This window comes from Actinomadura sp. CNU-125 (genome assembly GCF_001942465.1).
Taxonomy (GTDB): Bacteria; Actinomycetota; Actinomycetes; order Streptosporangiales; family Streptosporangiaceae; genus Spirillospora.
The window spans coordinates 1-56,747 of record NZ_MKJY01000210.1; the positions used below are offsets into that span (position 1 = coordinate 1).

Here is a 56,747-nt window from a genome sequence, read left to right on the forward strand (position 1 = left end):
TCGCGCGCGGCCCGCCGCCGGTCCTGCGCCGCGGTGAGACGGGCGCGCGCGTCCGCCAGCCGCCGCTCCGCGTCCGCCAGCCGTTCCGCCAGCTCGGCGAGCTTCCGGCGGCGCGTCTCCGCGCGGACGGCGGCGCCCACGTACTCGGCGTCGTCCTTGCGGTGCCGCCCCCGGACGGCCCCGAGGCGCCAGCTGCCGTCGTGGTGCAGGGCGTTCACCGCGGTGGTGTCCGCCGCGGGCGCGAACGCGAACGACGCGAGCAGCCGCCCGACCCGTCCGATGGTGACGCCGGTGTCCGGTTCGGGGACGGGACGCAGCGCGTCCGCGAGCGTCGGCCCGTCCGGCGGGGCGGCCGCGTCCGGCCGCAGGACGGTGTCGAGGGTCAGCGGGTCGAGGAGCGCGCCGTCCGCGGCGACCCACGCGTCCAGGACGCCGCTCGCCTCCAGCGCCGCCTCCAGCCCGGCCCGTTCGTCCGGGGACAGCCCGTCCGCGAAGTCGACCAGCCGGTAGAACGGCGCGCCGGTGCGCGGCGCGCGCGCGGCGAAGCGGTGCGGCGGGACGGGCGGTTCCGGATCGCGCGCCCCTCCCACTCGTCCCGCTCCCGGGCGAGCCCGTCGCGCTCCCCGGTGAGCCGGCCGACCTCGCCGCGCGGCCTCGTCCCCGCCGCCGCGTCCAGCGTCTCCCGGAACGGCACGAGCGCGGCGAACGCGACCCGCTCGGCCCGCCGCTCGACGTCCGGCGGCAGCGTCCGCTCGTCGAAGGGCGCGTCCGGCGACGGCTCGCAGGCCACCGCGTTCCGGACGTCGTCCAGCGGCGGGCACTCCGGGCCCGCGGTCGCGATCGTCCCGTCTACCCAGTCGTTCACTTTCGTGGCGTATCCGAGGCTTTCCTCCGCGACCTCGTCGCGCGCGCGCTCGAACACGACCGCTGCGTCCTCGGTCTCCCCCTCCAGCCGCTCGCGTTCGCCGTCGGCGCGTCCGCCGCCGCCCGCGCCTCCTCGGCGACGTCGAACAGCCGGATCACCTCGGCGACCATCCGGTTCCGCTGCCGCGCCACCGGGACCGCGCCGTCCAGCCGATCGGCCCATCCCGCGAGGCCCGACTCGGCGCCCGGCACGTCCACGGCGGAGACTGGACGGTGCCGCACCGTCCGCACCTCGCCGCCGGGGCCGGTCAGCTCCGCGTCCGCCGGTTCGCCCAGCGTCACCCGCGGCAACCCCACGGCCTCCCCGAGATGGCCCGCCGGAAAGCCCGCCCGCTCCGCCCGCGACAGCAGCCCGCGATGCTCGGCGGCCAGCTCCCCGAACCGTCCGCCCAGTTGGTCCGCGCCCTCGCCCAGCCGGACGGCCGCGTCCTCCTCCGCGTCGTGCGCCGTCCCGAGCGCGGCGAACGCCGTCGCCGCCGCGTCCCGTCGCGCGTCGACCGTCTCGCGGAGTTCCCGCAGGTCCTTCAATCCCAGGTACGCCGGGCTCGTCTGCAGCGTGTGCAGCACCTCGCGGGCGTCCCGCTCCCGCCGGACCAGCTCCTCGAACCGCTCCCGCGCCGCCTTCTCACGGCCGCGCAGGTCGGCCGTCCGCTTCGCCGCGTCCCCCGCCTCCCGGCGCCGCGCCGCGAGCGACTCCAGCTCCCCGGTCACGTCGTCCGCCGCCCGGTGCAGCACCCCCGCCAGGTAGCGGCCGTACCCCCGCAGGAAGGTGCGCAGCGCCTGATCGGTCCGCTCCAGACGGCCCAGTTCCTCCCGGACGGTGTCGAGATCGTGCAGATTGCGCGCGACCTTCTCCACCACGTCGTCGTCCAGCCCCGGCAGCGTCTCGCTCAGCAGCGACGCCAGCCCGCCCGACTCGATCCGGTCCCCGACGGTCGGGCGCCGCAGCCGGTGCAGCAACTGCGTCAGGTTCCGGTACCGCGTCACATCGGTGATCCCGAACAGCTCGCGGGCCACCCGCGCCCGGTGCTCGACCGCCCGATCCGTGACGTTCTCGGCCCCGACGACCTCCTTCAGCCGCTCGACCGGCAGCGGGCCGCCGCCCGCGTCGACCAGCCGCAGCTCCGACCCCACCCGCAGCGGCGTCGTGAAGAAGAACGGGACGGCCCGCTTCGTCGACTTCGACGCCCGCACCGCCGCACCGAACGTCAGATACCGGTCGTCGCCCCCGGACATGCGGAACTCCACCCACAGGTACCCGAGACGGTTCGTGGACTCGAAACCGTCCAGCATGAGCCACGCGAGGGTCGTCCGGCCGGTGCCCGTCGCGTCCAGCGCCCGCGAGTCGCCGTCCAGCAGGTACGGCAGCAGCATCTCCAGCGCCTTCGACTTGCCCGCGCCGTTCTTGCCGCGCAGCAGCAGCCGCCCGTCGCCGAACTCGAACTCCTGCTCGTCGTACTGCCAGACGTTGCGGATGCCCGCACGATGCAGCCGGAACCGCGGCCCCCGGCGCGGCCGGACGCAGCGGAGTGGGGACGGTCACAGCGGAAGCTCCTCCTGCACATCGCCGTCCGCCCGCCCGGCCCGGCGAACGGTTACATCCGGGGCATATCGTGCGGACGCGGCGAGAAGCACCAGCCCCATCCCGACGGGCCGCGCCCCGCGCACGTCCGTCACCGACCGATCGTCCGGCACCTCGCCCGCGTACCCCTCGGGCAGCCCGGCGCCCTCCGCGCGCACCGGACCGGCATACGCGACCAGCCGCATCCGCACCAGCAGGTCCAGCACCGCCTCCCGCAACGCGCGGGGATCCGCCACGAGATCGCGCTGCCACCCGCCCCGGCGCCCGTACTCGGCGACCAGCCCGGCCAGCAGCTCGTCCACGAGCCCGTCCGGCACGGCCGTCCCGATAACGAGCCGGTCGCCCGTCGCCGGATCGTCCGGGCACACCCGCTCGACCAGCCGCTCCAGCAGCAGCAACGCCGCCTGCGCGACCGTGCCCGTCCCCGGCAGATGCAGATCCGTCAGCTCGTCCTCCGGATCCACCAGCGCGACGCCCTCCGCGCGGATCTCCGCCTCCAGCCCGAGCAGCTCCGCGAACGCCTGCGCCTCCCGCCGCTGCCGCGTCCGCAGCCAGTCCCGCTCCGCGTCGGTCAACCCGTCGAGATACACCACCGGCGTCTCCACGAGCATCCGCCGCACGTACGTCCGCGGCCCGCCGAACCCCGGATCCGCCGCCCGCGCCACCAGATCCGCGCCGTCCCGGCTCTGCGCCAGCGGACCCGCCACCACCGCCCGCGCGACCTCCCGGTCCACGGTGATCAGCGCCTCGCCGCCGTCCTCCCGGGCCAGCGACCCCACGGTGCCCTCCGTCTCCGCGAGCACCCCCCACTCCACGAGCTGCCGCAACGCCGCCACGAGCGTCCGCCGCTCCACCGCCCGTCCGGCGCCCTCCAGCGCCACGTCCGCATCGGCCGCCGCCGCCCGGATATCGGCCACCAGCTGCGACAACAGCATCTGCTCCGGCGCCGTCACCAGCACCGACAGCGTCAACGCCAAACAGGCGTACGTGCGCGGATCGAACGGCGTGCCCGTGGACCGCCGCAGCCGATGCCCCGAACCCGGCCCCAGCCCGGCCTTGAACAACCGCGCGTACGACGTATCGACCAGCAGCCGGTAGCCCAGCACCTGCTGGAACCGCTTGCCGAGCCAGTCCGCGTGCCTGCGGACGAGCGGGAACAGCTCCGCGTCCGCCGTCACCAGCGGACGGGCCAGCAGCAACCGCGCCGCCGCCCGCCGCTCCGCGGCCAGATCCGCGTCCCGCGCCGAGGGAAGCGTCACGCACCGACCTCCACCGGAGCCGACGCCCCGGCGACGTCCAGCTCCAGATCGTCCAGCAGCAGATCGCCGTCCGCCGAACGCAGCGTCGTCCGCGCGCCCGCCCGGTACCGCACGGTGAGCCGGACGCCGAGCTCGGCGTCCTCGCTCCGCGCCCCCTCGAGATCGAACCCGCCGCCGTCCCGCCGCGGCCGGGCATTGCCCATCGCGGTCGCGAGCAGCTCCAGCAGCAACCCCAGACCCGCGGACGTGAGCGGCACATCGGCGAACCGGCCCGAGACGCTCCGCAGCTCGTCCGCCGCCGCCGCGCGCCGCGCCGCCGCCCGCTCCCGGGCGGCCTCCCGCAACCGCCGCTTCTGCGCCGAATGGTCCTCCACCGCCGCCGCCCGCCCCCGCTGCGCCCGGCTGCCCCGCTCCCGCAACGACACCGGCACCTCGACGACCGGACCCGTCCACCAGCTCGTGGACGCCGGCACCACGTCCTCACCGGGCGCGACGCCCAGATGCCGGGCCCCGTACAACCCGAACGCCGCGACGGCGATGTCGTGCGCGTCCTCCGGCGCCGCCTCCTCGAACCACTTCGCCAGCCGCAGCAGATCCTTGCGCCGCGACATCTCGCCCGACGCCGACCGCAGCATCCGCTTCGCGTTCGCCAGCAGCGACCGCATCGCCCGCAGCGCCGCGTCCCGCAGCTGGTCGACCTGGCTGCCCTGCCCGTCCACGTCGGCGAACCAGCCGCGCAGCCCCTCCCAGTCGGCGAGCTCGCGCCCCCGGCTGCGCTGCACCCGCGCGTCCAGCGCCGAAAGCCCCCGCGCGTGCGCGTCCAGCCGCTCCAGCATCCCCGGGAGCCGCGGCCACAACCCGTCCAGCAGCGCCGCGATCCGCGGCGCCCGGAACGTCACCTCGTCCGTGATCGCCTCGACGTAGTCGAGCAGCAGCTCCTTGAACCCCTGATACTCGGCGCCGTCCAGGTCGTACCGGGCCAGCACCTGCCCGAGATACGCGTAGAAGTCCCGCACCGAATCCGCGAACTCGGTGAACTGCACGAACAGCGTGCTGACCCGTTCGAGCAGCTCCCGCGGCTCCACGTCGGGGCGCCCCACCCGCTCGTCCAGGTCCCGGAGCCCCCGCTCGACCAGCGCGAGCAGCTCGCTGCTCACCTCCCGCGCCGCGTCCGCGCTCGCCAGCACCCCGTCGACGTCCCGCTGGATCCGCTCGCCCGGCTTCGACAGCTGGTACCGGGACCGCGACCGCTGGTACTCGGTGATGCTCGACGCCTTCACCGTGTGGCTGCTGCGCAGCAGATTGCCCCACTTGACGAGCTGTTCGAGCCGTCCGGTCAGCGTGTCGGCGTCGACCCCGTCGAGCTTCGCCAGGACGTCCGGCACCGCGAGATCGGCCAGCAGCGTCCCGCAGAACACCCGCATGATCGCGACGTACTCCAGGCGCTCCGGAACGCTGAGGTACGAGTACGCCCCCAGCCGCCGCCACGTCTCGTCGCCGTCCATGACCAAGACATTACGTACTCCCGTCGTCCCCAGCACGCATTCGGCGGCCATAGCCACAAACGGCCTATCCGCCTTCCGGCCTGACGTGCAGGACCTCCCGCGCCTGCTCGGCGGCGCGCGCGGTGTTCTCGCTGACGAAGTCGAGGTAGCGGGCGGCGCCCTCCAGCCTGGCGCCCGCCGGGGTCGAGGCCCCGAGCACGGCGACGCCCTGCTGCGCGGTCGCGGAGACCTGCGCGAGGGCCCGGGCGCTCGCGACCATCGACTGGTACCAGATGTCCTCGTCGACGACGTACCGCTCGCGCCGCCGCTCGTCGCGTTCCCGCCGGATGAAGCCCTGCTCCTCCAGGTACGCGATCGCCTTGGAGACGGACGCCGGGCTGACCTGCAGACTCCGCACGAGTTCGGACGCGCTGAGGCTGCGGAGTCGGTGGTGTAGAGGCAGACCAGCACGCGGGACATCATCTTCGGCATCCCCGAGGCCATGAAGACGGTGGTCAGCGTCTCCGCGAACTCGTGCACCGCCTCCGCGTCCCGTCCGTACGGCTGGGCGACCGCTTCCGGCCCCCGGGACGAGGCGGGCCTGCGCCGGTGCGCGCGGCGTTCGGTGGCCCGGTGCGCCAGGTCGGCGCGGTAACCGGCCGGCCCGCCGTTGCGCATCACCTCGCGCGTGACCGTCGACGTCGGACGATCGATGCGCCTGGCGATCTCCGCGTAGGCGAGGCCGTCGGCCACCCCCTGCGCGATCTGCTGGCGTTCCTGCTGCGTGAGCCGGCCTCCCGGCATCGCGACCTCCCGATGCTCCTCGACCCGTCCACCATAGCGTTCACCTTCACCACGTTGCAACGGACGATCTCGCGATCGTTGCGTTAATTCAACACTTGTTGCAACGATTTAAGCAAGTTGACCTGCAAAGTAAATCTCAGAACGCAACGACTGCATTGCTAAATCTTGAAATGCAACGTAGCGTTTCCAGTGTTCGAAACAACCAGCCGCAAGGAGAAGCACGATGCAGACCTTCGCCACCCCCGCCCCGATCGCCGCCGTCCTGAACGTCCCCGCCGGGCGCATCCGGTTCATCGCCGCCGACCGTGCCGACACCGCGGTCGAGGTCCGGCCCGCGGACGCGGCCAAGGGCCGCGACGTGAAGGTCGCGGAGCAGACCACGGTCGAGTACGCCGACGGCGTCCTGCGGATCGAGGCCACCGCGCGCAACCAGTACTTCGGCCCGTCCGGGTCCATCGAGGTGACGGTCCAACTGCCCGCCGGTTCCCGGGTCGAGGCGAAGGCGGCCAGCGCCGAGTTCCGGGCCGTCGGACGCCTCGGCGACGTCGACTTCGAAGGGCAGCACGGCCAGGTCAAGATCGACGAGGCCACCGGCGCCCGCCTCACCACCGCGGCCGGTGACGTCTCGGTCGGCCGCCTCAACGGTGCCGCGGAGATCCGCACCAGCAAGGGCGACATCCGCATCACCGAGGCCGTGCGCGGCAACGTCGTGCTGCGCACCGATTCCGGCGACATCACGGTCGGCGCCGCCACCGGCGTCTCCGCCTCCCTGGACGCGGGCACCGGCCACGGCCGCGTCCACAACGCCCTCGCCAACAACGGCACGACCGACCTCGACATCCACGCCACCACCGCCCACGGCGACATCACCGCCCGCAGCCTCTAAGGACAAGTGAACTTTCCACGCCCGACCCGTCAGAGCCCGCTCGCCTGGACGCTCCAGCGGACGTCGCCGGGCAGCAGGGAGTCGAGGAAGTCGGCCGGCGGGTAAGCCTGGGCGGGAGCGAGCACGCCGGGCTCGGCCGGGTCGGTGATCAGACGGCGGGCGCCCTCGACGGCGATCACCGCGGTGGTGCCGTAGGTGTCGGGACCTTCGACGATGCCGCGGGCGCGGCGTCCGTCCGGCGCCACGGCGTCGATGAGATAGGTGAAACGCTGCGTGGCGCGGGCCCGCTCGGTGGGCCCTTCGGGCAGTCCCTCGATGACCGCGGGATCGAGGGGCGCGCTCAGACGGGCGGTCAGTTCGGCCTCGGCCAGCCCCCGGACGCGCCCGACCCGGACGTGGCGGGGAATGGTCACGACCTCGGACAGGGGAAACGGCGCCATCGGGACCGCCTCCCCGCCCCCGGGCAGAACGATCGAACTCTGCCGCGTGGACGGTGCGGGCCGCCAATCGCCCCCGTCGTAAACCAGACCACCGGCCTTGATGATGTCGATGCTCTCGATCACCGAACGCAACGACCCGCGCGAAGGTCCGCCGCCTCCGGAGATGAGGTGGACGCTGGTGATCTCCTCCAGCGGCCCCAGCCGCTCGGCCAGCAGAGCGGCGACCATGTCTCCCGGAACGCAGGCGTCGTTGGCGGCGGGGACGACGCAGACCCCGGCCGCCGCCGCCCGTGCACCGAAGCCGTCGAAGACGCTCTTGATGTAGAGCTGCTCCCCGGCGGTGTCCAGATAGTGGCGGCCCGCGGCGATCGCGGCCTCTACCACCGCGGCGCCGGTGCGGGTGAAAGGCCCCGCGCAGTTGACGACCGCGTCGGCCGTCCGGAAGGCGGCGACCAAAGCGTCGCGGTCGTCCACCGCGGCCACCCGGACGTCCGGACCGGACAGGCCGACCGCGTCGGCGGCCCGCCGCAGGCGCGCGGCGTCGCGTCCGACGAGCACAACACCGAGGCCGCGCCGGTTCGCCTCGGCGAGGACGAGCTTGCCCTGGTAACCGTTCGCGCCGTAGACGGCGATCTTCATCTGAACCCCTGTCGAAAGATCGTTGACAACACCCCCACCGTAAGGAAACCGAAAGAGACTCCCAATGCTCCAAACGCTCGAAAACTTGCGTTACCGTCTCACCTCATGGATGTCCTATCCGACGTGATCACCGCGATGCGCACCGGCCTGCCGCACTCGGCGCGGATCGATCACAACGGCCCGTTCGGTCGCAGATTCCCCGCCGACGACGCGGCGGGATTCCACGTGGTCCTCCAGGGCGCCGCCTGGCTGCTTCCGGACGGCGGTGATCCCATCCCCCTCGGACCGGGCGACGTGGCCTTCTTGCCTCACGGTCACGCGCACGGCCTGGCCGACAGCCCGTCCACCCCGCTCACCCACGCGCCCCCATCGCCCACCGAGCCGTCCACCGCGACCCCAACGGCACTGCTCTGCGGCGCCTACCGCCTGGACCGCTCCTGCACGCACCCGCTCATGCGAGAACTGCCCGAGGTAGTCCATCTCCCGACCCGTCTGGGCCACCGCTCACAACTACACACCGCACTCGACCTGCTAGCCACCGAGCTGGAGAAACCGGCCCCGGGCCGCGACGCCATGGTGTCGGCATTGCTGGACGTACTCCTGCTGCACATCCTTCGAGCCTGGTTCGAGCAACAAGAAGACGCCACCGGCTGGACCGCCGCCCTGAACGATCCACCCGTCGCGGCCGCCCTGCACGCCATGCACGATCGGCCGCAGCACCCATGGACCGTCCAGGAACTGGCCGACCACGCGGGCCTGTCCAGGGCGGCCTTCGCCCGCCGGTTCACCGCACTGGTCGACCGGCCACCGCTGACCTACCTCACGTGGTGGCGCATGACCCTGGCCGCCAGGATGCTGCGCACAACCGACACCCCCGCCAACGTAGTGGCGGGCCAAGTCGGATACACCTCCGAGTACGCCTTCGCCCACGCCTTCAAACGCGCCTACGGACGACCACCCGGCACATACCGACGACAAGAACTCCACACCCCACCATCCGCCGCGTCGATGTAGGCACGTCCTGCCGGTCCGTCGTCGGCGGGGACGTGGACCCGTAGCGAGATGGCGGCCAAGCGTTCAGCGACGTGTGCCTCACTCCGTCGAGGACGCCTTCATGGCCGGCATCGAGGAACTCCCCTCCGGCGGCGTCGAGCCAGGCGAGAATCTACTCACCGCACTGGAACGCGAACTCGCCGAAGAGATCGGCCGCACCGGACCACTAACCCTCGATCCCGGCTTCGTAGCCCACTTCGACTGCATCTCCGGATCCGGCCGCAAAGCCCGCCAATACACCTTCGCCCTGACCCACCAAGAACAGTCCATCACCCTGAGCACCGAACACACCGCCCACCGATGGCTCCACCCCGCCGACCTGAGCGATTCCGACGTCACCGACGAGACCGCTAAAACAATCCGGTACTGGGCAACCTCATGATCCGGGCACCACGAATGACGGCCCGCTCAGGGAAGGAAAGCGTCCGGAAAAAGGCCGCACACGAATGGCGGGTGAAAGACCTTGAGGCCGGTCTCCTGGGTGGAGATCCGGCCTCTGATCTGGCGTTATCTGTCGGGGTGGCGGGATTTGAACCCACGACCTCTTCGTCCCGAACGAAGCGCGCTGCCAAGCTGCGCTACACCCCGGTTGGTGGCTGCCCGGGAGTCGTACGTTCTCCCGGCGCCTTGTCCACTGTAGCGGATGGAGAGGAGTGGTGCGTCCGGATTTAGCGGGGGACGAGGGTGAGGAGGGAGGCTTCGGGCGGGCAGCAGAAGCGCATGGGGGCCTTCGGGGAGGTGCCGAGGCCGGCGGAGACGTGGAGCCAGGAGCCGCGGTGGCGGTGGAGGCCCTTGACTCGGGGGCGGTCGATGCCGCAGTTGGTGGCGAGGGCGCCGTAGAAGGGGACGCAGACCTGGCCGCCGTGGGTGTGGCCGGCGAGGAGGAGGTCGTAGCCGTCGGCGGTGAAGCGGTCGAGGTTGCGGGGCTCGGGGGAATGCATGACGCCGAGGTGGACGTCGGCCTGGGGGTCGACGGGGCCGGCGATCTTGTCGTAACGGTCGAGGTTGATGTGGGAGTCGTTGATGCCGCCGAACTCGATGTCGAGCTCGCCCACCTTGAGGCGGCCGATGCGGTTGTTGAGGTCGAGCCAGCCGGCGGACTGGAGGGACGAGCCCAGTTCGCGGTAGGGGAGGTCGGGCTCGCGCTTCTTCTTGGCGTAGTCGGACTTGCTCGTGCGCCAGATGTAGCGGAGGGGGTTCTTGAGGACGGGGCTGTAGAGGTCGTTCGAGCCGTAGACGAAGACGCCGGGGCGTTCGAGGAGGGGGCCCAGGGCGTCCAGGAAGGACGGGATCGCGTCGCGGTGGGAGAGGGTGTCGCCGGTGTTGACGACGAGGTCCGGTTCGAGGGCTTCGAGGGAGCGGACCCAGCGGATGAGACGGGAGCGGCCCGGGGTGAGGTGCGCGTCGGAGATGTGCAGGATCTTCACCGGGGGGCGGCCGGGCGCGAGGACGGGCACGTCGAAGCGGCGCAGGCGGAACCAGTTCCGCTCGATCACCGAGGCGTACCCGAAGGTCGCGGCGCCCGCACCCACGAGGGTGAGGGGCACGGAGTACTTCTTTTGCACGGCTCTCCCTTCTCTGGTTTCCATGCTTCCAGACATGGGCACCGCGTGGTAATCCCGATGAGGATGTCGGTGTTGTGCGGGCAGAATGTGACCATGACCCTGAAGGAGAAGCTGGAGACCGACCTGTCCGCCGCGATCAAGGGACGGGACGAGGTGCGCACGCGCACCCTGCGGATGGTCCTCACGGCGGTGAAGAACGAGGAGGTCGCCGGCAAGCAGGTGCGGGTGCTGTCGGACGACGACGTCGTCAAGGTGCTCACCCGGGAGGCGAAGAAGCGCCGGGAGGCGGCGACCGCGTTCGACGACGCGGGACGCACGGAGTCCGCGCAGGCGGAGCGCGACGAGGGCGTGGTCCTCGAGGAGTACCTGCCCGCTCAGCTGGGAGAGGCGGAGCTCACGGCGCTGGTGGCGGACGCGATCGCGGAGTCGGGCGCCGCGGGGCCGCGGGCGAATGGGGCAGGTCGATGAAGATCGTGAACCCGAAGGTCGCGGGACGGGCCGAAGGGGGGCGGATCGCCGCCGAGGTGAAGCGGCAGCTCGCCGAGTGAAAAGGGCCCGGCCGGATGGCCGGGCCCTCTTCGTTAGTCTCGCCTGCCGTTGCTGACGTAGAGGATGACCGTGCTGCCCGGGGCCGTCTCGGTACCCGCTGCGGGCGAGGACGAGACGACCGTGTTGCGGGGCTTGTCCGAGTTCGCGGGTGAGATCTGGACCTTCAAGCCCACGCCTTCGAGCGCCTTCTTGGCGGTGTCGAGGGGCTGGTTCGCGACGTTTGGGACCTTGGTGGTGTCGCCGAAGTTGTTGGCCGGGGCGTTGAAGCCGGGGGCGGGCTCGCCCTCCAGGGCCTCGCTCATGCTGCGCTGCCAGATGGCGCCGGGGGTGCCGGCGCCGAAGACGCCGTAGACCTTGTACTGCCAGGGTCCGCGGAAGTCCCAGTAGGCGACGGTGGCGGCGAGGTTGGGGGTGAACCCGGCGAAGTCGGCGCACGTGTGGGCTTCACAGGTGCCGGTCTTCGCGGCGGACGGACGTCCGATGTTGCGGCCCTTCGGGGTGCCCTTGCTCATGTTCGCGTGCAGGATCGAGGCGACCTTGTCGGCGACGTCCTTGTCGACGACCTGCTCGCACTTGTGCTCGGGCAGCTTGACGGCCTTGCCGGTGCGGTCGACGACCTCGGTGACCGCGAGCGGTTCGCAGTACTTGCCGCGGGCGGCGAACCCGGCGTAGGCGGCGGACAGGTGCACCATGTCGATGTCGTTGACGCCGAGGACCTGGGCGGGGACGGGGAGGAGCGGCTGGCCGTTGCCGCGCTTCATGCCGAACCGCTCGGCCATCTTGACGGCGTTGCAGACGCCGACGCGCTTTTCGAGCTGGGCGTAGAACGTGTTGACCGAGCCCCACGTGCCGGTCTTGAGGTTGAACGTGCCGGACTGGCTGTCGCCGGCGTTGGAGACCGTCCAGGGCGGGCCGCCGCCCAGGAGTTCGCCGTTGTACTTCTTGCCCTGGTACGTCCCGTAGTAGGGGCACGCCTTGAAGCCGCTGACCGACATCGTCTCGGGCGACTTGATGCTCGTGTTGACCGGGATGCCCTGTTCGAGCGCGGCGGCGAGGGTGAAGACCTTGAACGTCGAACCGGCGGAGACGCCGGTGCCGCCGCCGTGCGCGGTGTCGGCGGGGAGGTTGATGGTGGTCTTGCCGTCGCCGGGGCCGAAGTGCTTGCTCAGGCCGATGGCGCGGATCTTGCCGGTGCCGGGCTCGACCATGGCCTCGGCGCCGACGCGATTGCCCTCGGGCGGGACGATGCTGCGCAGGGCCTTGTCGACGGCCTGCTGCTTGTCCATGTCGAGGGTGGTGCGGACCGTGTAGCCGCCGCGGTTCAGCTTGTTGACGATCTGCTGCTGTTCCTTCGGCTCCATCTGCCAGTACTTGCCGCCCGCGAGGGCGTTGAGGACGTCGTACTTCACGTACTCGCAGAAGTACGGGGCCTTGCTCGTCTGGCAGCCGCCGACCGGTTCGGTGGGGTTCAGTTCGACCGGCTTGGCGGCGGCCTCGTCGGCCTGCGCCTTGGTGATGTGCTTGAGCTCCGCCATCCGGTAGAGGACGATGTCACGCCGCGCGCGCGCGTCCTTCGGGTTCTGGATGGGGTCGAACGCGGTGGGGTTCTGGGTGATGCCGGCGAGGAGGGCGGACTCGCCGAGGGAGAGCTTGGCGGCGGGCTTGCTGAAGTAGCGCTTGGACGCGGCCTGGACGCCGTACGCGCCGCCGCCGAAGTACGCGATGTTCAGGTACCCCTCGAGGATCTGGTCCTTCGACATCGTCCGCTCGACCTCGAGGGCGTAGCGCAGCTCGCGGATCTTGCGGCCGACGGTCGGGGCGGTGACCTCGTCGTACTCCTCCTTCGTCTGCGCGCTGTCGACCAGCAGGTTCTTGACGTACTGCTGGGTGAGGGTGGAGCCGCCCTGCGTCTGGGTGGACTGGACGTTCGAGGCCAGTGCGCGCAGCGTGCCTTCGAGGTCCATGGCGCCGTGCTCGTAGAACCGGGAGTCCTCGATGTCGATCATCGCCTGCCGCATGACGGGGTCGATCTGGTCGAGCCGGACGGACTCGCGGTACTTGTCGAAGAACGTGGCGAACGGCTTGCCGTCCGCGTCGTAGAGCACCGTCTTCTCCGACGGCGGCGACGTGTTGAGCTCGCTGTCCATCCCCTGGAAGTTGTTCGCGGCGTCGCGCGCGGTGATCCCCGTGCTCCCGACGCCCGGCAAGGCGATCAAGGCGACCAGTACGCCAGCGACGATGCCCGTACCCAACAGCTTGATCAGCGTGGTGAGGGCCTTACCCCGATCCGAATTCGCAACGCGCACGCGCTCTAGAGTACGCGGGACGACAGGTGCATACGGGACACGTCCCATGGTGGGGCCGACGTCCGGCACGTGAAGTTCCGCCCGATCTGCCGTCATCGTGACAACCGGTGCGGTGTCTCGTGCGTCAACTAGAGGTAACTAGTCCGTTCCGGCGGTATGGCCCTGGAGGGCTATATCGAGAATGGGCCCATCGGGGACTGTTGAAACGTCCCTCGCTTCCGTAAGTTCTTCCCCACGGCTTTCGTTTGGCGGCCTGACGTCCGCGCCCGTCCGGCCAAGGAGCGCAAATCGACACAGACCCTAGGGGAGTGGGGCCAAGATGTGGATCACGGATTGGACCGCCCGCGCCGCCTGCCGTAACGCGGACCCGGACGCTCTGTTCGTGCAGGGTGCGGCGCAGAACCGGGCCAAGCTCATCTGTCGCGGTTGCCCGGTGCGGACGGAGTGTCTCGCGGATGCGCTGGACAACCGGATCGAGTTCGGTGTCTGGGGTGGGATGACCGAGCGTGAGCGCCGGGCGCTGCTGCGGCGGCGGCCGGACGTGCGTTCGTGGCGCGATCTGCTGGAGACCGCCAAGGACGAGTACGAGCGTCGGCGGACGCCGACGAGGAAGAGCTCGTCGCGAGCTGACGGTTCGCCGGGCGACCCCGAATCCGGCGTTGGGCTCGGGGATGCGGCATTGAAACTGACACGACGGTGGGTCCGTACCGGTTGGTAGGTACGGACCCACCGTCGTGTGCTGCGTGTACGCCGATCCCGACGGATCCTGTCCGACCTCGTCCGATCGATTTCGGACGACCGAAAAGCGCCTCTTGTTCGTCCGGAAACTGCTTTTCCGGTCGCCGGGGCGCGTATTACGGACGAACTTTGCGTTCGTCAGTGCGGGTACTGGCGCGGCGGACGACTACGCGGCAACTCGTCGCGGAACGCCCCGACGATCGAGTGGATCTGCCGCATGAGCCGGGTCTCTTCGAGCCGGTCGAGGTACAGGGAGCGGCGGGCGAGACCGTCCAGGTCGACGGTGAAATACGTCGCCATCAGCGGGTTGATGAAGAGTTCGCCGCCGCGCGTCCGGTCGGTGAAGTGGACGTCGCCGAACAGTCCGCGGACGGCCGCGGCGATCGATCCGTTCACGATGCTGGGACGCATCGGCGTCGATGCCTGCGCGTACTCGACGGCGTCCAGGTAGAGGGCCGCCTCGCGGCTGTCGAACGGGATGGACACCGCACCCAGGTACGCGTCGTCGCGGGAGAGCGCCGCGAAATTCTCCAGTACCTGCACGTGGTTCACGCCGTGGTAGGCGTCCACACCGAACCCTAGGCAGACGACGAGTTTCTCTGCGACGTCCAAGCCGTGCACGGCTGCGAGGCTCGCCATGTCCTCTTCGGGTGTGCCGAGCCCTGCCTCGTCGCCCCGCATCAGGATGTCGGTACCGCCGTCTACCAGGACGACGGCGTCCAGGTTCAGCTTCTCCACCAGGTGTTTGTAGGCGGCGCGTAGCGGCTGGACACCGACCTTGGGGAACGCGTACACGGTCGAGGGGAGGCCGTGGAGGTCCAGCCAGCGTGCGAGGGTCCGTTCGGGGAAGTACGCGTCGTTGGCGAACGTGTCCGGGGTGATGGCGGCGACGTCGACGTCCGCCCAAGCGTCGAGCGGCAGGCCGCCCAGCGAACTGAACGAGAGGTTCGCCAGATGCACTTCTTTGCCGTCGTCCAGGAGGGCGATGGCCAGGGGCAAACCGGCGAAGATGTCGAAGCCGCCGCCCGCGCCGGCCACCAGGATGCGGTCCGCGTCGCGGAGGCGCGTGAACAGCGGAGGTTCCTTGAGGGAGAACACCCCGCGAACCTAGACGAACGGGACGGCGGACCGGTTCGATTTTCGGGTCGAGCAGACCGACCGGACCGACCGGACCGACCGGACCGACCGGACCGACCGGGTCAGGCGGCGGCCGTGTGGTCGGGGGCCGCCAGGTCCGCGCCGACGCGGCGCAGGCCGTCCAGGTCGTGGACGTCCTCGGCCTGTGCGGGTACCGCCGTGACCGGAACGGTCCGGTGCGTGGACGCGAAGTTGTCGCGGAGGCGCTCCTCGCGTGCCGCCAGTTGCATGCGGTCGGAGTGCAGCCGCAGCAGCGCGGCCGTCAGCGCGTGGTCGCCGCGCTCCTCCAGCGTCTCGGCGGCGGCCAGGCTGCGCGCCGCCGACAGCCCGTCGGCGGCGGACTCGTGCACCCGGTTGACGACCAGGCCCGCGAGCGGCATCCGCTCCTCGGCGAGCCGCTCGATGAAGTAGGACGCCTCGCGCAGCGCGTCCGGCTCCGGTGCGGCCACGACGAGGAACGCGGTGCCGGGGGTCTGCAGCAGCTGGAACGTCTTCTCGGCACGCTCCTGGAACCCGCCGAACACCGTGTCGAACGCGGCGACGAACGTCTGGACGTCCCGCAGCAGCTGGACGCCGATGACCTTGTTGATCACTCCGGTGAACATGCCGAACCCCGCGCTGATCACCTTGACGCCGAAGCGTCCGCCGGTCTTGGCGGGCGCCGCGAGCATCTTCATGAACCGGCCGTCGAGGAAGCGGCCCATCCGTTCGGGCGCGTCGAGGAAGTCGAGGGCGTTCCGCGAGGGCGGGGTGTCGACGATGATCAGGTCCCAGGCGCCGGACCGGTGCAGCTGGCCGAGCTTCTCCATCGCCATGTACTCCTGCGTGCCCGACAGGCTCGACGACAGCGACTGGTAGAAGGGGTTCGCGAGGATCTGCTTCGCGCGGTCCGGGTCGGCGTGCGCCTCGACGATCTCGTCGAACGTCCGCTTCATGTCGAGCATCATGGCGTGCAGCTCGCCGTCGCCGTCGATCTCGATCTTGCGCGGGTTGTTGTCGAGCTCGCTGAGGCCCATCGACTGCGCGAGCCGCCGCGCCGGGTCGACGGTGAGGACGACGACATCGCGTCCCCTTTCGGCGGCGCGGACGCCGAGGGCCGCGGCCGTCGTGGTCTTGCCGACCCCGCCGGAACCGCAGCACACGATGATCTTCGTGCGGGGGTCGTCCAGCAGCGCGTCGACGTCCAGCGCGGGCGGGGTCTTGGCGGTCGGGCTCATCGTCTGGTCGTCTCCCTCGTGCCGCGCAGGCCTCTCACGCCGCGCCCTGCTCGCGCAGCGCCGCCGCCAGGTCGTACAGCCCGGCCAGGTCCATGCCGTCCGAAAGCAGCGGGAGCGTGTAGCGGGGCCGGTCGATGGACTCCAGGCGCTCCTTCTCGCGGCGCTGCAGGGCGGTGCGGCGGGCGTGGTCGCCGGCCTCGGCGGCCAGCACCTCGGCGATCGGCTCGGCGTCGCGTTCCAGCCCGGCGGCCTTCACGCCCCGGACGATCTCGTCGGTGTCGAGTTCGCCGGACGCGGCGCGGGCGCGGTCGTCCTCGGACAGGACGGGCGCGTGCTCCATGTTCACGATCACCGCGCCGACCGAGAGGCCGACCTCGGCGAGGTCGTTCATGCCGTCCATCGTCTCCTGGACGGGCATTTCCTCCAGGAGCGTGACGAAGTGGACGGCCGTTTCGGGGCTGCGCACGACCTTCATGACGGTGTCGGCGTGGTTGCGGACGGGCCCGACCTTCGCGAGCCCGGACACCTCGTCGTTGACGTTGAGGAACTTGGTGATGCGGCCGGTGGGCGGGGCGTCCATGACGACGGCGTCGTAGATGAACGATCCGTCCTTGTTGCGGCGCCGCACCGACTCGCTCGTCTTGCCGGTGAGGATGACGTCGCGCAGGCCGGGGGCGATGGTGGTGACGAAGTCGACGATGCCGAGCCGCGTCATCGCCTTCCCGGCGCGTTTGAGGTTGTAGAACATCTCGAGGTACTCGATGAGCGCCTCTTCGGTGTCGACGGCGAGCGCGTAGACGTCCCCGCCGCCGGGGGCGACGGCGACCCGGCGCTCCTCGTAGGGCAGCGGCGGGCAGTCGAAGAGCTGGGCGATGCCCTGGCGGCCCTCCACCTCGACGAGGAGGACCCGGCGGCCCTCGGCGGCCAGCGCCAGGGCGAGTGCGGCGGCGACGGTGGTCTTGCCGGTGCCGCCCTTCCCGGTGACCACATGGAGGCGCACGCCGTCCCAGTCGGTGTCTCTCGCGCTCACCCGATCGACCATATCGTTCACCCGGCGAGGACTTTAGAGGCCGTCGGGTCTCATGCAAGTGATCCCTGACACGATGTGCCCCCTGCCCAGGTTTCGCGCGTGGACCGTTGTGTTCCGGCCTGCCCGCGGGGTTAGCTGGGAAACGTGATAGCGGCTCCTGGGCCGGCCTATCCGAACCGGTTCGTTCGCGGCCGGTGGGTTCGGACGACGTCGCCGGGCACCCGGGGGACGGCCCCGCGTGAGAAAGGTGCCCGAGATGGAAGCACTCATCCTCATCATCCTGTTGGGCATCGTCGTGGTCGGCTTCATGGTCGCGGGCTCGGCGGTCCGGGTGGTGCAGCAGTACGAACACGGCATCGTGTTCCGGTTCGGGCAGGTGCAACGCGGCGGGCAGTTGCGGCCGGGCGCGGTGCGCGAGCCGGGTCTGACCGCGATCGTCCCGGTGGTCGAGCGGATGCAGAAGGTCAGCCGGCAGACGATCACGATGGACGTGCCCGCGCAGGAAGGCATCACCGAGGACAACGTGAGCGTCCGCGTGGACGCCGTCGTCTACTTCCGGGTGATCGACCCGGTGAAGGCGATCGTGAACGTCCAGAACTACGGCTACGCGGTGTCGCAGGTCGCGCAGACGTCCCTGCGGTCGGTCATCGGCCAGGCGGACATGCAGGAGCTGCTGGGCGAACGGCAAAAGATCAACACCCGGCTGCGGGGGATCATCGACGAGATCACCCAGGACCCGTGGGGCATCCTCATCGAGCGGGTCGAGATCAAGGACGTGTCGCTGCCCGAGGGCATGAAGCGGTCGATGGCGCGGCAGGCGGAGGCGGAGCGGGAGCGGCGTGCGCGGATCATCGCCGCGGACGGCGAGTTCCAGGCGTCCAAGCGCCTCGCCGCCGCCGCGGAGATCATGTCGCAGGACCCGGCGGCCCTCCAGCTGCGGCTGCTGCAGACGGTGGTGGACGTGTCGGCCGAGAAGAACAGCACGCTGATCATGCCGCTGCCGGTGGAGGTCCTGCGGTTCTTCGACAAGATGACCGGCGACACGAAGAAGGCCCCCACCGAGACCGCCGAGGACAAGCCGGCGCTCGGCGAGCGGCTCGCGAAGGCGGAGGAGGAACTGGCCAAGGCGGCCGACACGTCCCCGGCGCTGGAGTCGCCCGAGGACGTCCCGCCGGTGATCGGCCTGGACCGGCCGGGACGGTCGCAGGCCGCGGCGCCCGCCCAGCGGCCGGACGAGCGGCCGGAGGAGCCGCCGCGCGACTGAGCCACCGGTGAGGGCCGCACGTACGGGCCGCACGTACGGGCCGTCAATGGTCCATGTCGCGGTGGGTTCGGACGGCCGGTGGCCGGGCCGATCGCTAGGGTGAATCCCATGAAGAAGTGGGAGTACGCGACCGTTCCGCTGCTGGTGCACGCGACCAAGCAGATTCTCGATAACTGGGGCCAGGACGGGTGGGAGCTCGTCACCGTGCTGCCGGGCCCGAACCCGGAGAACCTGGTGGCCTACTTCAAGCGGGAAGTGCAGTCCTAGGCCCGTTCGCGGGCGAGTCGAGGAGGGAGTGGCGATGAGCACACCCGAGGAGCGGATCGTCGAACTCGGGCTGGAGCTGCCGGACGTCGTGCCGCCGGTCGCGTCGTACGTGCCGACGGCGCGGACGGGCGCGCTCGTCTACACGGCCGGGCAGATCCCGCTGGTCAAGGGCGAACTGGGCGTCACCGGGAAGGTCGGCGCGGAGGTGAGCGCGCAGGAGGCGAAGGCGCAGGCGCGGATCTGCGCGCTGAACGCGATCGCGGCGCTCAAGGCCGAGGTGGGCGAACTGTCGCGCGTCGCACGGATCGTGAAGGTCGTCGGGTTCGTCGCGTCCGCTCCGGACTTCTACGGCCAGCCGGACGTGGTCAACGGTGCGAGCGACCTGCTCGCCGAGGTGTTCGGCGAGGCCGGACGGCACGCGCGCAGCGCCGTCGGCGTCGCGGCCCTGCCCCGGAACGTTCCCGTCGAGGTCGAGCTGATCGCCGAAGTCGCCTGACCGGCGCCCGTGCCGGGGCGGCGGCGGAGAATGTCGCTCTCCTCACCCGGACGCTGACCCGGGGTTGACGGAACGGCATTCGGTATGTCCGAATTGGCCGCCATGAGGACCACACGGCCGGCGAGGCGATGGTGAACGGGCTGAAGCTGCCCGCGGAGTTCGTGGGACGCATCGAGGACATGGGCGCCGGACGGGCGGAGCCGCCGCCCGCGCGGGACGCGGCGACGGTCGTCGTGCTGCGCGACCACGACCGGCACGGGCTGCAGGCGTTCATGCTGCGGCGTGTGCGGTCGATGGCGTTCGCCCCCGGCGCGTACGTGTTCCCGGGCGGGTCGGTCGATCCGCGCGACGGTGAGGCGACGCTCGCGTGGTCGGGGCCGTCGCCGGCCGAGTGGGGGGCGGCGTTCGGCGCGGGCGAGACGGTCGCGCGGGAGCTGGTGTGCGCCGCGGTCCGCGAGACGTTCGAGGAGACGCTCGTGCTGCTCGCGGGCCCGACGGCGGAGACGGTCGTCGACGACACGCGCGGGGACGCGTGGGAGAAGGACCGGCAGGCGCTGCTGGATCGTTCCCAGTCGTTCGGCGGGTTCCTCGACCGGCGCGGGCTGGTGCTCCGCTCCGACCTGCTGCGCCCGTGGGCGCACTGGATCACCCCGAAGGTCGAGCCGAAACGCTACGACACCCGGTTTTTCGTGGCCGCGATCCCGGAGGGGCAGCGCGCGCGCGACGTCAGTACTGAGGCGGACCAGGTGACGTGGGTGCGTCCGGCTGAGGCGGCGGAGCGCGCGTGGGCCGGTGAGCTGGCGATGCTGCCGCCGACGCTGGCGACGCTGACCGAACTGGCCGAGTACGAGACGGTCGCGGACGTCCTGGCCGCGCGCCGCGAGGTCGTCGCGTACGAGCCGACCGCGGAGATCGTGGACGGGGAGGCGTGGCTGGTGCTGCCCGAGGACGTCGCGCACTTCTACCCGACCGGGTGACGGCCGCGGTGGCGGGGTCGATGGTTTCCGGGGTGTCGGCGGCGCGGCGGAGCCCGGCCGGTCGTCCGGAATCGGCCTCGGGCAGGATGGCCCCATGACCGAGATCGACGGGATGGGCACCGATCGGGCGTTCTGCGTGCTGGCGCCGAATCCGTCCGCGATGACCCTGGACGGCACGAATACGTGGATCATCGCGGAACCGGACGCCGATGAGGTCGTCGTGATCGACCCGGGCCCGGAGGACGATCGGCATCTGCGGCGCGTCGCGGACACGATCGCGTCCCGCGGGCAGCGGGCCGGGCTCGTCCTGCTCACGCACGGCCATCCGGACCACTCCGCCGGGGCGGAGCGGTTCGTGGAGCTGGCGGGCGGCGGGGCGAAGGTGCGGGCGCTGGACCCGCGGTACCGGCTCGGTGACGAGGGGATCGTCGACGGCGACGTCGTCACGACCGGCGGGGTCGAGCTGCGGGTGCTGGAGACGCCCGGGCACAGCGACGACTCGCTGACGTTCTGGCTGCCCGCGGACCGGGCCGTCCTGACCGGCGACACGGTCCTCGGCTACGGGACGACGGTCCTGGAGGGCAGACTCGGGGACTACCTGAGCTCGCTCGACCGGCTGCGGAAGTTCTCCGCGGAACAGGACGCGGCGACGATCCTGCCCGGGCACGGCCCGAAGCTGGACGATCCGCTGGCGGCGCTCGACCACTACATCGACCATCGCCGGGAGCGGCTCGCGCAGGTCGAGGCGGCCGTGGCGGGGGGCGCCGGGACGGCGCGCGAGGTCGTGGAGATCGTGTACGCCGACGTCGACGAGGCGCTGTGGCCGGCGGCGGAATGGTCCGTCCAGTCGCAGCTCGACTACCTGAACGAGCGGCGGCCCTGACACGACCGGCCGGTCGCCTCGGACCGGCGGCCGGGTCACTTGGAGCGCTTGCGCAGCCGCTCGATGTCGAGGATGACCACGGCACGGGCCTCGATCCGCAGCCAGTTGCGCTGCGCGAAGTCGGCCAGGGCCTTGTTGACGGTCTCCCGGGAGGCGCCGACGAGCTGCGCCAGCTCCTCCTGCGTGAGGTCGTGGTGCACGTGCAGGCCGGACTCCGACGGCTGCCCGAAGCGCTCGGCGAGGTCCAGCAGGGCCTTGGCGACACGGCCGGGGACGTCGGTGAACACCAGGTCGGCCATGACGTCGTTGGTCTTGCGGAGCCGCTGGGCCAGCGCGCGCAGCAGCTGCACGGCGACCTCGGCGTGCCCGGTCAGCCAGGGCCGCAGCTGGTCGTGGCCGAGCCCGGCCAGCCGGCACTCGGTCACCGCGATGGCGCTGGCGGTGCGCGGGCGGGGGTCGAACAGCGAGAGCTCGCCGAACATCTCGCTCGGGCCGAGGACGCTCAGGAGGTTCTCCCGGCCGTCCGGCGCCGTGCGGGTCAGCTTGATCTTCCCCTCCACGACGACGTACAGGCGGTCGCCCGTCTCGCCCTCGTTGAACAGCGTCTGGCCGCGGGCCAGCCGCACTTCGGTCACATTGGCGCGCAGCGCCTTGGCCCCCTGCTCATCGAGTGCCTCGAAGAGCGGGGCTCTGCTCAGAACGTCCACGTCGCGGTCGGTCACGCTTCTCCTCCTCGAAACACCAACATGCATAGTGTGACGTACGTCCCACCGCGTACGTGAAGGCAGGGCCGCGGCGCGCCGTAACGCGGGGTCGTCACTTCGCGGATCGTCGGCACGACCCTGTCGGTCCACGCACGTCCCGAGGGCCGGCCGTCGTGCGTCGAGACCGAGAGCCCGCAGGTCGCAGTGGACCCTGCCCAGTGTACGGACACCCGGGTGAATGCCATCACACCGGTCTCATCGCCCATAAACGGGCGCGCGGGTGGCGCCCGTCCTGCCGCTCTTCCCACCGTCCGGGGCCTACCCTGGCGGCATGGCGACGAAAGCGGCCCGGCCCTCGGACGGACGGTCCTCCGGCGGCCCCGCCGCCCGGCCCCGGCGCGCCGGGCGCAGACCGGAGACGCGCCTCGGGCTGGTGCGCCGGGCGCGGCGGATGAACAGGATCCTCACGGAAACCTACCCGGACGCGCACTGTGAGCTGAACTTCGGGACACCCTTTCAGCTCCTGGTCGCCACGGTCCTGTCCGCCCAGACCACCGACAAGCGGGTGAATCTGACCACTCCTGAGCTCTTCGCCAAATATCCGACGCCCGAGGATCTCGCCGCGGCCGATCCCGAGGACGTCGAGGCGGTGCTGAAGCCCACGGGGTTCTTCCGCGCCAAGACCAAGTCGGTGATGGGCCTGTCCGCCGCCCTGGTCGAGCGTTTCGGCGGCGAGGTGCCCGGACGCCTGAACGACCTGGTCACGCTCCCCGGAGTCGGCCGCAAGACCGCGAACGTCGTGCTCGGCAACGCCTTCGACGTCCCCGGCATCACCGTCGACACGCACTTCGGGCGGCTCGTCCGCCGGTTCGCCTGGACGGACGAGACCGACCCCGACAAGGTCGAGCGGGCGATCGGGGAGCTGTTCCCCCGCAAGGACTGGACGATGCTGTCGCACCGGCTGATCTGGCACGGCCGCCGCATCTGCCACGCGCGCCGCCCCGCCTGCGGCGCCTGCCCCCTCGCGAGCCTGTGCCCGGCGTTCGGCGAGGGCCCGACGGACGTGGAGACGGCCGAGGCGCTCGTCAAGCCGGGCCCGTTCTCGTGAACCTTCCCCTTCACACAGGTGAGAGGGGGCCGGGAAGCAAACCGGCCGTCATGGAGTTGAGATCAACGTGACCGAGACCGCCTCCGGCCCCGCGTGCCCCGCGTGGCTCGACCGTTTCCGTGCGCAGGTGCCGCGGATGCCGGTGCCGCCGTCGTTCCGTCCGGCCCCGGACGCCCGCGCCGCCGCCGTGCTGATCCTGTTCGGCGAGGGCCCGGACGGTCCGGACGTCCTGCTCACCGAGCGGGCCGCGACACTCAACAAGCACGCCGGGCAGCCCGCGTTCCCCGGCGGCCGCATCGACCCCGAGGACGACGGCCCGGTCGCGGCGGCGCTGCGCGAGGCGTGGGAGGAGGCGGGCGTCGAACCGTCCGGTGTGGACGTGCTGTGCACGCTGCCGGAGCTGTACCTGTCGCGCAGCCTGCACCGCGTCACGCCGGTCGCCGGCTGGTGGCGCGAACCGTCCCAGATCGCCCCCGGCCACCCCGGCGAGGTCGCGACCGTCGCCCGCGTGCCGATCGACGAGCTCGTCGACCCGGCGAACCGGCTGACCGTCCGGCACCCGTCCGGGATGAAGCTCGGCCCCGCGTTCCGCGTCGGCGGGATGCTCGTGTGGGGGTTCACGGCGGGGCTGCTCGGCGAGGTGCTCGCGGCCGGCGGCTGGGAGCGTCCGTGGGACGCCGATCACGTCGAGGATCTGCCGCAGGAGGTCCTCGACCTGGCCTCGCGCGGCTGACCGGTCCGCGCGCGGAGCCGCCGCACGGCGCGTCCGCCGGTCTAACCGCAGGTCAGCGCGCCGGAGCCGGAACGGGCACGATCCGTGATCGTTCCGCATCGCCCCAGGCGGTCACCGGGGGCAGGGGAAACTGGTCCGGCGAGGGGACGTGAGAAGGTGACCTCGCGCTATACGGTGAAGCGGTGCTGGACGACCATATGCTCGATCTGATCCTCCTAGGGCTCGTCGTGCTGTTCGGCGTCTCGGGCTACCGGCAGGGTTTCATCGTGAGCCTGCTGAGCTTCGCGGGGTTCATCGGCGGCGGCATCGCCGGGGTGCTGATCGCGCCGCCGATCGCCGACTCGACCGTGGACGGCGCCGCGCAGCAGGTGCTGCTGGCCATCGTCATCGCGTTCCTGGCCGCGACGTTCGGGCAACTGATCGCGTCCTCGGCGGGGGCGCTGCTGCGCAACCGGGTCACCGGGTTGAACGCCCGGACGGCGGACGCGGTCGGCGGCACGTTCGTCAGCGCGCTGTCGCTGCTGATCGTCGCGTGGTTCTTCGGCAGCATGTTCGCGAACTCGCACTTCCAGTGGCTGCGCACCCAGGTCAAGGGCTCGACGATCATCAACGGGGTCGACGAGGTGATGCCCACCAAGGCGCACACCTGGTTCACCTCGTTCCAGGGATTCGTGAAGGACAGCGAGTTCCCGCAGGTGTTCAACGGGCTCGCCGGCGAGTCGGTGGTCGAGGTGCCGCCGCCGGACGACTCGGTCCTGGCGACCGGCGGGCTGCGGGACGCGCGCAACAGCATCGTCAAGATCGTCAGCACGGCGCCGCAGTGCCAGCGCCGCATCGAGGGCACCGGGTTCGTGTTCGCGCCCGACCACATCATGACGAACGCGCATGTCGTCGCGGGCGCGCGCGGGCAGTCGACCGTGGCGAACCGCTCGGGCGACACCGCGAAGGGCCGGGTCGTCCTGTACAACCCCAGCCGCGACATCGCCGTCCTGTACGTGCCGGGGCTGAACGCGCGTCCGCTGAAGTTCGAGCCGGAGGCCGAGGTGCGCGACAGCGCGATCATCGCGGGCTTCCCGAAGAACGAGCCGTTCAGCGCCAGCGCCGCCCGGATCCGGGCCCGGCAGACGGCCAGGGGGCCCGACATCTACCACTCCGGCCAGGTCAGCCGGGAGATCTACGCGATCCGCGGCAAGGTCGAGCCGGGCAATTCGGGCGGACCGCTGCTGTCGCCGGACGGGAGCGTCTACGGCGTCATCTTCGCGGCGGCGCTGGACACCCCCTCAACGGGCTACGCGCTCACCGCCGAGGAAGTCGCCGAGGACGCCCGCATGGGCGCGCGCGCCACCGAGCCTGTCTCGACCCAGAATTGCTCTGACTGACCCCACACCCCACTGAAACGGTGAGCCTCAAGGCCTCAAAGGGTGAGCTTGAGGTCGACCGGGCCTTCCTCAGGCGTGTCCACGAGCGTACGGACGCGCTGCACGACGCCTGGGACGTCGATCGCGTGCGGGGGGTCGGCGACGTACGGCTCCAGCCGGTCGGCGGCGCGGCTCAGCAGCGCCCGCGCGCCCCGCGCGTTGCCGCGCCGCATGTGCGTGACGCCCACGGCGACCTGGGCCAACCCCCGCCACAACTCCCGCTCCGGTTCGGGTGCGGCCTTCCAGGCGGCCTCCAGCACCTCGTGCGCGTGGAACGGACGGTCGGCGTCCAGGAGCCGCTGCGCCTCCCGCAGGGCCTCGGACGGCCGCATGGTGAGGTCGTCCGGCATCGTGGGGATGCCGGTGGCCCCGTGAGGCAGCGGACGCCCGTACGCGTCGCGGGGACGCGCGTTGCGCGGTCGTCCCGATTCGTCCCGATCCCGCATGTCTCTACCGTACGTTCAGCGGTCGGGTTCCGGGTCGGCGAGCCAGCCGAGCAGGTGCTTGTCGAACTCCTCGGGCCGCTCCTGGTGCGGGAAGTGCCCCGCCCCCTCGATGAGGCGCCACCTGTACGGGGCGGCCACATACTGCCCGGACCCCTGGGCGCTCTCCGGGAGCGTGCACTTGTCCAAAGCGCCGTGTAGCTGAAGCGTCGGCGCCTGTACTGGGGCGCGCATACGGTGCGCGTAGCGGATCCCGTCCGGACGGGCCTGTGACCGGATAAACCACCGGTGGTACTCAAGCGCGCTGTGCGCGACCCCCGGAATCTGCACTGCTCGCCGTACGAGCCGCTCTGTCTCCTCGTCCGGCCAGCCCGGCCCCGACCACTCGTGCAGCAGCCGACCGACGAGCGCGGCGTCGTCCCGTACCAGGCGGCGTTCGGGCAGGACCGGGACCTGGAAGCCGAACGTGTGCCGCGCCGCCCACCCCTGCTCGCGCGGGCTCTCCCGCACCGACCGCCGCAGCCGCAGCGGATGCGGGGCGCCGACGACCGCGAGCCGCTGCACGATCTTCGGGTGGTAGACCGCCATCGTCCAGGCCAGCAGCCCGCCCCAGTCGTGCCCGACCACGATCGCGCCCGCCTCGCCGAGGCGGCCGGACCAGCCCGGCGGCGTCCCCGGCCAGCGTCACCAGGTCGTACCCGCGCGGCGGCTTGTCGCTGCCGCCGTAGCCGCGCAGGTCGATCGCGGCCGCCCGGTAGCCCGCCGCGGGCAGCGATTCGAGCTGGTTGCGCCACGACCACCAGAACTCCGGGAAGCCGTGCAGCAGCAGGACGAGCGGCCCCTCCCCGGCCTCGGCGACATGGAACCGCGTTCCGCCCGCGCTGATCGCGCGGTGCGTCCACGGGCCGTCGACCTCGATCAGCGACCCTTCGTGCCCGGACATGGCCTGCCCCCTGCCTGCCTGCCCCGCTCAGTCCTTCAGTGCGGGGGTGTCGGAGTCGCCGCGATGCCGCAGCGCGCCGGGAGTGTCCTTGAGCGTGCGGCGTGTCCGCTTCGCGCCCTCGATCTTGCCGATGAGGCGCTTGGCGACCAGTCCCAGCACGAGGGCGAGCAGCAGGTACAGGCCGGCGACCACCAGGAACGCCGCCCAGGCCCAGCCGTTCCACCACTCGGCGAGGCCGAGCGCCAGGGCGATCGACAGCAGGATCACGATGATCCCACCGATCAGCGCGGCGATGACGAGCATCACACCACTGATCGCGCCCTTCTTCGCGTCCGACTTGAGCTCCATCTTGGCCAGCTCCATCTCCGCCCTGACCAGGTCGGATACGTTGCTGGACGCCAGCGCGACGAGCTCGCCGAGGGACTTGTCCCCGACCTGCTCGTCCGGCGTTGCCTCGGACATATCGCTGTTCTCCTTCCAGAGCCCCCGGCCGCCACCGCGTCCAGCCTGACAGCCGGACGGCACGTCCGGCCACCCGGTGTCACCGCGTCACCCCGGTCAGTCGGAGAGCTGCGCGCGGGCGCGCGTCCTCCTCCGGAAGACGACGGTGGCGGCCGCCGAGGCGAGCACGCTCGCGATCAGGACCGCAGTCGTCACTCTCTCCAATTGTGACGGGTCGGTATAGGCCAAACCGCCGATCAGCAGTGAAACGGTGAAACCCACCCCGGCGAGCATCGCGACCCCCGCGATCTCACGCCAGTGCAGATCCGCTCCGAGCGTGGCCAGACCGAACCGGACCGCCAGCCAGGCCCCGCCGAAGACCCCCACGAACTTACCGATCACCAAACCGGCGATCACGCCCAGGGCGATCCGATCGGTGAACACATCGCCCAGCGCGGACGCGCTCAGCGTCACGCCCGCCGACAGGAACGCGAACACCGGCACGGCGAACCCCGCCGAGAACGGGCGCAGGGCGTGGTCGGCCCGCTCGGCGTTCGTGGGCCGCCCGTCCGGCGACTCCTTCGGGCTGGTGAGCATCCCGAGCGCCACTCCGGCGACCGTCGCGTGCACACCGCTCTTGAACACGAAGTACCAGGCGAGGACGGCCAGCGGCACGTACACCCACGGGGACCGGACGCCGCGGAACTGCAGGAACCCGTACACCGCGATCAGTGCGACGCCGAGGCCGAGCCAGCCCCAATTCATCGTGTTCGTGTAGAACAGCGCGATGATCGTGATGGCGATCAGGTCGTCGACGACGGCGAGGGTCAGCAGGAACGCGCGCAGCGGCGCCGGGCACGCCGAGAACGTCACCGCGAGCACGGCGAGCGCGAACGCGATATCGGTCGCCGTCGGGATCGCCCAGCCCCGCGAGGCCCCGGATTCGCCCGCGCTGACCAGCAGGAAGATGAGCGCGGGGAGCACGACGCCCGCCGTGGCGGCGAGCACCGGCAGCGCGGCGTCGCGCGCTTTGCGCAACTCGCCGTGGGTGAGCTCTTCGCGGAGTTCCAGGCCGGCGAGGAAGAAGAAGACCGCCAGCAGCCCGCCGGACGCCCAGTGCGCCAGATCCATGTGCCCGATGTTCAGCCACGACGGGCTGAACTCGAAGTGCTGCAGGTCGTAGTACGCGTCCGACCAGGGGGTGTTGGCCCAGATGAGCGCGGCGGCCAGCAGCATGATGATGCCGCCGACCGTTTCCAGGCGCAGCGCGTGGGCGACCTGCCGGCCGTAGCGGACGGTCGGACGGAACGGCCAGACGGCGGCGACGGGACGGCGCGTGCGGCTGCGGGTGGCGGACGGGCGCGGCAAAAGGTACCCCCGGGGCGGTGGACGGCATGACGAAGAGCCGTCCCGCGGAATGTCACGGGTCGGACCCTGCCGACCAGACTTCCCGGCGCACCTGTCCTCCACCCTACCCGCAAGATCTCGCACCACCCGCGAACAAATCGTGCGAAATCGCCCACAATCGAGCATCGGTGGCTTCCGCCGCCGAACCCGTGGCCGCCGTGCCGAGGACTGGACGACCCGGACATGCAGGCCCCGCACAGGACGAGTCAGACGAACGGGACGCCCGGGACGCCCGGGACGGGCCTGTTCGCGAGCCTCGTCGAACGGGCGGCGCCGCAGAACCGGACGCGGCCGCCCGCCACAAGCAACCGCACACTGCGGAGCGGAGGCGCGGGGCCCCGCCGGGTGGGGCGTGCGTGCGCCGATCGATGTCGATCGGCGCACCGCTCGTCCGTCCGGTACGGGCCCCTCGGTCGTGCGGGGAGAGGCGCAGGTCCGGAGGGGGCGGCCCTCCGGACCTGCGAACGGTCTCCGGTCAGTCTCCGGTCAGTCTTCGGACTTGGCGCTCGGCAGCTTCTCGGAGATCAGGTCCATGACCGTGCTGTCGGCGAGCGTCGAGACGTCGCCGATGCTGCGGTTCTCCGCGACGTCCCGCAGCAGCCGCCGCATGATCTTGCCGGACCGGGTCTTCGGCAACTCCGGCACGATCATGATCTGCCGCGGCTTGGCGATCGGCCCGAGCGTCTTGGCCACATGGTCGCGCAGCTCCTTCAGGAAGTCGTCGCCCTCCACGTCGCCGCCCGCGCTGCCGCGCGGGATGACGAACGACACGATCGCCTGCCCGGTCAGCGGGTCGGTCGCGCCGACGACCGCCGCCTCCGCGACCTTCGGGTGCGACACCAGCGCCGACTCCACCTCGGTCGTCGAGATGTTGTGGCCCGACACCAGCATCACGTCGTCGACCCGGCCGAGCAGCCAGATGTCGCCGTCGTCGTCCTTCTTGGCGCCGTCGCCCGCGAAGTACAGGCCCTCGAACCGCGACCAGTACGTCTTCACGTACCGCTCGTCGTCGCCCCAGATCGTGCGGAGCATCGACGGCCACGGCTCCTTGACCACGAGGAACCCGCCGCCGCCGTTCGGCACCGGGGTGCCCTGGTCGTCGACGACGTCCGCGGCGATGCCCGGCAGCGGACGCATCGCCGCGCCCGGCTTGCCCTCGGTGACCCCCGGCAGCGGGCTGATCATGATGCTGCCGGTCTCGGTCTGCCACCAGGTGTCGACCACCGGGGCGCGGCTCGCGCCGATGTGCTCCCGGTACCAGACGTACGCCTCCGGGTTGATCGGCTCGCCCACGCTGCCGATCACCCGCAGCGACGACAGGTCGTGCTCCGCCGGGATGTCGTCGCCCCACTTCATGAACGTCCGGATCGCCGTCGGCGCCGTGTAGAACAGCGACACCTTGTACTTCGCGATGATCTCCCACCAGCGGCCCTGGTGGGGAGTGTCGGGCGTCCCCTCGTACATGACGCTCGTAGCGCCGTTCGCCAGCGGCCCGTACACGATGTAGGAGTGGCCGGTCACCCAGCCGATGTCGGCCGAGCACCAGTACACGTCCGTGTCCGGCTTCAGGTCGAACACCGCGTAATGCGTGTAGGCCGTCTGCGTCAGGTACCCGCCCGTGGTGTGCAGGATCCCCTTCGGCTTACCCGTCGTCCCCGACGTGTACAGGATGTAGAGCGGATGCTCGGCGTCGACCGGCTCGGGGGCGTGCTCGTCGCTCTGCCGCTCCACGATGTCGTGCCACCACACGTCCCGCTCGTGCGCCGCGATCTCCTGGCCCGTCCGCCGGACGACCAGGACGTGCTCGATCGACGGCGTGTCGGCGACGGCCTCGTCCACGGTCGACTTCAGCGCGGACGCCTTGCCGCGCCGGTACCCGCCGTCCGAGGTGATGACGATCTTCGCCTGCGCGTCGTCGATGCGGGTGCGCAGCGCGTCCGCGGAGAACCCGCCGAACACGACCGAGTGCGTCGCGCCGATCCGCGCGCACGCCAGCATCGAGATCGGCAGCTCGGGGATCATCGGCAGGTAGATCGCGACCCGGTCGCCCTTGCGGACGCCGAGTTCCAGCAGCGCGTTCGCGGCCTTGCTCACCTCACGCTGCAGGTCGGCGTAGGTGAGCGTGCGGGCGTCGCCCGGTTCGCCCTCCCAGTGGAAGGCGACCTTGCCGCCGTTGCCGGCTTCGACGTGCCGGTCGACGCAGTTGTACGCGACGTTCAGCTCGCCGCCCACGAACCACTTCGCGAACGGCGGGTTGCTCCAGTCGAGGACCTCGTCCCACGGCTTGGACCAGGACAGCCGCTCCGCCTGCCGGGCCCAGAAGCCCGGCCGGTCGGCCGCCTCCGCGTAGGCGTCGGCCTTCACGTTCGCCGACTCGGCGAGATCGGCCGGGGGGGCGAAACGCCGCGTCTCCTGCAAAAGGTTCGACAGTGTCTCTTGGCTCTGGCTCAACGCAGTACTCCTCGCTTGCTGAGACGGGTCGCCCGGTATGCCCACTCCACCAGGAAGGTCCCGCTCTCACAAGCCGTGCTTCCGTGTGTCGAGGCCGCGGTCGCCGGGAGCGCCCGCCCCGATGCTCGCTGTGACGATCGACACAACCCACCTTCCCAGGTGAACCGCGCCGGAACCGCACGACTCCCGCCTGTGGATAACTCCGTGAAAGTCCACGCCCGCGGACCCCCGGGCCGCTGCGTCGGCACCGGCGGCCACCGCATAAGGTCGGGCCGTGACCGATGCCCTAGCGCAAGTAGCGAACCTTCCCGGTGTGGCCGACGCCGTGGCCGACGCGCGGACCGCCGTCGACCGGCTGCTCGGTCACCGGATCCTGCGCCGCCGCAGCGCCGAGGTCTCCACGGAATCCGCACTGCGCGGCGCGCGCGCGACGGCCGTCCTCGAAGGCGCCGACGTCGCCCTCGAAGTTCTGCGCACCACCGATGACCCCGCCGACCCGATCGTCCACGGGGCCCTGCGCGTGTCCGCCGAACTGGGCTCGCTCGCCGAGACGTGGCGGCACGCGCCCCGGCAGGTCCTGGCGCGCCTGCACGTCCTGGCCGCGGCGGACGCGGTGGACGCCGCCGACCTCGGGCGTCCGCGCCCCGACGACCGTCCGGTCGAGGACGTCCTCAAGCTGGGCGACCCGCCGTCGGCCGCCGAGGTCGCCGCGCGGCTGGACGCGCTCAGCGGCCTGCTCACCGGGACGTCCAAGGCGCCGGCCCTCGTCGTCGCCGCGATCGTCCACGGCGAACTGCTCACCCTGCGCCCGTTCGGCTGGGGCGACGGCATCGTCGCCCGCGCCGCGCAGCGGCTCACGCTCATCGCGCGCGGCCTCGACCCCAAGTCGCTCGCCGCCCCCGAGGTCGGTCACCTGGAACTCGGCGCCGACTACGCGGACGCGCTGCGCGCCTACGCGTCCGGGACGCCGGAGGGCATGACGACCTGGATCCGGCACTGCTCGGCGGCCGTGGTGGCCGCGGCCCGCGACTCGCAGGCGATCTGCGAAGCCCTGATGCGCGGCTGACGCCCGTTCCGAGCGCTCGGGCGCCGGCGGTGTCGGCGGCGTATGTGAACCTGGCGGGATGGCAGATCGCAAGGACGGACGCCCGGCCCCGCCGACGGAGAGCACGATCGGCGGCGCCGATTGGGACTCGCGCGACCTGACCGGCGAGGAACACGAACGCGTCCTGTTCCTGGACGTGGACATGACCGAGGCCCACGGGACGGGTGCGAGTTTCGTCGACTGCACTTTCCGGGGCGTCCGCTTCAACGTCTCGGTTCACACCGACACCGCGTTCATCAACTGCACGTTCGTCCGTTGCGGTTTCTTCGACTCGACGTTCAACGGATGCAAACTGCTCGGCAGCATGTTCGACGGCTGTACCTACGACCTCATGAAGGTGCAGGGCGGCGACTGGTCGTTCACCGGTCTGCCGGGCGCCGACCTGCGCCGCGCGTCGTTCACGGACGTGCGCCTGCGGGAGGCGGATCTCACAGGTGCGCGTTGTGCCGGGGCGACCCTTCGCGGAGTGGATCTGTCCGGGGCCTGGCTTCGGGCGGCCGACCTGTCCCGCTGCGATCTACGTGGAAGCGACATTTCGACCGTTGACCCTCGGACGACCGAGATGAAGGGCGCGCGGATCGACCCGCACCAGGCCGTCGTGATCGCCGAATCGCTCGGTCTCGATGTCCGCTGAGGGGTGTTCCGGGGGTTCCGGAACACTCGTCTGAATCGTTCCCGAACGTGACGAGCGGCGCCTCGAGAAGAGACGCCGCCGTCGGTCACGTCACACCGGGTTATCAAGCGTGCACCTCGAATCCGTCGGATCGGGTCAAGCCCGTCTCGACGCGCCTCCCGCGGCTGGTCGCGCGTGGGTGCCCGGCTGCCGTGCCCGGACAGATGTCCGTACTTCTGGTGTACGCCCCATTTGCCCAGATGGCAAGGCCCATTCGGGAAAACGCCGACGACCCGCCTCGCGGGACGTCCGACCGGCCGCCGGGGCGGCTTCCGGTCGGCCCCCGCCATTTCGGGCTAACCGCAACTATCCCTCAAGTCCGAAATCGATCACGGACGGTGATGATTGCTTTTTGGTTGCGGCGCACGAACGATCTTTGCCGTTCCGGTACGCTCCCACTTCCGTCTCGTTGCGCGCCCACGCGCGCGTCGAGAGGGGCGAAGCGGTCGTCCTCGGTCGCCGGACGGTGTGATCGTTCTGACCAGATGAGAAAAAACGCCGTCTTGTGGGCGAGTTCGCGACTCGACGGAACTCTCGACGGTCGGGCAGCATATGTTGTATCCGCCTAGACTGGTGATGCGGCGACTTTGCCCGTCCTATAGGACGGGCTTGCGTCCGGTTTAGCCCGATCTCCCCAGAGTCTTTCTTGGGAAAGCGGACCGGCTCTACCCCCCCGGAGCCGGATCCGTTCGGCGACCCCCGCTCTCCCCCCCCGGCGGGGGTCGCCCAATCTCACGCGGGCGGGCGCGCGGCCACCCCTCGGCCGCGCCCGCCCGCGAAGTTATCCACAGGTTCGCGAAAGCGGGCGCTGCCGTCCGGCGCCGCCGCAAGGTGGAGACCTCCGAAGGAAGGAGTCTCCATGAACCTCGCGGCTTTGATCATCACCGGTGATCCCGGCACCGCCGACGCACTGCTCCGGCTCGCCGCCGCGGCCGACGCCCACGCCGAGGTCGCTCACGACGTCGGCGAGGCCCGTCCCGCGTGGACGTGGCCCGCGCTCGTCCTCGTGGGCGCCGTCGCCGCCGCGGACGTCGCGGCGAGCGGCCTGCCGCGCAGAGCGGGCGTCGTCCTGGTGACCGGCGCCGCCACCGCCGACCCCTACCGGATGGCGGTCCGGGCCGGAGCACAGGACGTCGCCGTCCTGCCCGACCACGAAGACTGGCTGATCGGCGCGTTCGCCACCGCCGCCGAACCCGACGCGAACAGAGCCGCCGTCGTCGGCGTCGTCGGGGCCCGCGGCGGTGCGGGCTCAGCGTCCTCGCCACCACCCTCGCCGTCACCGCCGCGGGCACCGGCCTGCGCACCCTCCTCGCCGACGCGGACCCCTTCGGCGGCGGCGTCGACCTCCTCCTCGGTCTCGAAGAGCACGAAGGCGTCCGCTGGCCCGACCTCGCCGAACGGCGCGGCCGGCTCGGCGCCGACGCCCTGCGCGAGACCCTCCCCGGCGACGGCGACCTGTCCGTCCTGTCCTGGCGGCGCGGCGAACCCGTCCCGCTCACCGGGGAGGCGGTGACGTCCCTGTTCGAGGCTGCGCTCCGCGGCTTCGACCTCGTCGTCGCCGACGTCCCCCGCTACCCCGGCGAGCTCGGCCGCGCCGCGCTGCGCGCCGCCGACGTCACCTACCTGCTCGTCCCGGCCGAGGTCCGCGCCACGGTGGCCGCCGACGGCCTCGCCGCCGCGCTCCGCCGCGAGACCACCGACCTGCGCCTGGTCGTCCAGGGCCCGTCGCCCGGCGGCCTGACCTCCGACGACGTCGTCAGAGCCCTCGGCCTCCCGTCCGCGGGCGCCTTCGACCGCGACCGGCGCCTACCGGCCGCCCTCGACGAGGGCGAACTCGCCGCCGTGACCCGCCGCGGCCCCCTGACCGACTTCTGCCGCCGCCTCCTGGACGACCTCTCCCTGCAGCCCTGCGCCTACCAGGAGGAAGCCGCATGAACAAGCAAAACGAACCCGCACCACCCCGGCCGTCCGCACCGAGCCCGTCCCATACCCCAAGCAGACCAAGCCCCTCAGGCACAGCCACCCGCCCATCGGACGCTCCAGGCGTCTCGGGCGGTCCGCGCCTCAGGGCACCTCTGAACCCGCCGAGCAACTCAGGATCGCCGGGCGACCGAGCGGCACGCGCAATCGGACGGAATCGGCGGCGGACGTCCGACCGGGAGGCGGCAGTCATGGACCGTCGTCGCGGACGCCCCATCGAGCATCTCGCGCACAGCGGCCGGACGCGGCACGTGCAGAAAGGCAGTACGGCATGACAAGGCTTTCCGACGCCGTCCGCGGGCGCCTCGCCGACACCGGCGCCGAACCCACGGCCGGTCGCGTGGCCGCCGCCCTCCGGGCAGAGGAGCGGCTCCTCGGCGACCGGGAGGTCCTCGCCCTCACCGACGAGCTGCGCGCGGAGTTCGTCGGCGCCGGTCCCCTCGAACCGCTGTTGCGTTCCCCGGACGTCACCGACGTGCTCGTCAACGGGCCCGACGAGGTCTGGGCCGACGCGGGCGGCGGGCTCGTCCGCACCGACGTCCGCTTCCCCGGCGAGCCCGCCCTCCGCCGCCTCGCGCAGCGGCTCACCGCCGCGGCGGGCCGCCGCCTGGACGACGCCGCGCCCTACGCCGACGCCCGGCTGCCCGGCGGCGTCCGGCTGCACGCCGTCCTGCCGCCCATCGCGCCCGGAGGCACCTGCCTGTCCTTACGCCTCCCCCGGCGGCGGGCGTTCACCCTCGACGAGCTCGTCGACACCGAGACCGTCCCGCCCGAGGGAGCCGCCCTCCTGGCCGCCGTCATGGCCGCCCGCGCCGCCTTCCTCATCACGGGCGGCACCGGAACAGGCAAGACGACGCTGCTCAGCACCCTGCTCGGTTCGGCCGACCCGTCCGAGAGGCTCCTCCTGGTCGAAGACTCCGCCGAACTCCGCCCCGACCATCCGCACGTCGTCCGTCTGGAGGCCCGGCCGCCGAACATGGAGGGCGCCGGAGGCGTCACCCTGAACGATCTGGTCCGCCAAGCCCTCCGCATGCGTCCCGACCGCCTAGTGGTGGGCGAGGTAAGGGGCCCCGAGGTCGTCGTTCTTCTGCAAGCGCTCAACACGGGCCACGAAGGAGGGTGCGGCACTCTGCACGCCAACACCCCCGCCGACGTCCCGGCCCGCCTCGAGGCGCTCGCCTGCGCCGCCGGGCTCACCCGCGAGGCCGTCCACAGCCAACTCGCCGCCGCCCTCGACATCGTCGTCCACCTCGCCCGAGGCCCCTCCGGCGTCCGCCGCGTCGCGCAGGTGAGCCTTCTCCAGCGTGCGCCCGACGGACTCGTCGCCGTCCACCCCGCCGTCTCGTTCGGCGCCTGCGGCGAGACCGAACACCATCCCGGCGCCGCCGCTCTGGCGGCGCGCCTGTACCCGCACTGGACATGACGGCCGAACTGGCGGCCCTGTGCGTCTCGGCCGCCATCTGGACGTTACTGGCACCGCCACGAGCCGCCCACCGCGTGCGGAGCGTCCTGAGACCCCGCGAAGCCCGCACCGGCCCGACCCGTTTGGAGGCCCTCAAAGACCGCCGAACCCAACCCCGCCGATGGCGAGCATCGGTAATCGAACTCTGCGACGGCATGGCCGCCGAACTGGCCGCCGGCAGAGGCCCCGAGGACGCCTTCACGGCATCCGCCGCAGTCCTCGACCCGCCCATCTCGAAGGAGTTGCTCGAATGCCGCGACCTGACCGCCTCGGCGAAGAACCCCGGCGCCGAGGGCCTGCGCCTTCTCGACGCGTGCCTGCGAGTCGGCTCCGAACGCGGCGGCACGCTCGCGACCGTCCTGGACGGCCTCGCCGCCGCACTCCGCGACGAGGAGGCCCAGCGCCAGGAGGTCTCCGTCCAGCTCGCGGGCCCCCGTGCCACCGCCCGACTGCTCGCCGTGCTCCCCCTCCTCGGGATCGGCATGGCGGCCGCCCTCGGCGCGCATCCGCTGTCGTTCCTCTGCGGCTCGCTCCCGGGCCTCGCCTGCCTGATCACCGGTGCCGCCCTCGACTTGGCGGGCGTCTACTGGACGACGCGTTTGGCCAGAGCCGCCGAGACGCCCCGACCCACAGGACCTTGAGTGATCACCGCGTTGGCCGCCGTGCTCTGCGCGACGGCGGCAATTCACATTTACACAAGACGAAGTAAGACCACCCGAAGGCTCACAAAATGCTTCCGCACTCCGAAACAAAGCACCCGCTCGCGAGACGAGTTGCTCCGCCGAACCGCGACGGCCGCCGCGGGCGGCCTACCCGTCCTCATGTTCGGCTTCCCTCTCGGACTCCTGATCGGTCCCGCTGCCGCCGCGGCCGTCTGGTACTCGTTCACCCGGCTGGCCGATGCCGAGCGCGTCCGCCGCCGGGCCCGCCTCGTCGCCGACCTGCCCGTGGCCGTGGACCTGCTCGCGGCCTGCCTGCGCGGCGGCACCCCGTGGCAGGACGCGGTGACGCGGTCGCGGACGCGTCGCGGCCCCCTCGGCGAGGAACTCGAACGGGTGTCGGTGCAGATCCGTCTCGGCGCCGACCCGGCCGCCGCGTGGCTGGCCCTCACGGAGGAGCCGACCCTCGCGCCCTTGGCGCGCGCCGCCGTCCGGGCCACCTCGGCGGCGGCGCGCTCGCCCCGTCCCTCGCCCGGCTGGCCCGGGACCAGCGGCGGGTGGCCCGCACCGCCGCGGCGGCACGGGCACGGGCCGCGGGCATCCGTGTCCTCGCCCCGCTCGGCCTGTGCTTCCTGCCCGCGTTCGTCTTGCTCGGCGTCGTACCCGCCGTCGCGGGCATCGCCTCGACGATCCTCGTCCACACTCCGTGAGTTATCCACAACCCAGAGTTCGTGCAACGGACTCGACTTCCATCCCGGAACCTGAAGACAACCGAACGAAGGAGACCCCCATGAAGGTGATGCAGCGATGGAAGAACAAGGACGCGGGCATGTCCACCGCGGAGTACGCCGTGGGCACGATCGCCGCAGCGGCCTTCGCGGGGCTGCTCTTCAAGATCGTCACAAGCTCGGAGGTGCAGGAAATGCTGTTATCGATCGTGGAGCGAGCCCTCCAACTCGTCGAGTGAGGGACCGGGGCATGGCCACGGCGGAGATCGCCTTGGCCCTCCCCGCCCTGGTCCTGATCACGGCGATCGTGCTGTGGGGGATGACGGCCGTCTCGACCAGGCTCACGTGCAACGACGCCGCCCGAACCGGCGCGCGTGCCGCGGCCAGAGGCGAGTCTCTGGCCGCGGTCCGTGAACTGGTCGTCAAGGCCTTGCCCGAAGGCGCCACGGTGAAGGTCACCCGCGACGAGGCCATCGTCCACGTGGACGTGTCCGTCCCGGTCGAACCCCCGGCCGCAGCCAACCTCCCGGCTCTGGTCGTCCAAGCCCACGCAACAGCCGCCACCGAACCCGGCGCCACCGGAACGGACGCCGCCGGACCGGGTGCCACCGGGTCGGATGCGGCCGGGCCGTGTGCCGCCGGACCGGGTGCCACCGGGTCGGATGCGGCCGGGCCGTGTGCCGCCGGACCGGGTGCCTGCTGGGTCGGATGCGGCCGGGCCGGGTGCGTCGGACCGGGTGCCGCCGGGCCGGGTGCCGCTGGGTCGGATACCGCCGGACAGAACGCAACCGGGTCAGACGCCGCCGGGGTGGATGCTGCTGGAAGGGTGCGTCGCTGAACCGGGTGCAGTCGGGCCGAACGCCGCTGAGGTGGATGCGGCTGGGCTCCTGGCAGTGCGTGCTGAGCCGGGTGTGGGCGGGCCGAACGGCGCCCAGGTGGATACCGCCGGGTGGCTGTGGCCGGGGGTGGGTCGTTGGTCTGGGCTTGCCGGAGGGGGCTGCCGGGACGGTGCTGTGTGGGCGATTTCGGAGCGGGGCGTCGTTGAGGTGGGGCTGGAGAGGGGGGTGTGGGGTGGTGCGAGGTGGTGATCGGGGGACGGGGAGTTTGTGGGTGGTGGCGTTCATGGCGGTGATCTGGGTGGGGGGCGTGGCGGCCATGGCGGCGGGCGGGGTGCGGGCGGCGCGGCATCGGGGGGATGCGGCGCCGATCTCGCGGCGCTGCGCGGGGGCCTCTCACGTGGCGGAAGGGGGTGCGGCGGCCTGCCGGTGGGCGCGGGAGATCGCGGGAGAGTCGGGGGCGACGCTGGAGAGATGCACGGTGCGAGGGGAGGTGGTGGACGTGCGGGTGGTGGTGCGAGTGCGGGGACCAGGGAAGATCGGTGATCTGCGGATCGTTTCGCGGGCCAGGGCTGGTCCTGTGGGAGATATGGGCGTAACCTGACGCGACGCAGTTCGTTGAACTGAACGTCAATAGGTCGCGCCCGGAGCCACTGTCGTCTCTTTCGTCACCCATCTGTGACTTTTATTACCGGCTGGTACGTTACGCTGCCGTAGGCCCCCGCTCATCACTCGGCACAGTGAGCCCCGCGACCAGGACGCAGTCGAAGGGATTGACGCCGTGACCATCATTCGCAGGATCGGTGCGATCGCGCTTGCGACCCCTCTTGCGATGAGCATCCCGGTCATCGCCGCGCCCCCGGCCTCCGCGGAGACGGCGGTGATCGCTCCCAAGGCCGGCTCCGTCATCACCAGCGGGACGGAGCTCACCGCCACGGCCAACGCCGATTTCCGGGCCGCCAAGGTCGAACTGCGGGTCAGCGGGCCCGGCGGCGACGCGCTGCTGGACGAGCAGACCTTCGCCGAAGGCGAGCTGACGGGGACGTTCCCGATCACGCAGAACGGGAGCTACAAGGTCTACCTGGGCCACTTCAGCGGGGAACTCGCGGCGAGCGAGTTCACCGTGAAGGTGCCCCCGGCGACGCCCACGGGGCTGTCCGCCGACGTGTCCGGCGAGAAGCTCGTCGTGAAGTGGGCCATGGGCAAGGAGGCCGGGCTGGAGGGCTACACGCTCACCGGTTCGGGTGTGAAGCCCTCGTCCGGGTCGGTGGGTGCCTTCTGCAGCGGGAGCGAGTGCTCCGCGAGCCTGCCGATGACCAAGGAGAGCGGCACCTTCGCGGTGGAGCTCCGGGCCAAGCGGTCGGACGGTGTCGGCGGCTCGGTGTACTCGGAGGCGGCGACCGCGAGCGATGTGGTGGCGGCGGCGAACGTTCCGTCGGCCGGTAGCGGGTCGACGTCGCTGCCGGTGACCGGATCGGCGCCGAGCACGGCGCCGCTGACGCCGTTCAACGAGCAGTCGCCGATCACGCTGCCGTCCGTCCAGCCCGAGGGTGCGCCCCCCGGCATGGTCTACCCGGCGCCGGAGATCGCGCAGGACACGCCGGTCGCGCAGAACGTCGCGGCGACCGATCGGCTGCAGTGGGGCCAGAGCCTCGGGATCGCGCTGGTCCTGTTGGTCGTCGCGGCGCATCTGGGCACGTGGACGCGGAGCCTGCGCGTCGCCTCGGTCGCCACGAGCTCTCGCGGGACGGCCGCGCGGATCGCGCGCGGCGGCACCGGGCGCAAGCGGGTCACCAAGGCGCGTGAGCACATCGCGCGTGCCGAGGCCGTTGCCAAGACCGGTCCGGCGAAGCCGAAGGTCGATGGCGCGAAGGTCGGTGGCCCGAAGGCTGACGGCGCGAAGGCCGGCGGCCCGAAGGCCGATGGTGCGAAGGCGGCCTCGCAAGGAGGAGCGACGAAGACGGTGACGATGCCGAAGGCTTCGGCGTCCAGGGCCGGGCGGGCGCCCGCCCGGAAGGGCGCCGAGAGCAAGGGACGGCGTCGGCCCGCGGGTGTCGAGGTGCGGGTGGCCAGGTCACGGCGCAAGTGATCGTGAGGGGTGGCGACCGGATTGTCCGCGGTCTAGGCTGCGGTGCCAGTCGGACTCCCGGAGAGGAGAACCTCCCGCATGATCTTCCTGGGGCTGGTCCTGGTGCTGGCCGCCGTGCTCGCGGCGGTGGCGGTGGTGCTGGACAACACCGGCGAAGCCGGGCTGACGGCGTTCGGTGACGCGATTCCCGGGGTGACCGAGGAATGGCACGTGTTCATGGCCGGGGCCGTGGTCGCCGTGGTGTTCATGGCCGGGGTGATGGTGGCGGCGCTCGGGTTCAAGCACACGATCGAGATGCGCAGGGAACTGCGAGACCTTCGGGACGAGCGCGAGGAGTCCCTGCAGACGCTCGAGATGGAGCGACGGAAGCTGCAGCAGGCGCTGGCCCAGGCGCGCCGGGGCATGGGCGGCGACGAACCGTCCGTTCCGGCCCAGCGCGTCGCCCCGTAGCCGCCCTGTAGCGGGCCGGGACCTTTGTGGCGGTGGTCTTGTGGTTCCGCAGGGCGGTCGTGATCGCCGACGCTTGCGGTGGCTCTCGTCAGGGCGCGCTTTTTAGGAGGATATCCAGCAGGACCAGGGCGCCGTCCTTGTCCAGCGGGTCGTTGCCGTTGCCGCACTTCGGCGACTGGATGCAGGACGGGCAGCCGGAGGCGCACTCGCAGGAGCCGATCGCGTCGCGGGTGGCGCGGAGCCAGGCCGACGCGTCCGCGTAGCCGCGTTCGGCGAAGCCGGCGCCGCCCTCGTGGCCGTCGTAGACGAACACCGTCAGCAGGCCGGTGTCGGGGTGCAGGGCGGTGGAGACGCCGCCGATGTCCCAGCGGTCGCAGGTGGCGAACAGCGGCAGCAGTCCGATGGACGCGTGTTCGGCGGCGTGCGCGGAGCCCGGGAGGTCCAGGTCGAGGCGTTCGGTCTCGTCGGCCGAGAGCGTCCACCAGACGGCGCGGGTGCGCAGGGTGCGGGGCGGAAGGTCGAGGGGTTTCTCGCCGAGCATCTCGCCGGTCTGCAGGCGGCGCATCTGGTAGCCGACGACCTGGCGGGTGACGTCGACGGTGCCGAAGTTGAGCGTCGCCTCGCCCCACGCGGACGAGCGGAGGCGTTCGACGATGCCGATGTCGGTGACGTCGCGGGCGGTCGTGGAGTAGTCGGGTTCGGCGGGTTCGACGAGCGCGACCGAGTCGTCCAGGTCGAGGGTCTGCACGATGAACGACTCGCCCTGGTGGACGTAGACGGCGCCGTCGTGGACGGTCGTGTGCGCGGACGCCTCGTCGACGGTGCCGAGGAGACGGCCCGTGGACGATTCGACGACCTGGACGGGCGCGCCGCCCGCACCGCGGATGTCGGCGAGCTCGACGGCCTTGTCGCGGCGCGTCCAGTACCAGCCGGCGGGGCGGCGGCGGAGGAACCCGCGGCGCACGAGGTCGGGCAGGAGGTCGGCGGTGGTGGGGCCGAACAGTTCGGTGTCGGCCTCGGTGAGGGGCAGTTCGGACGCGGCCGAGCACAGGTGGGGTTCGAGCACGTACGGGTTGTCGGGGTCGAGGACGGTCGCCTCGACGGGGGTGCCGAAGATCGCTTCGGGGTGGTGCACGAGGAACGTGTCGAGGGGGTCGTCGCGGGCGACGAGGACCGAGAGGGACGCCTGACCGGAGCGTCCGGCCCGGCCCGCCTGCTGCCAGAGGGACGCGCGGGTGCCGGGCCAGCCGCACACGATGACGGCGTCGAGGCCGGAGACGTCCACGCCGAGTTCGAGGGCGTTGGTGCTGGCGAGGCCGACCAGGTCGCGGGAGCGCAGGGCGGCTTCGAGGGCGCGTCTCTCTTCGGGGAGGTAGCCGGCGCGGTAGGCGGCGATCTGCCCGGGGAGGTCCGGGGAGACGTCGGCCAGCGCGCGCTTGGCGCCGAGCGCGACGGACTCGGCGCCGCGGCGGGAGCGGACGAACGCCAGGGTCTGCACGCCCTCGACGACGAGGTCGGCGAGGAGGTCGCCGGCCTCGGCCGTGGCGGTGCGGCGGACGGGCGCGCCGCGTTCGCCGCGCAGGTCGGTGAGCGGCGGCTCCCAGAGCGCGAACGTGGCGGGGCCGCGGGGGGACGCGTCGTCGGCCACGGCGACGACGTCCAGGCCGGTGAGACGGGACGCGGTGGTCGCGGGCTCGGACGTGGTGGCGGACGCGAGGACGAACGTCGGGGACGCGTGGTAGCGGGCGCAGACGCGGCGGAGGCGGCGGAGGATCTGCGCGACGTGCGAGCCGAAGACGCCGCGGTAGCCGTGCGCCTCGTCGACGACCACATACCGGAGGCGGCGGAGGAAGGAGGACCAGCGGGCGTGCGAGGGGAGGATCGACCGGTGCAGCATGTCCGGATTCGTCAGCACATAGTTGGCGTGCTGACGGACCCAGGTGCGGTCTTCACGGGGTGTGTCGCCGTCGTAGGTCGCGGCCCGGACGCGCGTGAGCCGGAGCCCGCGGAGCGTGCGGAGCTGGTCGGCGGCGAGCGCCTTCGTGGGAGAGAGGTAAAGGATCGTACCTTCGCGGTCTTCGTCGTAGACGGCGTCGACGGCCGGAAGGAGGTAGGCCAGGGACTTTCCGGACGCCGTCCCTGTGGCGATGATCACAGACCGTCCGGCACGGGCGTGCTCGGCGGCGGCGGCCTGGTGCTCCCAGGGCGCGTCGATGCCGGCGGCGGCGAGGCGCTCCACGAGGAGGGGCGGCGACCAGGACGGCCACGGCGCACGGCGGCCCTCACGTGCGGGAACGCGTTCGACGTGCGTGATGCGGTCCCGCCGCGTGGGATCGGCCAGCAGCCGGTCCAGGGGAGTTCGAGATATCTGCGCGGCCATCAGGTTTTCAGTTTGCCAGCATGGGCAAAACTACGGGAACGCCCCGGCGCCGGTGGCCGATCCCCCCTGCCCTCGCAGCGGATCAGCAGGTCAGACGGGAGGCGCTGACTTTCGCCCGAGTGGGCGATAACGTGCGTACGCCGCGCCGGAGCGTGGTTGAATCACGGCGATGTCCCGCATGACCGGCCCCCGGGCGGGGATGTGGGACCAGATTGTGCTGCACGGCGCTGGAGGATCTGTGGACCTGAAGGTGAACGACTACACCACCGACGATGGCCTCACCGTCATCAACGTGGAGGGCGAGATCGACGTCTACACGGCGCCGAAGCTTCGCGAGAAGCTCATCGATCTGGTCAACAAGGGGAAGTTCCACCTGCTCGTGGACATGGAGAAGGTCGAGTTCCTCGACTCGACGGGCCTCGGCGTCCTGGTGGGCGGGCTCAAGCGGGTGCGGGCGCACGACGGCTCCCTGGAACTGGTGTGCACCCAGGAGCGCATCCTCAAGATTTTCCGGATCACCGGGCTGACCAAGGTGTTCGGCATCCACGACTCGATCGCGGAGGCCGAGGAAAAGCGCAAGGGCGCCAAGTAGGCGAAGCGGCTGTGGAGACCGTTGAACTGTCCATCAATGCGCGGCCCGTCCATGTCCGGACCGTCCGGTTGATGATCGTGACCTCCGTGGCGCGGCTCAACGGCGTCGGCGAGGACATCCTGGACGAGGTCAGGCTCGCGGTCGGCGAGGCGTTCTCGCGGGCCGTGGAGGCGCACGTCCGGCACTGCCCGGACGAGCCGATCCGGCTGGAGCTGACCGGGGGCGAGCACCGCTTCGAGGTCACGGTGAGCGACACCGTCCCCGGGGACGACCCGGGCGGGTTCCCGGCGGCCCCGGACGCGGACGATCTGGAGTACGGCTTCGGCGAGGGCGCGGCGGAGCTGGGCCTGGCCGTCATCGCCGGGCTCGCCGACGACGTGGACATCTCCGCGACGCCCAAGGGCGTCCAGATCCGGATGAGCTGGCCCGCCGAGGCCCAGGCGATCGTCTGACCCCCGGCACTTTCGAAGGCCCCGCCCCGGCGGGGCCTTCGCCATGCGGCGTGCGCTTTCCCGACGTCGTCCGGTGCGCGTTCTCGGACGTCGTCCGGTGCGCGTCCGTCGAACGTTCCGGCGCCCGCCGGGCGGCGTCCATGGCACCATTCGAGGATCTTGGAATTGGTGGGGGCCGGGTGACTCCCGGGGATCTTGATGTGAGATCGTCTTGCGGAAGATCACGAATCACGGGTGATTGCGGCCCGGGCGTAAACGGGGTTGCAGTCGGCTCGTAACCAGGTGGACGTGAGTGGTTCGTGTGCGGGGTGTGCCGGATGTCCGGTGTCAAGGTTGCTTTGAGGTAAGAGGATGCTTGCCTGGGTTGACCTGGGGCGATGCCGGTCGAATTTCGGCGAAGGTCAAATTCGAGAGTAAGTCTCATTGCTTTGGCGTGACGTTTTCGTTAAGACACTTGTGCCCTTCTTGATCACAAGTCGCGTGCGTTGACTCGCGGCACGCGCGTTGCCGCGAGAGGCGTTCGAAATCACGACTTGCGGGGTAAGCGGTAAAGATCGACTTTGAGGTCGAGATCGCAACGCCCCTGTCGAGGAGGACGGATGTCTGGGCTTTCCCTGTCAAGCCCGGCCGGCGCTGAAGTGGATCTCGGCGGCGGCGACCTGTCCCTGGTCGTCGTCGTCGCGGTGATCGCGCTGCTGGCACTGGCCGTCGCCGCGGGTCTGGTACGCGACGTGCTGGCCGCGGGTCAGGGCACCGAGAAGATGCAGGAGATCGCGAAGGCGGTGCAGGTGGGCGCGGGCGCCTATCTGAAACGCCAGTTCCGTACGGTCGCGGTGTTCGTGGTGCTGATCCCGCTCGTGTTGCTGCTGCTTCCCGCCGACGGTGCGGGCGAGCGCATCGGACGGTCGGTGTTCTTCGTGTTCGGGGCGCTGTTCTCGGCCGTGACCGGGTTCACCGGCATGTGGCTGGCGGTGCGCGGCAACGTCCGGGTCGCGGCCGCCGCGCGGGAGGAGGGCGGCGAGCGGACGGCGATGCGGATCGCCTTCCGGACCGGCGGCGTCGCCGGGATGTTCACGGTCGGGCTGGGGCTGTTCGGCGCCGCGGTCGTGGTGCTGGCCTACCAGGGCGACGCGCCGCGGGTGCTGGAGGGGTTCGGGTTCGGCGCGGCGCTGCTGGCGATGTTCATGCGGGTCGGCGGCGGGATCTTCACCAAGGCCGCCGACGTGGGCGCCGACCTGGTGGGCAAGGTCGAGCAGGGCATCCCGGAGGACGATCCGCGCAACGCCGCGACGATCGCCGACAACGTGGGCGACAACGTCGGCGACTGCGCGGGCATGGCGGCGGACCTGTTCGAGTCGTACGCGGTGATGCTGGTCGCGGCGCTGATCCTCGGCACGACGGCGTTCGGCACGCAGGGCCTGGTGTTCCCGCTGCTCGTCCCGATGATCGGGGTGATCACCGCGGTGATCGGGATTTTCGCGGTGGTGCCCCGGGCCGGGGACCGGTCCGGGATGTCGGCGATCAACCGGGGGTTCTTCGTCTCGGCGCTGTTCTCGGCGGTGCTCGTCGCGATCGCCGCGTTCGTGTACCTGCCGGGGTCGTTCGCCGAACTGGACGGCGTCACCAACACCGAGATCGCGAACATGGACGCCGATCCGCGCTGGATCGCGCTCGGCGCCGTCCTCATCGGCATCGTGCTGGCCAGCGCCATCCAGCTGCTGACCGGCTACTTCACGGAGACGAACCGCAAGCCCGTCAAGGAGGTGACCGGCAGCGCCCGGACGGGCCCGGCGACGGTCATCCTGTCGGGGATCTCGCTCGGCCTGGAGTCGGCGGTCTACACGGCGCTGGTGATCGGCGGCGCGGTGTACGGGGCGTTCCTGCTCGGGTTCGGCAACACGACGGTCGCGCTGTTCGCCGTCGCGATGGCCGGGACGGGCCTGCTCACGACGGTCGGCGTGATCGTCTCGATGGACACGTTCGGGCCGGTGTCGGACAACGCGCAGGGCATCGCGGAGATGTCCGGGGACGTGCAGGGCGAGGCCGCGGCCGTCCTGGAGCGGCTGGACGCGGTCGGCAACACGACCAAGGCGATCACGAAGGGCATCGCGATCGCGACGGCGGTGCTGGCGGCGACGGCGCTGTTCGGGTCGTACCGCACGACGGTGATGTCGGCGTTGAACGACGCGTCGCAGGACGCCAAGGACGCGCTCGGCGACTTCCAGGTGTTCAGCCTGTCGATCGACTACCCGAACGTCCTGATCGGGCTGATCGTCGGCGCGGCGGTGGTGTTCCTGTTCTCCGGCCTGGCGATCATGGCGGTCGGACGGGCGGCGGGACGGGTGGTCGTGGAGGTGCGCGAGCAGTTCCGCAACAAGCCCGGCATCATGGACTACACCGCCAAACCCGACTATGACCGCGTCGTGGACATCTGCACCCGGGACGCGCAGCGCGAGCTGGCCACCCCCGGGTTGCTGGCGATCATGACGCCGATCGCGGTCGGGTTCGCGCTGGGGTACGCGCCGCTGGGCGCGTTCCTGGGCGGCGCGATCGCGGCGGGGGTGCTGATGGCGGTGTTCCTCTCGAACTCCGGCGGCGCCTGGGACAACGCGAAGAAGCTGGTCGAGGAGGGGCAACTCGGCGGCAAGGGCAGCGAGGCGCACGAGGCGACGGTGATCGGCGACACCGTCGGCGACCCGTTCAAGGACACCGCGGGGCCCGCCATCAACCCGCTGATCAAGGTGATGAACCTGGTGGCGCTGCTGATCGCGGACGCGTCGTGACGTACGCGGGCAACGTGCCGCTGCGCGTCGGCGTGACGATCGGCGCGGTGCTCGTCGTGGTCGCGGCGATCGTGATCTCCAAGCGGCGGGTGGATCCGATCGCCGAACCGGCGATCGAGGGCCCCGGCCCGTCGGTCGGCGGCGGCGACGCCGAGGCGGTCCCGGACGGCGACGCGAAGTCCGTCGGGCCGGTCGAGGGCGCGGCGCCCGAGGAGGCGACGGTCGAGGCCGCCCCGCGCGCGGAGGGCGAGGAGTCGCAGGTCAACAAGGCTTGACCGGGTGCGGAAGGGGGCCGGCCGGTGCGGTCGGCCCCCTTCCGTGCGGGTGGTGTCGGAAGCACGGGGAAGCGGTCGTACGCTGTACGTGGATGCGGCCCGGCGGTCCGGGTGCGCGCGAGGAGACCGGGAGGCGTGGTGGCCGGCGGCAAGTCGACGATGTCAGGGCCCAAGGGGTTCGCCCTTGTGCTCGCCGGGATGCTCGGGATCATGGCGCTGCTGTGGGGGCTCGCCGCGCTCGTCGCCCCCTGAGAGCCCGCTGCCGTAGTGTTTCGGGCATGCCGACGTTGATCGTGCTCCGGCACGCCAAGGCCGAGACCGGACTGGACAAGGCCGACATCGACCGCACGCTCGCCGATCGCGGACGGCGCGACGCCGCGGCGACCGGCGATTGGCTGCGCGCGCGCGGACTCGTCCCCCAGTACGTCCTGTGCTCCTCGGCCGCGCGCACACGCGAGACCCTGCAGAAACTGGCGTTCGACGGCGTGGAGACGTCCTTCGAGTCACGGATCTACGACAACGACCCCGACGCCCTGCTCGACCTCGTGCGGGAGGCACCGGAGGACGCCTCGACGGTGCTGCTGCTCGGCCACAACCCGTCGGTGCACTCGCTCGTCCACGACCTCACCGGCGACGCGCCGCGCGAGTTCCCGACGTGCGCGCTCGCCGTCGTCGACCTCCCGGACGGCTGGGCGGACGTCCGGCGTGGCGCGGGCACGCTCGTCACCGCCCGCACGCCGAAGGACTGACCGGACGGAACGGGACGGAACGGAACGGGACGGGACGCGCGTCAGCGGCGGTCCCCGGAGAATCCGGACGCGGCGAACGACGCCTCGATGACCCGTCCGGCGTCGCGGCGCAGCGACCGGATCGCGTAGCGGGTGCCCGACACCTGCAGCAGCGCGTGCCGCAGCGGCGTGAACTCGTCCCGTCCGATGCCCGACTTGATCTCCGCCCGCCGCCGCTTGGTGATCTTCGACAGATGGTCGTCGAGGTCGGCGAGCTGCTCGCGGAGTTCCGCGACGGACGAGCCGTCCTCTTCGTCCCGTTCGTCCGGCGGGTCCTCCAGGACGGCCCCGGCCTCCTCCAGCTCGTCGGCGATCCGGTCCAGGATCTCGGGGATCGGCCCGGTGTCGACGGCCTCCTCCCGCGACATCCGCGACACCGCGATGAGGTGGTCGCGGACGCGGTGCGCGGCGCGCACGGCGGTGCGCAGCCGGGCGATCAGCTCGGCGTCGGGCACCCGCTCCTGCTCCAGCCGGTCGCGGGTCTCGGCGACGGCCTCCGCGGCCCGCTCGGCGGCGACGATCGTCTCGTGCGGCAGCCGCACGTGCTCGCCCGCCAGGACGTCCGCGGTGGACCGGACGAGCGTCGCGTGCGTGTCGGTGAGCCGTCCGAGCTGCACGGGCAGCCGCTCCAGGTGACCGGCCGGCCACAGCAGCCGGACGGCGAGGTAGGCGAGCAGGGTCCCGGCGATGGTGAGGAGGATGCGCTCCCCGGCGGTGCTCCAGTCGGACGGCACGGAGAATTCGAGCAGCATCATCGCGAGGGGCGTGCCGAACAGGAACCAGTACGCGGAGTTGACCGAGCGCATCGCGAACCCGGCGAACGCGAAGAGCAGGACGACGAACGCGATGGTGAACTGGCCGGGCGCGAGCGTCAGCAGCACCGCCGCGATGATCGACCCGGCCGCCGTCCCGCCGACGCGCTGCACGAGCCGCTCGACCGTCTCGCCGTAGGTGGCGCGCAGGGACAGCATCGCGGTCAGCGTCATCCAGTGGCCGTGCGACAGGTCGAGCGCGGCGGCCAGCGCCATCGACACGACGGCCGTGAGGAAGACGCGCGACACCTGCCGGAACCGCGGCGACCGGGTGGCGACGGCCTTGCGGACCCGCTCCCACACCGGCAGCGGGTTCGTCTCCGGGATCCGGGGCGGCCCGAACCCGAGCCGCAGCCCGCCCGCGGTGATGCGCCGCGCGGACGCGACCTCGCCGGCGATGCGGTCGATCGACCGCCGCACCTGCCCGATGAGCGCGAGCGACGAGGTCCTCCTCGCCCGCGAGCCCGGCCCGGCGGACGCCCTCGGCGGCGCGTCCCATCCGGCGGACGGCGGCGGACTCCTCCCCGCCGAGCGGCGCCTCCCCCGACGTCGCGACCGCGCCCGCCAGCAGCCGCAGCCGGGCGGCCAGCGCGGAGATCGCGGTCTGCGCCTCCATCTTCCACTCGCGCTCCGGCGGGTAGTTGCGGGCGGCCTCCACGACGGCCTGCAGCGTCACCGTCTCGTGCAGGACGCGGGCCAGCGCCTCGATGAGCCGCTCGGGCCGCGTCGGGTCCTCCCGCCCCCGGTCGGACCGGTACAGGCCGAACGTCGTGCGGGCGGCGGTCAGCGCCTCGGACGCCGCCCGCCGCCGCTGCTCCCAGTCGGGCAGCCGCGCGACGGCCAGCAGGTCCGGGTTCGTCAGCTCGACGGCGTCCAGCGGCGCGGGATCGGGCGCGTCGACGTGCTCGGCGACGGCGTCGAGGGCTTCGGCGACCGCGTCGGCGGCCTCGCTCAGCGCGGCGTTCAGCGGCCGGAGCCGCCGCGCGGGCCACGGGGCGAGCAGCAGCGCGGTGGTGAACGCCCCGCCGATCAGCTCCAGCAGGCCGACGTCCAGGACGACGTCGGCCTGCCGCGGCCGGATCGCGGCGAGCAGGACGGCGAGCCCGGCGGTCGGCCCGATCCGCGGCACCGCGACGCCGAGCGCGATCAGCGGCGGGACGATCGCGACCGCGAGCCACGTGTTGCCGGCCAGCGACCCCCCGATGGTCGAGCCGACGGCCACGACGACGACGGCGAGGCCCAGTTCCCGGGCGCGCGCGCCGTACGGGCCCTCGGGGGTTCGCAGGGCGACCAGGTACGCGCCCAGCGCGACCATCGACCCCTGCCCGGCGTGCCCGGTGAGCGCCCCGGCGAGCAGCGGCACCGCGATCGCGATCGCCGCCGCGACCCCGTACCAGGGCGCCGCCCGCCCATTCGCCTGCACGTACGCTTCGCGCGCACGCTCCCACACCGTAAGCCTCCAAGATCACCGACCGCATCACCGATCTACCCTGGTGATCAACGGTACGAACGGTGAACCTCGGAGCCGTCCGATTTCATTCCGCGTACGCGCCTCGCCCGACGCCGCGAGGGCGATGCCACGATCAGGCTGCCGCGAAGCCCCGCACCGCGTGTACGCGCCGGGCGACCCAGCGCCTCGGCGTGGACGACCGCAGCGTGCATACGTGTGCCGCACAGAACTCGGTTTCTCGCAACAGCACGCGAGGATCGTTCCGCGACTAGCGGAGGGTTCGGGAGGTGGTCCCCTCAAGAGAATCTGCCGCGTCGGCGGCCAGTACTTCTTCGCGGGAGATGCCCAGGAGGAAGACGATCGTGTCCAGGTAGGGGACGTTGACGGCGGTGTCGGCGGCCTGGCGGACGACGGGCTTGGCGTTGTAGGCGATGCCGAGGCCCGCGGCCTGCAGCATGTCGAGGTCGTTGGCGCCGTCGCCGATCGCGACCGTCTGGGCGATGGGGACGCCCGCCTCGCGGGCGAAGCGTTCGAGGGCGGCGGCCTTGCCGGGACGGTCGATGACGGGGCCGACGACGCGTCCGGTGAGCTTGCCGTTCTCGATCTCGAGGGTGTTGGCGGCCGAGTAGTCGATCCCGAGGTCGTCGACGAGGGCGTCGGTGACCTGGGTGAAGCCGCCGCTGACGATCGCGAACTCGTAGTCGAGGCGCTTGAGGGTGCGGACCATGGTGCGGGCCCCGGCGGCGAGCTTCAGCCGGTCGCGGACCTCGTCGATGGCGGACGCGTCGAGCCCGGCGAGCAGCGCGACGCGCTCGCGCAGGGAGCCCTCGAAGTCGAGTTCGCCGCGCATGGCGGCCTCGGTGACCTTGGCGACCTCGGCGAGGCAGCCGGCGTGCTCGGCGAGCAGCTCGATGACCTCGCCCTGGATGAGGGTGGAGTCGACGTCCATCACGATGAGCCGCTTGGCGCGCCGGGACAGGCCGCCGGGCTGGACGGCGACGTCGACCTGGCGTTCGGCGGCCTCGGCCGCGAGACCGGCGCGCAGCGCGTCGGGATCGGCGCCGGAGACGTCCATCTCGATGCAGGTGACGGGGTCGCCCGCGAGGCGTTCCATGCGGTCGATGTTGGCGCCGTGCGCGGAGATGCGGCCCGCGATCCCGGCCATGGCGGCGGGCGTGAGGGGGGCGCCGAGGACGGTGACGTGCAGCCGTCCGCGCCGTTTCGGCGTGCGGGAGTCGCGGCCGGTGGAGAGCTCGACCTCCATGTCGAGGTCGCTCCCGACGCGTTCGGCGGCCTTCCACACGCCGCCGATGTCGGTGTCGGCGGGGTAGGCGACCAGGACGCCGAGGACGAGCCGGCCGCGGATCACGACCTGTTCGACGTCGACGACGGTGACCTGGAACTCGGCGAGCGTCCTGAAGAGGCGTGACGTCACGCCGGGGCGGTCGCGTCCGGTGAGTGTGATGAGCAGCGTGCGCTCGGCTGACCCGTCCATGCTGTGGTCCACGCTACCGGCTCGGGCGGCCGGAGCCGCGTGTGACGTCCGCCATGCGAGACGGGTTCAGGGAATCAGGAGGTTGACGTCGCCGAATTCGTGCCAGCGGTAGTGCTCGTCGAGCGCGGCGCGGTACACGGTGGTGAGGAGGCCCGGACCTGCGACGGCGGCGAGCATCATCAGGTGGGACGAGCGCGGCTCGTGCAGGCCGGTGAGGAGCCCGTCGACCGCGCGGACGCCGATCTCGGGCGTGACGATGTGGTTCGTCCAGCCCGTGGACGGCTCGACGCGGCCGGTGACCGCGGCGGTTTCGAGGGCGCGGACGGCGGTGGTGCCGACCGCGATCACCCGCCCGCCTTCGGCGCGGACGTGCCGGACGAGCGCGGCGGTCGGGGCGGGGACGTCGTAGCGCTCGGCGTACGGGGGTTCGTGGGCTTCCGGGGACGCGACGCCGGTGTGCAGGGTGATCGGGGCGAACAGGACGCCGCGCGACACCAGGCGCGTGACGAGTTCGGGCGTGAAGGGACGGGCGGCGCTGGGCATTTCGGCGCCGCCGGACGCGCGGTCGTGCGCGAAGACGGTCTGGTACGCCGCGGTGGGCTGGTCCCGGGGGACGTACCCGTAGCGGATGGGGACGCCGTGGCGGTGCAGGTACGGGACGACGTCGGTGCTGAGCCGGGCTCGCCAGAGCCGTTCGGTGCGGCGTTCGACGAGGGTGAGGGTGGCGCCGCCGGGCATGGGGATCCATTCGCCGGGGGAGCCGCCGCCGTAGGGGCGGGTGGACGTGCCGGTGAGGCGGCGCAGTTCGACGAGCCAGAGCCGGTCGTCGGCGTCCGGGACGGGGGTGGAGAAGTGGACGCCGATGCGGTCGAGGCGGACGGCGGCGGGCAGGGTCGCGGAGGTGTTGACGACGAGGAGGTCGCCGGGGCGCAGGAGGCCGGGCAGGTCGCGGAAGGCGTGGTGGGTCACGTCGCCGGTTGTGCGGCGGCCGACGAGGAGGCGGACGTCGTCGCGGGCGCGGCCGCGCGCCTCGGGCGGCTCGTGGGCTTCGAGGTCGGGGGGAAGGGCGAAGTCGATGGTCATCGGGATGCCTCCAGTCGGAGTGCGGAGATGATGCCGAGGGCGGCGACGGCGGCGAGGAGCGTCCCGGCCGCGGCGAGGCCGAGTTCGAGGTGGTCGGTGCCTGCCGCGGCGACGATCGCGCCCGCGATGCCCACGACCAGGGACGTCCCGAGCATGTCGCCGATCTGCAGCGCGGAGGAGTTGACGCCCTGCTCCTCCTCGCTGGAGCCGTCGAGCAGGAGGACGCTGAGGCTGCCGACGGCGAAGCCCATCCCGGCGCGCCGATGAGCCAGGCGGGGGCGGCGGCCCAGCCGGTGAGCTGCAGCGCGACGGTGACGGCGACGACGCCGGTGGTGACGCAGGCGGCGCCGAGCCGCACGAAGAACGCGCGGGAACGCTTCGAGCGTCCCTGGTACTGCGACGCCGCCGACCAGCCGAGGGCGGCCACGGTGAGGACGACCCCGGCCTCGGTGGGGCCGAACCCGTGCAGGGTGGTGAGGGCGAGCGGGATGAACACGTCCGTGCCCATGAACGCGCCGGAGAGCAGCCCGCGGGTGAGGACGACGCTGGGCAGGCCGCGGCGGAACCGGAACGTCCCGGCGGGCAGGAGGCGGGGCAGCCCGAACACCAGCCCGGCGAGTCCGGCGGCGACGGCGGGGACGATGATCCAGCCGGGGGCGTCGAGTCCGTAGAGCAGGACGGCGGCGCCGACGGAGACGGCGACGGCCGCGACGGCCCGCCGCCGGCGGCGGGCGTGCCGCGGGTGTTCTCGGCGGGTCCGGTGCCGCGCAGCGCGCGGACCAGGAGCAGGGTCGGCGGGATCACCAGGGGGATGAGCCCGAGGAACACCCAGCGCCAGCCGACGTGCTCGGCGAGGACGCCGCCGACGGCCGGGCCGAGCAGCGACGGCAGCACCCACGCCGCCGACTCCGCCGCGAACACGCGGGGCCGCAGCGATTCGGGATAGATGCGGGCGACGACGACGTACATCGCGACCATGGCGAGTCCGGTGCCGATGCCCTGCACGGCGCGTCCGAGGACGAACAGCCACATCGTGGGCGCGGCGCCCGCGACGGCGAGCCCCGCGACGAACGTCCCCAGACCGATCAGGAACGGGCGCATCGGGCCGGCCCGGTCGATCCAGCCGCCCGCGAGGACCGTGGACAGCAGCCCGGCGATCAGCGTCGCGCTGAACCCCCACGCGTACAGGGCGAGGCCGTTCAGATCGGCGGCGACGACGGGCATGACGGTCCCGACGGCCATGGCCTCGAACGCCAGCAGGGTGACGACGAGGACGATCCCGAACGTGGGCCCCCGGTAGCCGGGGCCGAGCACGCGCGGTTCGTCCGGCGCCGCGGGGGCGTCCGGCCGCAGGACGGTCGTCGTCATCGCGCACCGGCCAGGTCGGACGCGCGGTGGCGGCCGCTCGGGAGCCGGTCGGCGATCAGGCGGTGCAGGGCGGCGGCGGCCTCCTCGGGCGGCGGGGCCGCGTCGGCGTCCTCCCCGGCGGCGCGCAGCATACCGGTGCGCATCTCGCCCGGGTCGGCCCACCAGACGGCCAGGTCGGGCTCCTCGGCCGCCAGGACGTTCGAAAGCTGCTCCAGCGCGGCCTTCGACGAGCCGTAGCCGCCCCACGTCGGGTAGTTCTCGACGGCGGCGTCCGAGGTGATGTTCAGGATCGCGCCGCGCCGCTCCCGCAGCGCGGGCAGCACGGCCTGGATCAGCGCGAGCGGGGCCAGGACGTTCGTCGCGTAGGCGTCGGCGAGGTCGGAGATCGGCTGGTCGGCCAGCCGGGGCAGCGGCGTCGTGCCGAGGGTGCCCGCGTTGTTGACGAGCAGGTCGAGGCCGCCGCCGACGGCGCCGGCGAGGGCGGCACGGTGCTCGGGGTCGGCGACGTCCCCGGGGACGGCGGTGACGGCGGCGCCGAACCCGGCGGACGCGGCCCGCAGCGCGTCGGCGTCCCGCGCGTCGACGACGAGGGCCCAGCCGTCCCGGGAGAGTTCGCGGGCGAGGGCCCGGCCGAGGCCCCGGGAGGCTCCGGTGATCAGTGCGGTCTTCCGTACGCTCTTCATGCCTGAGAACCTAGGGATCCGCGCGTGTCACGGGCATCGGCCCGGAGCCTGGGCGGGGGTCGGCGGATGGTCTTAGGACTCCGGTCCCGGGACCGGGTCCGGGCGGGTGCGTCCGGACACGGCCGCACCTCCTTCCGGCGGCTGATTCGCGATGACCTCGCGTGCGAGTACGGTTCTTGTCAGGCGGGACGCGGCGGGGCCGTGCAGACTGGAGGAAAGGGCCGGGCGAGAGGGCCGGACGAGAGGGCGGGATGCACGACGACGACGGGCTTCGCGGCGGGCAGGGCGCGACCTGCACGCCGTCAGTTCCGCCGTGCTCGCGGTGACCCGGCACCTGTCGGTCCACGAGGTGCTGCAGGTGATCGTCCGGGCGGCGGCGCAGCTGCTGGACGCCCGGTACGCGGCGCTCGGCGTGCCCGACGACGAGGGCTCGTTCGCCGAGTTCGTCGTGGAGGGCGTCTCCGACGACGACTGGGAACGCATCGGGCCGCTGCCCCGCCAGCACGGGATGCTCGCCGCGATGCTGCGCGACGACGCGCCGAAGCGGCTCGCCGACATCCGCCGCGAGCCCGAGTTCGAGGGCTGGCCGCACGCGCACCCCGTCCTGAAGGACTTCCTCGGCGTCCCGATCCGGGACGGGGCGGACGTGCTCGGCATCGTCTTCCTCGCCAACAAGCGGCATCCGGGCGGTTTCACGCAGGAGGACGAGGATCTCCTCGCCCTGTTCGCCGCGCACGCCGCCATCGCGATGACGAACGCCCGGCTGTACGAGCACAACCGGGAGCTGACGGTCGTCGCCGAGCGCAACCGGCTCGCCCGCGAGCTGCACGACGCGGTGGCGCAGAAGCTGTTCTCGCTGCGGCTGACGGCCCGGACGGCGGCGGCGCTCGCCGAGCGGGACGCGGCGCGGACCGTCCGGGAGCTGGCGCAGGTGGAGCGGCTCGCCGCGGAGGCGCTCGCCGAGCTGCGCGCGGTGATCAACGAGCTGCGCCCGGCGGACCTCGCGGACGGGCTCGTCCCGTCGCTGCGCAAGCACGCCGAGGTGCTCGACCGGGCGCACGAGACGTCCGTCCGGTTCACCGGCGACGAGGCGATCGTCCTGCCGGAGGAGCACGAGGCGGTGGCGTTCCGCATCACCCAGGAGGCGCTCTACAACGCCCTCAGGCACGCGGGCGCGCGCGCCGTGCACGTCCGTCTCGGGACAGAGGACGGACGGGCGGTGCTGCAGGTGTCGGACGACGGTGCGGGGTTCGAACCGGACGACGACCAGCAGAACGGGCTCGGCCTCGCGTCGATGCAGGAGCGGGCGGTGTCGATCGGCGCGCGGCTCGACGTCGCGTCGGCGCCGGGGGCGGGCACGACCGTCCGGCTGGAGGTGCCGCTGTGAGCGCGCGGGCGCCGATCAGGGTGCTGATCGCCGATGACCACCCGGTCGTCCGGCAGGGGCTGCGCACGT

At 71.9% G+C, this 56,747-nt stretch carries 49 protein-coding genes, 1 tRNA gene and 5 pseudogenes (1 of these 55 running past the window's edge); 31 read left to right on the forward strand and 24 right to left on the reverse strand.

Annotated features, from left to right (window positions below; translation table 11 throughout):
* The 6 genes and pseudogenes from BJF79_RS23315 to BJF79_RS67175 all read right to left on the reverse strand — a co-directional run.
* Positions 1-590: pseudogene (locus BJF79_RS23315) on the reverse strand (hypothetical protein); the annotation flags it as partial.
* Between the two features lie 271 nt (positions 591-861).
* Positions 862-2,298, reverse strand: a complete 1,437-nt coding sequence (locus BJF79_RS23320; RefSeq protein ID WP_075900433.1) for a hypothetical protein — start codon at positions 2,296-2,298, stop codon at positions 862-864.
* A gap of 165 nt (positions 2,299-2,463) precedes the next feature.
* Positions 2,464-3,765, reverse strand: a complete 1,302-nt coding sequence (locus BJF79_RS23325) for a TIGR02678 family protein (RefSeq protein WP_075900435.1) — start codon at positions 3,763-3,765, stop codon at positions 2,464-2,466.
* Positions 3,762-5,270 (reverse strand): TIGR02677 family protein, encoded by a 1,509-nt coding sequence (locus BJF79_RS23330; protein WP_075900437.1) that lies wholly within the window; start codon positions 5,268-5,270, stop codon positions 3,762-3,764. Before BJF79_RS23330 ends, BJF79_RS23325 begins: the two co-directional genes overlap by 4 nt.
* Positions 5,271-5,334: 64 nt before the next feature.
* Positions 5,335-5,667, reverse strand: coding sequence for a MarR family transcriptional regulator (locus BJF79_RS67170; RefSeq protein ID WP_410050129.1), 333 nt, complete (start codon positions 5,665-5,667; stop codon positions 5,335-5,337).
* A gap of 308 nt (positions 5,668-5,975) precedes the next feature.
* Positions 5,976-6,053 (reverse strand): annotated as a pseudogene (locus BJF79_RS67175) (MarR family transcriptional regulator); the annotation flags it as partial.
* A gap of 223 nt (positions 6,054-6,276) precedes the next feature.
* On the opposite strand from BJF79_RS67175, the gene BJF79_RS23340 reads away from it, so the two are divergent.
* The gene (locus BJF79_RS23340) at positions 6,277-6,939 is read left to right on the forward strand and encodes a DUF4097 family beta strand repeat-containing protein (RefSeq protein ID WP_075900439.1); all 663 of its coding nucleotides are present in this window, start codon (positions 6,277-6,279) and stop codon (positions 6,937-6,939) included.
* A gap of 29 nt (positions 6,940-6,968) precedes the next feature.
* On the opposite strand, the gene BJF79_RS23345 is transcribed toward BJF79_RS23340, so the two are convergent.
* The gene (locus BJF79_RS23345; RefSeq protein WP_075900441.1) at positions 6,969-8,018 is read right to left on the reverse strand and encodes a saccharopine dehydrogenase NADP-binding domain-containing protein; all 1,050 of its coding nucleotides are present in this window, start codon (positions 8,016-8,018) and stop codon (positions 6,969-6,971) included.
* A gap of 105 nt (positions 8,019-8,123) precedes the next feature.
* Between BJF79_RS23345 and BJF79_RS23350 the strand changes: the two genes are divergently transcribed.
* Both BJF79_RS23350 and BJF79_RS23355 read left to right on the forward strand, forming a co-directional pair.
* Positions 8,124-9,032, forward strand: a complete 909-nt coding sequence (locus tag BJF79_RS23350) for an AraC family transcriptional regulator (RefSeq protein ID WP_075900443.1) — start codon at positions 8,124-8,126, stop codon at positions 9,030-9,032.
* Between the two features lie 100 nt (positions 9,033-9,132).
* Positions 9,133-9,453: an NUDIX domain-containing protein gene (locus tag BJF79_RS23355; protein WP_143220108.1), complete on the forward strand. Its 321-nt coding sequence runs from the start codon at positions 9,133-9,135 to the stop codon at positions 9,451-9,453.
* Between the two features lie 132 nt (positions 9,454-9,585).
* Here the strand turns inward: BJF79_RS23355 and BJF79_RS23360 are convergent.
* Both BJF79_RS23360 and BJF79_RS23365 read right to left on the reverse strand, forming a co-directional pair.
* Positions 9,586-9,659 (reverse strand) — tRNA-Pro (locus tag BJF79_RS23360).
* Between the two features lie 80 nt (positions 9,660-9,739).
* A complete protein-coding gene (locus BJF79_RS23365; RefSeq protein WP_075900447.1) occupies positions 9,740-10,660 on the reverse strand; it encodes a metallophosphoesterase in 921 nt (306 codons plus the stop codon).
* A 69-nt stretch (positions 10,661-10,729) separates the two neighbouring features.
* Here BJF79_RS23365 and BJF79_RS23370 point away from each other — a divergent pair.
* A pseudogene (locus tag BJF79_RS23370) lies at positions 10,730-11,184 on the forward strand (GatB/YqeY domain-containing protein).
* A gap of 33 nt (positions 11,185-11,217) precedes the next feature.
* Here the strand turns inward: BJF79_RS23370 and BJF79_RS23375 are convergent.
* Positions 11,218-13,491 (reverse strand): penicillin-binding protein, encoded by a 2,274-nt coding sequence (locus BJF79_RS23375; protein WP_158079265.1) that lies wholly within the window; start codon positions 13,489-13,491, stop codon positions 11,218-11,220.
* 319 nt (positions 13,492-13,810) lie between these two features.
* Between BJF79_RS23375 and BJF79_RS23380 the strand changes: the two genes are divergently transcribed.
* Positions 13,811-14,209, forward strand: coding sequence for a WhiB family transcriptional regulator (locus tag BJF79_RS23380; protein ID WP_262402460.1), 399 nt, complete (start codon positions 13,811-13,813; stop codon positions 14,207-14,209).
* A gap of 158 nt (positions 14,210-14,367) precedes the next feature.
* Here BJF79_RS23380 and BJF79_RS23385 read toward each other — a convergent pair whose 3' ends face one another.
* From BJF79_RS23385 to BJF79_RS23395, 3 genes are all read right to left on the reverse strand, one after another.
* Positions 14,368-15,327, reverse strand: coding sequence for a DUF1152 domain-containing protein (locus BJF79_RS23385; RefSeq protein WP_075900451.1), 960 nt, complete (start codon positions 15,325-15,327; stop codon positions 14,368-14,370).
* A gap of 101 nt (positions 15,328-15,428) precedes the next feature.
* The gene (locus BJF79_RS23390) at positions 15,429-16,583 is read right to left on the reverse strand and encodes an ArsA family ATPase (protein WP_075900453.1); all 1,155 of its coding nucleotides are present in this window, start codon (positions 16,581-16,583) and stop codon (positions 15,429-15,431) included.
* Positions 16,584-16,617: 34 nt separating this feature from the next.
* Positions 16,618-17,613 carry an ArsA-related P-loop ATPase gene (locus BJF79_RS23395; protein ID WP_083733745.1) on the reverse strand — a complete coding sequence of 332 codons (996 nt, stop codon included), beginning with the start codon at positions 17,611-17,613 and terminating at the stop codon, positions 16,618-16,620.
* Positions 17,614-17,869: 256 nt separating this feature from the next.
* Between BJF79_RS23395 and BJF79_RS23400 the strand changes: the two genes are divergently transcribed.
* From BJF79_RS23400 to BJF79_RS23415, 5 genes are all read left to right on the forward strand, one after another.
* Entirely contained in the window at positions 17,870-18,877 is a 1,008-nt protein-coding gene (locus BJF79_RS23400; protein ID WP_083733747.1) for a slipin family protein, read from the forward strand.
* Between the two features lie 108 nt (positions 18,878-18,985).
* Entirely contained in the window at positions 18,986-19,144 is a 159-nt protein-coding gene (locus BJF79_RS53630; protein ID WP_021591512.1) for a DUF4177 domain-containing protein, read from the forward strand.
* 34 nt (positions 19,145-19,178) lie between these two features.
* Positions 19,179-19,640 (forward strand): RidA family protein, encoded by a 462-nt coding sequence (locus tag BJF79_RS23405; RefSeq protein ID WP_075900505.1) that lies wholly within the window; start codon positions 19,179-19,181, stop codon positions 19,638-19,640.
* Between the two features lie 128 nt (positions 19,641-19,768).
* A complete protein-coding gene (locus tag BJF79_RS23410) occupies positions 19,769-20,617 on the forward strand; it encodes an NUDIX hydrolase (protein WP_083733731.1) in 849 nt (282 codons plus the stop codon).
* A gap of 94 nt (positions 20,618-20,711) precedes the next feature.
* Positions 20,712-21,500: an MBL fold metallo-hydrolase gene (locus tag BJF79_RS23415; RefSeq protein ID WP_075900457.1), complete on the forward strand. Its 789-nt coding sequence runs from the start codon at positions 20,712-20,714 to the stop codon at positions 21,498-21,500.
* 35 nt (positions 21,501-21,535) lie between these two features.
* Here BJF79_RS23415 and BJF79_RS23420 read toward each other — a convergent pair whose 3' ends face one another.
* Positions 21,536-22,222, reverse strand: a complete 687-nt coding sequence (locus tag BJF79_RS23420) for a Crp/Fnr family transcriptional regulator (protein ID WP_262402461.1) — start codon at positions 22,220-22,222, stop codon at positions 21,536-21,538.
* 433 nt (positions 22,223-22,655) lie between these two features.
* Between BJF79_RS23420 and nth the strand changes: the two genes are divergently transcribed.
* The 3 genes from nth to BJF79_RS23435 all read left to right on the forward strand — a co-directional run bounded on the left by nth (position 22,656) and on the right by BJF79_RS23435 (position 25,424).
* Positions 22,656-23,312, forward strand: coding sequence for an endonuclease III (gene nth / locus BJF79_RS23425; protein WP_262402462.1), 657 nt, complete (start codon positions 22,656-22,658; stop codon positions 23,310-23,312).
* Between the two features lie 136 nt (positions 23,313-23,448).
* Positions 23,449-24,045 (forward strand): NUDIX hydrolase, encoded by a 597-nt coding sequence (locus tag BJF79_RS23430; RefSeq protein WP_075900511.1) that lies wholly within the window; start codon positions 23,449-23,451, stop codon positions 24,043-24,045.
* Between the two features lie 197 nt (positions 24,046-24,242).
* The gene (locus BJF79_RS23435) at positions 24,243-25,424 is read left to right on the forward strand and encodes a MarP family serine protease (RefSeq protein ID WP_075900461.1); all 1,182 of its coding nucleotides are present in this window, start codon (positions 24,243-24,245) and stop codon (positions 25,422-25,424) included.
* A 35-nt stretch (positions 25,425-25,459) separates the two neighbouring features.
* On the opposite strand, the gene BJF79_RS23440 is transcribed toward BJF79_RS23435, so the two are convergent.
* From BJF79_RS23440 to acs, 5 genes and pseudogenes are all read right to left on the reverse strand, one after another.
* Positions 25,460-25,909 carry a DUF309 domain-containing protein gene (locus tag BJF79_RS23440; protein WP_075900463.1) on the reverse strand — a complete coding sequence of 150 codons (450 nt, stop codon included), beginning with the start codon at positions 25,907-25,909 and terminating at the stop codon, positions 25,460-25,462.
* Between the two features lie 15 nt (positions 25,910-25,924).
* A pseudogene (locus BJF79_RS23445) lies at positions 25,925-26,849 on the reverse strand (alpha/beta fold hydrolase).
* Between the two features lie 27 nt (positions 26,850-26,876).
* Positions 26,877-27,311 (reverse strand): phage holin family protein, encoded by a 435-nt coding sequence (locus tag BJF79_RS23450; protein WP_075900465.1) that lies wholly within the window; start codon positions 27,309-27,311, stop codon positions 26,877-26,879.
* A 96-nt stretch (positions 27,312-27,407) separates the two neighbouring features.
* Entirely contained in the window at positions 27,408-28,658 is a 1,251-nt protein-coding gene (nhaA, locus tag BJF79_RS23455) for a Na+/H+ antiporter NhaA (RefSeq protein ID WP_075900467.1), read from the reverse strand.
* A gap of 525 nt (positions 28,659-29,183) precedes the next feature.
* Positions 29,184-31,148 (reverse strand): acetate--CoA ligase, encoded by a 1,965-nt coding sequence (acs, locus tag BJF79_RS23460; protein ID WP_075900469.1) that lies wholly within the window; start codon positions 31,146-31,148, stop codon positions 29,184-29,186.
* Between the two features lie 274 nt (positions 31,149-31,422).
* On the opposite strand from acs, the gene BJF79_RS23465 reads away from it, so the two are divergent.
* The 11 genes from BJF79_RS23465 to BJF79_RS23515 all read left to right on the forward strand — a co-directional run bounded on the left by BJF79_RS23465 (position 31,423) and on the right by BJF79_RS23515 (position 41,130).
* A complete protein-coding gene (locus BJF79_RS23465) occupies positions 31,423-32,214 on the forward strand; it encodes an oxidoreductase (protein WP_075900471.1) in 792 nt (263 codons plus the stop codon).
* A 58-nt stretch (positions 32,215-32,272) separates the two neighbouring features.
* A complete protein-coding gene (locus tag BJF79_RS23470; RefSeq protein ID WP_075900473.1) occupies positions 32,273-32,887 on the forward strand; it encodes a pentapeptide repeat-containing protein in 615 nt (204 codons plus the stop codon).
* A 1,026-nt stretch (positions 32,888-33,913) separates the two neighbouring features.
* A complete protein-coding gene (gene ssd, locus BJF79_RS23475; protein WP_262402468.1) occupies positions 33,914-34,861 on the forward strand; it encodes a septum site-determining protein Ssd in 948 nt (315 codons plus the stop codon).
* Between the two features lie 316 nt (positions 34,862-35,177).
* Positions 35,178-36,329: a TadA family conjugal transfer-associated ATPase gene (locus BJF79_RS23480; RefSeq protein ID WP_075900475.1), complete on the forward strand. Its 1,152-nt coding sequence runs from the start codon at positions 35,178-35,180 to the stop codon at positions 36,327-36,329.
* A 194-nt stretch (positions 36,330-36,523) separates the two neighbouring features.
* Positions 36,524-37,009: a type II secretion system F family protein gene (locus BJF79_RS23485; RefSeq protein ID WP_262402463.1), complete on the forward strand. Its 486-nt coding sequence runs from the start codon at positions 36,524-36,526 to the stop codon at positions 37,007-37,009.
* Positions 37,010-37,141: 132 nt separating this feature from the next.
* On the forward strand, positions 37,142-37,792 hold the full coding sequence (locus tag BJF79_RS23490; protein ID WP_262402464.1) for a type II secretion system F family protein: 651 nt from the start codon (positions 37,142-37,144) through the stop codon (positions 37,790-37,792).
* Between the two features lie 25 nt (positions 37,793-37,817).
* On the forward strand, positions 37,818-37,994 hold the full coding sequence (locus BJF79_RS23495) for a DUF4244 domain-containing protein (RefSeq protein ID WP_075900479.1): 177 nt from the start codon (positions 37,818-37,820) through the stop codon (positions 37,992-37,994).
* Between the two features lie 11 nt (positions 37,995-38,005).
* Positions 38,006-38,593, forward strand: a complete 588-nt coding sequence (locus tag BJF79_RS23500; RefSeq protein ID WP_083733751.1) for a TadE family type IV pilus minor pilin — start codon at positions 38,006-38,008, stop codon at positions 38,591-38,593.
* 35 nt (positions 38,594-38,628) lie between these two features.
* Positions 38,629-39,195: an Rv3654c family TadE-like protein gene (locus BJF79_RS67180; RefSeq protein WP_410050128.1), complete on the forward strand. Its 567-nt coding sequence runs from the start codon at positions 38,629-38,631 to the stop codon at positions 39,193-39,195.
* A gap of 276 nt (positions 39,196-39,471) precedes the next feature.
* Positions 39,472-40,680, forward strand: coding sequence for a hypothetical protein (locus tag BJF79_RS23510; RefSeq protein WP_143220110.1), 1,209 nt, complete (start codon positions 39,472-39,474; stop codon positions 40,678-40,680).
* Between the two features lie 78 nt (positions 40,681-40,758).
* A complete protein-coding gene (locus tag BJF79_RS23515; protein WP_075900487.1) occupies positions 40,759-41,130 on the forward strand; it encodes a hypothetical protein in 372 nt (123 codons plus the stop codon).
* Positions 41,131-41,218: 88 nt separating this feature from the next.
* On the opposite strand, the gene BJF79_RS23520 is transcribed toward BJF79_RS23515, so the two are convergent.
* Positions 41,219-43,510 (reverse strand): DEAD/DEAH box helicase, encoded by a 2,292-nt coding sequence (locus BJF79_RS23520; protein WP_083733739.1) that lies wholly within the window; start codon positions 43,508-43,510, stop codon positions 41,219-41,221.
* A gap of 238 nt (positions 43,511-43,748) precedes the next feature.
* Here BJF79_RS23520 and BJF79_RS23525 point away from each other — a divergent pair, with 238 nt between their 5' ends.
* From BJF79_RS23525 to BJF79_RS23540, 4 genes and pseudogenes are all read left to right on the forward strand, one after another.
* Positions 43,749-44,102, forward strand: a complete 354-nt coding sequence (locus BJF79_RS23525) for an STAS domain-containing protein (protein WP_021597910.1) — start codon at positions 43,749-43,751, stop codon at positions 44,100-44,102.
* 11 nt (positions 44,103-44,113) lie between these two features.
* Positions 44,114-44,554 (forward strand): ATP-binding protein, encoded by a 441-nt coding sequence (locus BJF79_RS23530; RefSeq protein ID WP_075900489.1) that lies wholly within the window; start codon positions 44,114-44,116, stop codon positions 44,552-44,554.
* Positions 44,555-45,153: 599 nt separating this feature from the next.
* Positions 45,154-47,612, forward strand: a pseudogene (locus BJF79_RS23535) (sodium-translocating pyrophosphatase).
* A 278-nt stretch (positions 47,613-47,890) separates the two neighbouring features.
* A complete protein-coding gene (locus BJF79_RS23540) occupies positions 47,891-48,361 on the forward strand; it encodes a SixA phosphatase family protein (RefSeq protein WP_075900491.1) in 471 nt (156 codons plus the stop codon).
* 41 nt (positions 48,362-48,402) lie between these two features.
* Here BJF79_RS23540 and BJF79_RS23545 read toward each other — a convergent pair whose 3' ends face one another.
* Positions 48,403-49,632 carry an FUSC family protein gene (locus BJF79_RS23545; protein WP_075900493.1) on the reverse strand — a complete coding sequence of 410 codons (1,230 nt, stop codon included), beginning with the start codon at positions 49,630-49,632 and terminating at the stop codon, positions 48,403-48,405.
* On the opposite strand from BJF79_RS23545, the gene BJF79_RS23550 reads away from it, so the two are divergent.
* Entirely contained in the window at positions 49,610-50,728 is a 1,119-nt protein-coding gene (locus tag BJF79_RS23550; protein WP_143220111.1) for a hypothetical protein, read from the forward strand. The two genes, BJF79_RS23545 and BJF79_RS23550, sit on opposite strands and share 23 nt — an antisense overlap.
* Before the next feature lie 202 nt (positions 50,729-50,930).
* On the opposite strand, the gene serB is transcribed toward BJF79_RS23550, so the two are convergent.
* The 3 genes from serB to BJF79_RS23570 form a co-directional block, all read right to left on the reverse strand.
* Complete coding sequence (gene serB, locus BJF79_RS23555; RefSeq protein ID WP_075900515.1) at positions 50,931-52,157, reverse strand: phosphoserine phosphatase SerB; 1,227 nt, start codon at positions 52,155-52,157, stop codon at positions 50,931-50,933.
* A 66-nt stretch (positions 52,158-52,223) separates the two neighbouring features.
* Positions 52,224-54,608: an MFS transporter gene (locus BJF79_RS61265; protein ID WP_262402465.1), complete on the reverse strand. Its 2,385-nt coding sequence runs from the start codon at positions 54,606-54,608 to the stop codon at positions 52,224-52,226.
* Complete coding sequence (locus tag BJF79_RS23570; protein WP_075900499.1) at positions 54,605-55,291, reverse strand: SDR family NAD(P)-dependent oxidoreductase; 687 nt, start codon at positions 55,289-55,291, stop codon at positions 54,605-54,607. The genes BJF79_RS61265 and BJF79_RS23570 overlap by 4 nt, the downstream gene beginning before the upstream one ends.
* Positions 55,292-55,604: 313 nt before the next feature.
* On the opposite strand from BJF79_RS23570, the gene BJF79_RS23575 reads away from it, so the two are divergent.
* Positions 55,605-56,678: a GAF domain-containing sensor histidine kinase gene (locus BJF79_RS23575; RefSeq protein ID WP_262402466.1), complete on the forward strand. Its 1,074-nt coding sequence runs from the start codon at positions 55,605-55,607 to the stop codon at positions 56,676-56,678.
* Positions 56,675-56,747: the beginning of a response regulator gene (locus tag BJF79_RS23580; protein ID WP_075900501.1), read on the forward strand. The gene runs 593 nt beyond the window's last position; the window shows 73 of its 666 coding nt (coding positions 1-73); the start codon lies at positions 56,675-56,677; its stop codon lies off the right edge, out of view. The genes BJF79_RS23575 and BJF79_RS23580 overlap by 4 nt, the downstream gene beginning before the upstream one ends.

What these genes read in the sequence shown, in the direction of transcription:
- BJF79_RS23320 (WP_075900433.1), bottom strand. Translation starts at nt 2,298, where the DNA reads ATGCTGCTGCCGTACCTGCTGGACGGCGACTCGCGGGCGCTGGACGCG.
- BJF79_RS23330 (WP_075900437.1), bottom strand. Translation starts at nt 5,270, where the DNA reads ATGGACGGCGACGAGACGTGGCGGCGGCTGGGGGCGTACTCGTACCTC.
- BJF79_RS23340 (WP_075900439.1), top strand. Translation starts at nt 6,277, where the DNA reads ATGCAGACCTTCGCCACCCCCGCCCCGATCGCCGCCGTCCTGAACGTC.
- BJF79_RS23345 (WP_075900441.1), bottom strand. Translation starts at nt 8,018, where the DNA reads ATGAAGATCGCCGTCTACGGCGCGAACGGTTACCAGGGCAAGCTCGTC.
- BJF79_RS23350 (WP_075900443.1), top strand. Translation starts at nt 8,124, where the DNA reads ATGGATGTCCTATCCGACGTGATCACCGCGATGCGCACCGGCCTGCCG.
- BJF79_RS23355 (WP_143220108.1), top strand. Translation starts at nt 9,133, where the DNA reads ATGGCCGGCATCGAGGAACTCCCCTCCGGCGGCGTCGAGCCAGGCGAG.
- BJF79_RS23365 (WP_075900447.1), bottom strand. Translation starts at nt 10,660, where the DNA reads ATGGAAACCAGAGAAGGGAGAGCCGTGCAAAAGAAGTACTCCGTGCCC.
- BJF79_RS23380 (WP_262402460.1), top strand. Translation starts at nt 13,811, where the DNA reads ATGTGGATCACGGATTGGACCGCCCGCGCCGCCTGCCGTAACGCGGAC.
- BJF79_RS23390 (WP_075900453.1), bottom strand. Translation starts at nt 16,583, where the DNA reads ATGAGCCCGACCGCCAAGACCCCGCCCGCGCTGGACGTCGACGCGCTG.
- BJF79_RS23400 (WP_083733747.1), top strand. Translation starts at nt 17,870, where the DNA reads ATGGAAGCACTCATCCTCATCATCCTGTTGGGCATCGTCGTGGTCGGC.
- BJF79_RS53630 (WP_021591512.1), top strand. Translation starts at nt 18,986, where the DNA reads ATGAAGAAGTGGGAGTACGCGACCGTTCCGCTGCTGGTGCACGCGACC.
- BJF79_RS23405 (WP_075900505.1), top strand. Translation starts at nt 19,179, where the DNA reads ATGAGCACACCCGAGGAGCGGATCGTCGAACTCGGGCTGGAGCTGCCG.
- BJF79_RS23410 (WP_083733731.1), top strand. Translation starts at nt 19,769, where the DNA reads ATGGTGAACGGGCTGAAGCTGCCCGCGGAGTTCGTGGGACGCATCGAG.
- BJF79_RS23415 (WP_075900457.1), top strand. Translation starts at nt 20,712, where the DNA reads ATGACCGAGATCGACGGGATGGGCACCGATCGGGCGTTCTGCGTGCTG.
- nth (WP_262402462.1), top strand. Translation starts at nt 22,656, where the DNA reads ATGAACAGGATCCTCACGGAAACCTACCCGGACGCGCACTGTGAGCTG.
- BJF79_RS23430 (WP_075900511.1), top strand. Translation starts at nt 23,449, where the DNA reads ATGCCGGTGCCGCCGTCGTTCCGTCCGGCCCCGGACGCCCGCGCCGCC.
- BJF79_RS23435 (WP_075900461.1), top strand. Translation starts at nt 24,243, where the DNA reads ATGCTCGATCTGATCCTCCTAGGGCTCGTCGTGCTGTTCGGCGTCTCG.
- BJF79_RS23440 (WP_075900463.1), bottom strand. Translation starts at nt 25,909, where the DNA reads ATGCGGGATCGGGACGAATCGGGACGACCGCGCAACGCGCGTCCCCGC.
- BJF79_RS23450 (WP_075900465.1), bottom strand. Translation starts at nt 27,311, where the DNA reads ATGTCCGAGGCAACGCCGGACGAGCAGGTCGGGGACAAGTCCCTCGGC.
- BJF79_RS23470 (WP_075900473.1), top strand. Translation starts at nt 32,273, where the DNA reads ATGGCAGATCGCAAGGACGGACGCCCGGCCCCGCCGACGGAGAGCACG.
- BJF79_RS23480 (WP_075900475.1), top strand. Translation starts at nt 35,178, where the DNA reads ATGACAAGGCTTTCCGACGCCGTCCGCGGGCGCCTCGCCGACACCGGC.
- BJF79_RS23485 (WP_262402463.1), top strand. Translation starts at nt 36,524, where the DNA reads ATGGCCGCCGAACTGGCCGCCGGCAGAGGCCCCGAGGACGCCTTCACG.
- BJF79_RS23495 (WP_075900479.1), top strand. Translation starts at nt 37,818, where the DNA reads ATGAAGGTGATGCAGCGATGGAAGAACAAGGACGCGGGCATGTCCACC.
- BJF79_RS23500 (WP_083733751.1), top strand. Translation starts at nt 38,006, where the DNA reads ATGGCCACGGCGGAGATCGCCTTGGCCCTCCCCGCCCTGGTCCTGATC.
- BJF79_RS67180 (WP_410050128.1), top strand. Translation starts at nt 38,629, where the DNA reads ATGCGGCTGGGCTCCTGGCAGTGCGTGCTGAGCCGGGTGTGGGCGGGC.
- BJF79_RS23515 (WP_075900487.1), top strand. Translation starts at nt 40,759, where the DNA reads ATGATCTTCCTGGGGCTGGTCCTGGTGCTGGCCGCCGTGCTCGCGGCG.
- BJF79_RS23520 (WP_083733739.1), bottom strand. Translation starts at nt 43,510, where the DNA reads ATGGCCGCGCAGATATCTCGAACTCCCCTGGACCGGCTGCTGGCCGAT.
- BJF79_RS23540 (WP_075900491.1), top strand. Translation starts at nt 47,891, where the DNA reads ATGCCGACGTTGATCGTGCTCCGGCACGCCAAGGCCGAGACCGGACTG.
- BJF79_RS23550 (WP_143220111.1), top strand. Translation starts at nt 49,610, where the DNA reads ATGCGGTCGATCGACCGCCGCACCTGCCCGATGAGCGCGAGCGACGAG.
- serB (WP_075900515.1), bottom strand. Translation starts at nt 52,157, where the DNA reads ATGGACGGGTCAGCCGAGCGCACGCTGCTCATCACACTCACCGGACGC.
- BJF79_RS61265 (WP_262402465.1), bottom strand. Translation starts at nt 54,608, where the DNA reads ATGACGACGACCGTCCTGCGGCCGGACGCCCCCGCGGCGCCGGACGAA.
- BJF79_RS23570 (WP_075900499.1), bottom strand. Translation starts at nt 55,291, where the DNA reads ATGAAGAGCGTACGGAAGACCGCACTGATCACCGGAGCCTCCCGGGGC.